The sequence below is a fragment of the Imhoffiella purpurea genome (assembly GCF_000585215.1).
Taxonomy (GTDB): domain Bacteria; phylum Pseudomonadota; class Gammaproteobacteria; order Chromatiales; family Chromatiaceae; genus Imhoffiella; species Imhoffiella purpurea.
The window spans coordinates 1-57,671 of the sequence record NZ_AONC01000023.1 but is presented as its reverse complement, the minus strand read 5'-3'; the positions used below and the strand labels follow the sequence as shown (position 1 = coordinate 57,671).

Below are 57,671 nucleotides of genomic sequence, written 5' to 3'. Positions count from 1 at the left end.
CGGCAGTGAGAAGGTGGCGATCAGCTGAGAGCGGCCGGCGAGATCCTCGTAATAGGGCTCGCTCCATTCGGGCTCCTGGAGCGCATAGGGGATCTGGTACCAGTCCTCGACCAGATAGTCGTCCTCGTCCAGCTCGGTGGTGAAGCGGATGCCATCCGCCTGACGGTGGAAATACATCATGGAACGCTGGCTTGCGTCCCCGAGCCCGGCCGGGTCCAGCGCCAGACCGACCCCGAACAGCTCGGGACTCGTCAGCAGCGAGCGACGCAGCAGCTCCTCCAGTTCCGCCTCGTCGAAGCGTCCGGACTCGATCGCCTGGGCGAGGGTCTCGGTGGCGCGTCTGGCCGTGACGAGAAACTGTCCCACCCGCTGCACCAGGGCGAAAGACAGATGATCGGCGTTGGCCTGGACGGGCCGCATCAGGCGCTGGCGGGCCTGATGATGATAGAAGCCCAGGCTGGCGGAGAGCACCACCGTGACGCAGAGCATGACGACGATCAGCAGCCGGCGCCCGATTCCACCCCAATGCGGCATCACCAGTCCCCCAGGCCCGTGAGGGCTCCCGCCTTGGCATCCAGCAGACCGGTCTCGGACAGGAGGTCGCGCGCACGGGCCAGCTCTTCCCGCTTCAGCCGCCAGTCCCATCCGTCCGGGGACGACGGACCCAGGGCATCGAGCATGAGCCCGAGCATCCAGCGCTCATGGGCACGGTTGGCCGGGATGCGCGCCGCCCGCTGGATGCCCAGCACCAGATCGAGCGCCGAGGCCGGATCTTCCGCGGCGGCCTCCCAGCCGCGCCGGGTCGCCGTCAGAAAGGCGGCGAGCGGCCCCGAGCGCTGGTTGCGGGTCGACTCGAGGGCATAGAGTCCGTCCTCGGGCAGATCGACGCCCAGCTCGGTCAAGGGCAGAACCGCCAAATCCTCGGGATCGAGCCCGGCGTTGAGCAGGAGATGGTAGTCGTCCGACCAGAGTCCGGCGACGGCCTCGACGCCGCCGCGCAGGAAGAGATTGACCGATGCGGACTGGGGCACGGAGGTGAATCCCAGACCCATCTTGCGGCGCAGGATCTCGACCGGCAGCCGCCGCTCGTCCACGGGAATGCCCAGCCGCCTGCCGTCGAGATCGGAGACGGCACGCACACCGGAGGACGCGCGGGCGATGATGACGAGGGATGAATGCCGAAGGATCTGCGCCAGATTGACCAGGGGGACGCCCTCGGCGCGCGCCTGGACGGCGGTCGGCAGCCAGAGGAGCGCGATGTCGGCCCTGCCCTCCCGCAGCGCCTCCAGCGGCGAGCGACCGCTCGCCGCCTGCTCGATCCTCAGCTCGATCCCGGCCTCGCGATAGTAGCCGAGCTCCTTGGCCAGGTAATAGCCGGCGAACCGCGCCTTGGGATGCGCGCCCAGCATCAGACTCAGGGGGACGAGTGTCGCGTCCTGGCCGGCGTCCGCCATGCATCGCCCGACACCCGGAGGAAATCCGATCAGCAGCCCGGCGAGGAGGAGCCAGGACCAGCCGGCCAGCCTTGTCCGTACCACAGACCGGGCGCCTCGCTCAGCCGCCCGCCGATGCCGAGGCATCCGCCGGCAGATCCATGACGAGCGAGACCCGGTTGCGTCCCCGCTCGCGCCGGCAGTGCAGCTCGCTCACCAGGCGCCGGATCATGAACCAGCCGAGTCCGCCGACGGCCCGCCGCTCCAGGGGCAGATCCAGATCCGGTTCCTGGATGCCTTGGGGATCGACCTCTACCCCATCGTCGATCACGTCGAGCAGGAAACGCCCTGGATCCCGGGTCGCGCGCAGCTCGATCTCGCCCGGCGTGCCGGCCGGATAGGCGTAATGGCAGACATTGACGAAGACCTCCTCGAGCGCGAGGGCCAGACGTCCGCTCGTGCGCGGATCCAGGCCGCCGAGCTCGGCCTGGCGCGCCAGGAAGTCCTGAGCCGCGGGCAGTTCCTCCAGGTTGGCCGGGAGACGAAGGGTGACGGTGGTCATGACGGCGCCCCTCGACTCAGACGTCGGCCAGGGCGTCGGCAAGCGAGTCGTGCACCCTGAACAGGGTCAGGAGTGCGGTCATCTCGAAGACCTCGCGCACCGGCTCCTGGAGGTTGGCGTAGACGATGCGGCCACCGCGGGCTTGGAGCGGCTTGGTCGTATTGAGCAGGGCGCGCAGACCCGCGCTGCTGACGTAGACCAGCGGACCGAAGTCCACGACGATCCGCTGCGCGCCCTCCTCGATCAGCCGCCCCAGGCGCCGCTCGTATTCGGGCGCCGTGAGGGCGTCGAGCTTGCCCGTGACGGTGACGATGCTGATGTCCGCCTGCTGTGTGATCTCGATATTCATAGAACCCCTCCTTATCGGTCGACCCTGGAATCCACTGCGTCCGCGGCACCGTCCCGAGCCTGGAGCCGCGACCGCAGCGCCTTGTCCAACGCCATCAGCTGAAGGTCGAGGCTGGCCTCGACCACCCCGATCTCGGTCTCGAGGATGCAGCCGCCCCGCTCCAGGCGCGGATCGGCCGAGATGACGGCCGTGCCCAGACTGGTATAGCCGGCGATCAGCCTCGACAGACGCTCCTGCAGCTCGGCGGCCTGCTCGGGACAGACCCGGATGGTGACGCGCGGCTGGCTCTGCACGACCTGCAGTGCCTGGCGCACCAGGCGCAGCGTCAGTTCGGTGTCGTCGAACTCGCCGAGGATCTTGCGCAGCGACGTCATCACCAGATCCGCGACCTGATGCTCGATCTGACCGAAATAGGCGACGCTGCGCTCGACGGTCTCGAGCATCCGCACCCCCATCTCCATCCGTGCCTCGGCGAGTCCCTCATCGTAGCCGCGCCGGCGCTCGCGGGCATAGTCCTCCTCGGCCTGGGCGCGCAGCGCCTCGGCGGCGCGTCGCGCCGCATCGAGCAGCTCGCGCGCCGAGATCAGCGTCCGATAGTCCGAGGATTTCAGGCACCTGACCTCGGGGGCGATCTTCAGCGCGTCTGGCTTCAGGCGAACAAAGGGATCCATGGCGCGGGCAGCTCCCGAAGCAGTTTGGACAACAAGGGCGGCAATGAGGATGGACGAGCCGGCCGCGGGACATCTAGGGCCGCGGCCCAGTCCCGGGGCAGCTTCATGGCCAGACGCCGGACCAGAGGCGTTTCCATGGCCCCCAGGCCGTGGAGCGCGCAATAGCGGGCGCCGATCAGGGCGAAGCGGGTCGCCGGATCGGTCTCCCGCGGTTCGGACGCGAACTCGGGGATCCGTCCGAGCAGGGGGGTCTCGCGGGTCAGGAAGACCCAGTCCTCCTGGCTCAGGGTCCCTTTGAGCCGGCGCATCCGCTCGCCGCCCAGATCCTGACGCAGCGCGCCCGCGCGCAGCGCGAGCCCCAGGCGGCGCAGCAGGCGCTCGAGCCAAGGGCCGTCGAGCAGGGCGAGACGCGCCCAGGGATGGCTGAAATCCTCGACCCACCGCCCCTCGAGGCCGAATGCCTGCAACAGATGGCGCGACACCAGGGGGTGTGCGCGCGGCGCCTCGCGCAACCGCCCGATGAGCTCGCCCTCCGGGAGGAGCCCAAGCCAGGAGGCGTGCAGATACCGCGCCGGCTGGAAATTCAGGATGAGCGCCTGCTCCCGCCAGAGCGGCCGCGCCAGACCCAGATCCGCGTCAGCCATTGGAGCCGCCAGGACCGGGCGGTCGCGAGGCCCGTCTCAGGCGCCATCCGAGATAGCCGGCCGCCGACAGGGCGAGGACCAGCAGCGATGCGAGCGCGCCGATCGCCACCCACCCCTGGGACGGCTCGGGCATCGGATTGGCATGGGCGTCGAAAGCACTCGGCTCGGGAAGGCTTTGGCTCGTCCCGAAGAGCACGACGGCGATCTTGTCGTAGCTCAATCCGTCGACGCTGTTCTGCACCATCGCCTTGATCCGCGGCACCGCTTCCTGGATCTCGGAGCCATCGAGGTGCTTGATGAAGACCGAGGCCGAGGGTGGAGGCGCGGTCTCGCCGAATGCGGCGGCCTCCGGAAGCACGATGAGCACGCGCGCCGTCAGCACCCCGTCGATCTGGCTGATCGCATCGGCGAGCATCTGCGAGATGCCGTAGGTGTAGCGCACGCGCTCCTCCATGGGCGAGGAGATGAGTCCCTGCTTCTGGAAGATCTGTCCCAGGTCGGTGAAGCGGTCGCGCGGCAGGCCCGCGCGGTTGAGTATATTGAGGGATCGCGCCACCTGATCGCGCGGAATGCTGATGGCCACGGACTCCTTGTCGCGGCTCTTGTCCGCGGCGATCCCCTGACTCAGCAGGAGCGCCAGGATCTCGTTGCCGTCGCGCTCGGAGAGATCCGAATAGAGCTCCACCTTCTGGCAGCCGGCCAACAGGGTCAGCAGGCACAGACAGGCCAGGATCCGCGCCAATCCAGCGGGCAGCCGTCCGACGGCGGCGGATGCGGCCATCAGGACGCCTTGAGCAGCGTGTTGAGGTTCTGCTCCAGCTTGCTGGCGACCTGACCGATCAGCTGCGTCCCCAGGGTCACCTGGGCCATCTGCATCTGCAGGCCGAGCAGCTCCTGAGGGTTCATCTGGGTCTCGTGGACGCTCGACTCCAAGGCCGCGCCGACCTCGCGATAGCGGGTGCGCAGACGCTCCATCCCCTGGAGGATCCTGTCGCCCGGGCTGACCGGGGTCTCCAGCGACTGGCCGGACCAGGCCGCGTCCACTCCGGTCCCTGGGGGCGTGTCCCGAACAGGATGCAGCGCCGCCTGGAACCGCGCCTGATCGGCGGCGCCGACCGCCGGCATGGGCAGCGGCACCGTCATCTGCGGGACCGGGTCCAGACTGGCCAGAGGGCCGACGGCATAGGCCGTGACCGGGTCGATCATCGCCGTTGTCTCATCAGTGCCAGCATCCTCATCATGATCAGGTGCGCCGAGAGGCGTGCCCGGCCGGGCTCATCAGGCGGGCGGGGCCGCCAGGAGACTGCGGGCGAGCCGTTCGGCATCGGCGTCTCCGTCCGGGCTGTCCAGCGCCGCACGCAGGACCTGGTCCCGCTCGCTCATGCGTCCCTGCTGGTGCAGCACCAGTCCGAGATAGGCCAAGGCCATGGCGCTACTGGGATTGGTCTTGAGCGCCCGGTCCCGCAGGATGCGCTCCGCGCCGTTCGCGTCGCCCAGATTCAGCTGCCCCAGCGCCTGGATCAGATAGGGCCGCTCGCTGTCCGGCCGCAGCGCCACCAGGGCGCCGACGAGCGCCTCGGCGGGTTCCGCCAGGCCGCGCCCGCCGGCGATGGAGGCCAGCTCGGCCAGAAGTCGGACCAGATCGTCGTCGATGTCCATGCATTGTCTCCACACATCGAGGCGCTCCAAGCGGGGCGCCGGGTCGTGAATCTCGGGCCGCGACCGGCCGCGCTACACCTTTTGAATGACGCCCTGCGCCGCCTGCTTCAGATCGCTGACGATGGCCGAGGTGATGCCGCTGAGCTGCTGATAGTTGCTGAAGCGCATCTGCAGTTCGAGCATCTGCTTCGAGTCCGTCGCCTTGAAGTCCGGGTCGTCGATCTTTTTCTTGATCGCCTCCTCTTCCTTGCTGAGTGCGCTCAACAATGCGCCCACTTCGATCGTCATGGCTCACCTCGCTTGAGAATATTGTGCTCTGAATGTTGCGTATCCCTAAACGCTGGGATGATGCGCGCGCCAGACCTGCATGACCAGGTCCCGACCGGCCTCGAGTCCCTCGAGAACGGCGTTCAGCCGAGCGAATTCGGCCGGGGTCACGCCCGCGTCGAGCTGACGCTTGAGCGGGCGCGCGGCCTCTTCCAGACGCGACTGGATTCCATCCCGCTCCCGGCCGTCCTGGTCGTCCATCAGCCGGCGCTCGATCTCGAACCAGGGTTCGTTGGCTTCATCGGTCATCTTGTATCGACTCCTACTCGGAATACATGACGTTCTTCACCTAGGCGGGCGATCACCCGATCGAAGCGGATCTCCTCCACTCGATAGCGGTCGGCGATCAGATCCCCGCGCATGACCTGCTCCCCATTGTCCAGCACCGCGTAGGCGATGTCGTTGGCTCCGATCAGGATTCCACGAACTCGGATCGCGGGCCAGGCGACGTGGCCGGGCGTCTCGGCCTCCGCAGCCGGCTGACCGCTTGCTTCCGCAAGCCGCCTCTCGCGCGGGTCGTGCATGACTTCCGACACCAGAGGCGGGAGACGCGGATAGCGTTCCGCGAGCTGCTTCCGGAGTCTGTCCCAAACCTCCATGTCTCGCGTATTCAGACGCCCCTTGAGGGTGATCGGAGGATCCTCGGAGTGAATGGACAGCTTCCGGTCGAGGTCACCGTCCCGGAGGGCCTCGCGCAGATCCTCCAGGAAAGGACCCAGTTCCTGGGCATCCATGACGAGGTTCCGGATGCCCGGAACGTCGTTCCGCAGCGAGCGCTCGACCTCCTCGGCGGAGAGCCCGGATCTCAGGAGACCGTGCACCCGGACCTCCCCGGCGCCGAGATATTCGTAATCCAGATGGCCGCCACCCAGCCGATCCAGGGTCTCCGCCAGGATGCGGCGCACCCCGTCCTCGGGCCAGAGCCGATTGACCAGAGGCAGCCCGGCGGCCTCGGCCGCCGCCGTCAACTCGTCACGCTTGGCGCGCGTCTCGCAGTAGCCTCGCAGGATGAGGACCCCATCCGGGCGGCGTTCCATCTCCACCGGACCCAGCCCCAGACGCTCGACCAGATCCTGGGCGCGCTCCATGGTCGTCCGGTCCGTCGCTGGCGAGGCGCCGGCCACCGGCACCTGACGGGGAGCGAGCGCGAACCAGCCGAGTCCGGCCAAGATCGGCACCAGGAGCACCGAGGCGGCGACCAATCCCCGACCCGATCCCCACCAGGGTTTCGCCGGATTCGGCCGATCGGAATCCTCGAGGGTCCCCTCTGGCGGAACGGACGGACCCGCCTCCGCGACTGGCGAGGCAGCGGGGAGATCCGGCTGTTCCGGCTCCCGCGCATCGGGCTCCTCTCGGGGAGAGGCGGCGACGGCGGCCGGATCTGGGATCGTCAGATCCGACCACCGGGTGTCGGGCCGCCCCACGGCCAGGGCGACATCCCCGAGACGCAGACCGGTCGCGATGTCGAGCTCGATCGACTCCCCCGGGACCAGCTGGCGCCCGGCCAGGTGAATCGGCTGTTCGAGCGCCTGGGCGCGGATGGATCCCGGATGGGCGAGCAGCGAGAGGTGCCGGGACGCGACCGACTCGTCCCAGAGCACCAGGTCGCAGGACTCGTCCCGCCCCAGGATATATTCGATCCCGTCCTGCAGCCGGGCCTCGGCGCCCCGCTGCAAGCCCGCGAGCAGATGCAGGACCCAGTCTGGACGCCGCGCGTCCGGGGACGGAGAGGGTCTCTCGGGCTCCATGGTCGGCTAGGGAAAGATGATGTGCATGGGGGCGGCCACCGGGCTCGGGACCGTCCGATCGGCCGCGAGCCGACGCGTCCAGCGCTCGAGCCGATTGGCGAAGGACTCGAGCGCCCGCTCGAAATCATCGAGCCTCAGCCCCGACGCCTGGAGACGGCGGAACAGGATGAGATCCTCTCCCTCGGGATCCAGGCTCAGGACCTCCTCCTGATCCTCGAGATCGCGCACCTGTTCGCGCAGCAGGTCGGCGATCCGATCCGGCTCCCGCGGGTCCTCCGCCGGCAGCCGGCCGGGGGATCCCTCCAGGAAGAGGTCCCCGCCGCTCTGAAAGATCCGCACCTCCAGCCAGCCGTCCAGCTCCAGCCGATACCGGCCCTCGGCGTCCGCGCCGAGCGCGCCCAGATCCCGACGCGCCGCGAAGCGGCCCAGCAGGTCCGACAGATGGGTGTCCAAGGCGGCCGTCACCTAGGCGCGGATCATCAGGTCCGGGCGCGCCGCCTGGGCATCCTCCCGCTCCGGATAGCGCGTCAGATCGCCGGAGGCGAGACGGTCGCGCCACAGCTCGGCGTAATTGACGAATTCCTCCAGCGCCGCGAGAAAGGCGTCCGCATCCAGGGTCCCCAGCGCGAAGGTGCGCGCCAGCAGCAGCTCCTTCAGGAAGTCGTCCAGGGCGATGACCGCCCCGCCGGTCTCCCGGCCGAAGAGATTGGCGGCCAGCAGGCGGGCGAGCACCTCGGGATCCTCGGTCTGGGGTCCGAGCCTGGTATAAATGTGCAGTGCGTCGCCATCGGCTTCGGGCTCGATGTCCACCTCGACATCGCCCGCGAAGGCCAGACGGATCATGCCCTCCCGATTGGCGGCGAGGTCGGGCAGGCCCAGGCGGTCGGACAGGGAGCGGGTCAGTTCGTCGAAGGTCATGATCGCGTGTCGTCCTCAGGTTTCCGAGCCTTTCAGGTGGTAAGCCAATGTTGGCTCTCCGTCGAATATCAGATGGTTATCCGGCGTGATGGCGATTTTATAGCTCACATCGAGATGGCTCCGATCCGGATCGAACCGATGCGTTCGACCGGCTTGATCTTCCATCTCGGCAACCACGCGCCGAATATTCACCTCGAAAGTCACACCATTCTCGCCGCCAACGACGTTCATGCTTGCCTGAAGTGCCCCGGCCCTCCCTGCACTATTCATGCTTTTCATGGCACAAGGCCCTGGAGGATTGCCAATTTCCACGGTTGCGTGCTTGAACAGCGGATTGGCGATCTGCGTGATCAGCTGCTGATCCAGAAGCGCAAGAACCTTCGGCGCATTCTCGCCAAATTTGGCGGCTATCCGTTCTTTATCCGTTACGTAAGCATTCCTTGCGACCGGCTCATCCGCTTTGTGATCCCCGAGCTGACAGATCGCGAGCGGTTCGCCGTTAACGGAAAACCGCATATTCCGACTCGTGTCTCGAAAGGTGTTCTGAAACTGATCCCGCGGCTCCGAGGCAGGTGCCAAGCGGCTCTCCAGTCCTTTCAGCAAAGGTGTTGCGGCAGCCCGGTAACCTTCCACATCGATCGCTCCAGTCCCCGATGTTTCCCACTGACGCGCCGCATCCCGGCTCGCCAACGCCTTGTCCGCCGCGTCGACCAGGGTCATCGCCAATCCGATCGGCTGCCCGTAGCTGGCATATTCCCGATCGCGCAGCGCGAGCTCCTGGTCCTTCATGGGGCCTTCAGGCAAGGTTCCGATCTCCTCGGACTTCTTGTCTCGGTTCGGAAGCTGCGACCGGAACCGGTCCAAGGTCTCCTCGGCGACCCCGCGCAGGCGATGCAGCGTCTCGTCGGACATGGGTGTCACGAGCGCCTCGAGCCGGGCGCCGACGATCGCCCTCTCGGTGTCGTGGAGCATGGCATCGACCCGGCGCTCGATCGCCGCCGATTCCTCGGCGCCGGTCCCTGCGGCGGGTCCACCCGCCTGCATGCGATCCAGGAGCGCCCTCCTCTGGCCGATCAAGGACCCCATCTGCGGATCGTTGGCGAGCACCGTCAGGGCCAGGGTGCGGATATCCGAGGCGATGTCGCGCATGGGCCCGAGGAGCGCGTCCTTGGTGGCATGCCCGGTGCTGAGCCGGGTGACGACATCGCGCAATTTCCCGCTGAGCGCATGGGTTCTGGCCCGATAGCTCTCCTCCGGAGTGAAGCGGCGAATCCCGACGGCGTTCAGAAAACGCTTCCAGAGTCCCGGCGGCTCGGCGATCCGCCGCTGCTCCTGGACCCGGGCGGCGCGCGCCTCGCCGGGCACGCCCGCCCGAACCTCACGCCCCCCGAGCCAACGGGCCGCCGCGAGATCGCCCGCGTAGACCTGCTTGACCTCCTGCGGCAGCGTGACGCGCATTTCATCGATGGGACGCGACATGACGAGATTCCTCACGCAAAGATCTTGGACACGACCTGCTCGCGGCTCTGCATGACCTGCTGGAGCGCCTGCAGGGCCGCGCGCATATTCTCCTCCATGCCTTCCTTGAATTTCAGCATCTCGTCACGCTCGCCCGCGGCCCGCGTGGCCGCCGCCTCGTCCCGCTTGACCGCCTCCTGATCCATGGCGGCCAGATACTGGAAACCGCTCTCGATGCCCTTGCCGCCGCCCGAGACGATCCCCGACAGGCCGCTCCAGCGCATGGACATCGCATCGGCCATGGCCTTGGTGGCGCCGGCCTCGCCGCCCCCGCCGAGGGTGGAGATCGACTTGGCGGCGCCGTAGGTCTGAAAGGCCCCGGCACCGATCTGGGCGATACCCGAAACGATGCCGGCGACCAGGCTCCAGACGGCGGCCGAATGCATGTCCTTGGCCTGATTCTCGATCTCGCCGACCTGGCGCTCGAGCTCGGCGTGGGCGGCCTGCTTCGAGACCTCGCGCAGACTCTGGGAGATGCGGAAGAACTCGGCCATGATCTCGAAGACGTCCTGCATCCCGGTCCCGGACAGGCGTTCCAGTCCCTCGGCGGCGGCGCGCAGGGTCTCGGCCCCGGGTTGGGCCGGCGGCGGCAGATCGGGCCCCTGGCGCCCCGAGACCGGTTCCTGCCGCGCATCGAGCCGACCGATCCGGTCCTGGGAATGCGTCCGTGTCAGGCGGTCGGCGCGCGCGACCTCCCCCGTGGGCTGGGTATCGGCCGTCCCGCCGAGCGCCGATGCGTCGGTGCGGGACAGTGGATCGGAATAACCGCTGATCGGGTCCGACATGGTCTCATCCTCCGCTGGATCAGGGATTGGCTAGACGGCCATCTTGGCGGCGATGTTCCGTTTGGCCTGGGTCGCGCCGCTCATGATGCCCATGCAGATCGAAACCGACTCCTCGGCCTCCTGCATCATCTTCTTCAGACGCGCCATCTCCTCGTCCATGAGCCCTTGCAGCTTGAGCAGTTCGGACTCGATCTGCTTGGCGTCGATGTTGGCCTCGGAGGCCTGATAGCTGCGCGCGGCGGTGCCGATGGCCGAGGCGCCCATGCCCACGCTCGCGCCCCCCTGGACGCCATTGGCGACCTTGCCGACGACGTTGGCGACCTTGGTCGCCGCACCGACCGTCTTGGCCGCGACATCGGCCACCGCCTTGGCCGCCCCGGCGAAGCCGGCCCCGAAGCTGGCGACCGCGAGCACCATCTGAACCGCGATCATGGCCCAGCCGAAGGCCGGATTCTTGGACATCCAGTCGGCGACGGCGGGGATCTCCTTCAGCACCATCATGGACAGACCGGTAATCGCCCCCGCCAACAGCAAGGCGCCGGCCGCGGCGCCGACACCGGTGGCGATCATGACCGCGGAGGCGACCACGGCCGCGACCGCCGCGACCCAGCCGAACACCTTGCCCCAGACGCCCGATTTCTTGGCCTGATCGGCCTTCTCGATCGACTCTTGGATCTTGGCCAGCCGTTCCTTGTTCTCGGCGCTCTGCTTGGCCATGTTGCCCTTGATCTCGTTGATCGACATCCGCTGGCGCGTCTCGTTGATCTTGCCGCTGAGCGCCGTCAGGGCCAGGGTCATGTCCTCGATGCTCATGGGCGGCGGCGCGGGCAGCGGCGGGGCGCCGCGGCTCGCGGCACTGGCAGGCGGCGGTGCGCTCGCGACCGGGGTGCGCGGCGCCGGGGCTTGCGCGCGGACCGGTTCCTCCGTCTCGGCGACATGGGCGGCATCGAGCAGCCGCCGGGCGACGTCAGTTGGGATCGACATGGCTCACTCTCCTGCCGCGGCGGATTGCCCGGACTCTTCGAGGATCGCCAGCATCGCCTCCGCGCGCGCCCGAAGCGACCGGAACTGCTCGGGACGATCGCCCGACCATTCGAGCGCGGCGGTCAGGCCGCTGATCGCGGCCTCGCGGTCGCCGAGCCCGATATGGCACTCGGCGGCATGGAAGGGAGGCGCGGGATCGCTGGAATCCAGCAGCATGGCGAAGGTATAGGCCTCGATGGCCGGCGCGTAATCCTCGAGCATCTGACGGCAGCCGCCGAGACCGAGCCAGTACTTGCGCTCCAGATGGTCGAAGAAGCAGAGGAACTGGAACAGCTTGCGGGCCTTCTGGTAATCGCCGCCGGCATAGCTGTTGTAGGCGATGCCATAGACCGCCTCCAGTTCCTCGCGCGCGATGCCCTTCAATTCGCGCATCGTCTTGCCGTTGTTGATGAAGTCGGTCGTGATCCGTGCCAGATCCTCGTCGCTGACGCCGGGCAGCAGGCTGTCGGTGGGATCCGGCATGCCGGTGGGATCTTCCGGTGGTGTGGACATTGCGAGTGGCTCCGAGTCCAGGAATCGTCGAGCGATGTCGCTCCCGAGCGGTGCGCGCTCAGCGCATGTTGCCGATCAGCGCCATCGCCATCTGGTTCAGCTTGCTCATGTTGTTGCTCACCATCTGCGACATCTCGTTCTGCTTATTGAGCACCGACTGCAGCTTCATCATGTCGATCTGATTGGTGCCGCCCAGGGCGTCCGACGCCCCCTTGATCGCCGTCTCGACCCGGGCGAACTGGTTCGCAGCGATCTTGCCGTCGTTGGCGGGACGGGAGATCTTGAAGCGGTCGAGGACGTCCTTGAGCTTGAGTCCATCGCCGATGTCGGCGTTCGGATCGAGCTCCTTGTCCTTGTGCGCGGCCAGATAGGCCATCGCCTTGTTCAGTTTCTGCAGGTCCTCGTTGTTCTGCTTCACCTTTTCATAGGCGATGCGGATCTTCTGATCGTTGGCATCCATGGCCTGGATCCCGATCATGAGCAGGATCTCGGCGATGCTCATCTGCGGCGGCAGGACCTGGGATTCCTGCCCTGAGATACCGCTGGTGCCTTGAACCGTATTCGACATCGTTCATCGTCCTCTTGCGAAAATGGATCCGGTCGGCGGCGACTCAGACCATGGGCCGCATGCGCGGTCTCTTCACCTGGCCGGTCGTGGCATCCGGCGACGGCTCGGGCTGGAGCTGGGACTCGCGGGCCGCGATCTCCTGCTCGACCCGCGCGGTCTCGACGCGGATGCGCTCGCGGTCCTCGGGCGACACATGCTGGCTCTCGATGAAGCGACCGACCGCCTCGGCGGTCAGGCCATGCGACTCCAGCAGCCGCTCGTGCTCCTGCATCAGGGTATCGGTCCGGTTCAGGAGATCCATGTTGCGCTGGATGATGTCCTCGTTCTGTCGGATGGTCTCTTCGAGATCGCTCATGCCTGTCGTCTCCGAATAGCCGCCCAGATGCTGGGCCATGGTCAAAACCAGATTGGCGAGCGCCGAGGGGTCGGGAAAGCGCAAGGCCCCCTCCTCGTCGAGGCGGCACCGGAGGGTCTCCAGACGCGTCTTGATGCCCTCGGGCTCGATGCCGTATTTCTCGGTGCAGGCCCTGGGATTCTCGATCAGGGTCGAGAGGTCTTCCTTCTGGAGCAACTGGGCCCAGCGCCGTCCCATGTCCTCGTCGCCAGGGATCTCCTGCGCGATCTTCAGCAGCCGCCCGACATCGGGCAGCGGTGCCGACCCCGAGTCTGCGAGGAAACGTCCGATCGCCTCGGGCGTGATGCCATCCTCGCCGAAATAGCGCCGGGCATCCGCGCGGCTCTTCTCGAGCCTCTCGCCCACCCCGTCGCCAGGTGCCGATCCCGGCCTGCCGGGCTCGTCCCGATCCTGCCTCTGATTCATGGTGATACCTCTCCTGGTGACCGCAAGCGCTGGGCTCAGCGCATGTTGCCGATCACGTTCAGGTTCATTTGCGTGACCTTGTTGAGGTTGTTGCTGACCATCTGGGTCAGCTCGTTGTATTCGTTGAGCGCGCTCGAGAGACGCAGATGGTCCTGTTGCGCCATGGCGCTGGCGCTGTCCGAGTTGATCTTGAGGTTCTGCTCGACCTCCTTCCACTGCTCGGTGTCGAGCGATTCGGTCCAGCTCTCGAGGATCTCCTCCAGGTGCTCCTCGAGGAAGCGGGCGATCCCGCCAGCCAGCTCCTTGGCCATCTCATAGAGATCCCAGTCTCCCTCCTTCACCTTGACCCCCGTCAGCACCATCAAGGCGGCGGCGCCGAACCCGATGATCTCGCCGATGACCAGCCCCGCGCCGACACCCATGACCGGCGCCAGCATGGCGGCGAACATGGCCCCGGCGACGATGGCGCCGAGCCCGGCCGCGACGACGGCCACCAGGCTCAGTTCCTTGCCCAGATCGGACTTCATGAATTCCCCGATCTGCTTGTCGAGGTGCCTGACGAGCTGTTTGATCGGCTCGACGAGGTTCTCCATCATCCATTTGCCAATGTCGTCCAAGGCATGGGCGAGCTCGGGAAACTGCGCCTTGATGAAATCGACGGCCTTGCCGACGAGCTTGCCGATCGCATCGGCGACGTCCTTGATGAATTTGATGATGCCATGGTACTGCGGCTTGGGTGACTCGATGCCGAAGCGGTCCATGAAGGTCTTGAGATCCATCTTGACCGTCTGTCCGGTGAGCGGATCGGTGAAGTCGAACTTGATGTCCTGCAGACGGGCCGCGCCCTTGGTATGGGCGGCCGCGGCCATGGCCTTTTGCAGGTTCTTCATCAGCGCCTGCTGCTCGGAGATGTGCCGGTACTGGCTCTGGATCTTGCCCTGCTGGAATTGCATGGCCTCGATGCCGACGAGCACGATCATGTCCTCCACGGACAGGAGCCCCCTTCCGCCAGGGTCGGAGTCGGTCCGGGCAATGGATGGTCCGTCGATTCTGAACGTCATGATGGTGCCCCATTCGTCAATGTCGGGCGCAAGCGCCTCATCGATGCCTTTCCTCCGACTCGAGCGGGTCAGCCCGCGCTCGCCGCCCCCATCCAGGGAAGCCCTTCCAGTCCCTTCGTCCGGCCCGACAAGACGGGCACGCCCGTCTGCAGGGCGGCGATCTCGGCCTGTCTCGCCCGAGACTTGGCGACGCGCTCACCGACGTCTTTCTCGAGCGACTTCAATTCATTCGCGAGCCCTGTCTTGTCATAGTCCTTCGCCGGCTTGTCCTCGGATTCGGAGACGCGCCTTTCCCGATTGCGAGCAAAGGTTTCCTTGCTGTTGATATTGCCGATCCAGTCGATCGCCCTTTGACGATGACCCTGGATGATCTCGGCCATATCCCGCTCGCTCAAGGGGATATCGGAGGCGATTTCGGAGATCTTGGAAAGGGCGTCCCAGGTGAAATCCTCGACGATAGTCCTTCTCCTATCGATCCCCTGCTCGGTCCTCGTTCGGAATCGGTCCGCCGATTCCTGATTGTTCGGCAGCCGCGCGCGGCTATCCGCGTATTTCTTCACCTCCACCTGATCCGGCTCGAAATAGGGGTTCTTCTTGGTGTCGGACGCCACCCCGAAACCATAGATCGCCTTTTCGAGGGTATCGATATAGCGCGATGGCGCGGCGTAGAGGTTCGCCCGCAAGGAATGGGTCAGCGCATCCACGATCTGCGGGCTGGTGAGATCCTTGCCGCCGGCGATCTCCTGCTCGAATTGCGCGAGCACACCTCGCTTGATCGCGTCGACACCTGGCCACGCCAAGAATGGCAAGCTTCTTTCCTTGCCGACGATCTCGGCCAATTCGCGGTAGCCCTTGGCATATCGGTTCCGGTATTCGAGCTCCCTCCGGTCGTGCGCTTCGGCCGGGGTCAGGTCGGACCGTCCCTTCAGTTCCGCCAGCTGCCTGCGCTCGGAATCCTGGAGCGGCCGGGCCATCGCATCGACCGTTCCGTGAAGATAGGTATCGATATTGGCGTCGAAATCGGCCCTGACCTTGTCGTAGACCCGGTCCAGATTGTTCACCAGACGGCCGATCAGCACCTTGTTCAGCTCGAGCCGGGCGCTGGCGTCGAGAAGGTCCGGAAGATCGCTCGTCTCGAGCCAATAATCCTCGCGGCTCGCCTCGCCCACGGACTGCTCGACCCCATGGGTCACCTCACGGATGGAATCGTCCACCGTCTTCTCGTCGAGTTGCGAGAGCCCCAGCTTGGGCGTCAGGAAGGCAAACCGCTCGTTGTCCAGAAGGTCTCGCGAGATGTCCTCCCAGGTGTTGCCCAGCGCGGTGGAGGCGACGAGTTCGTAGAGCTCCGGATCCCCGCCCTTAGAGGAGCCGAGGAAACCCTGCAGCAGATCATTGTTGTATGCCTCGACCTTGCCGGCGAGATGTCTCTTGAAGTCCTCCTGCTCCTTCAGCAGATGCGATCCGAGTATGTCGCTGGCCTGGGACAGGCTGATGATCTCACCGCGTTCCCTGGCCCGCTGATCGATATCCAGCCGAGTCTCGGCGACGACTCGATCGATGAGCGCGTCTCGATACTTGATGGGGATCCGGCCGAGAAAGTCCTGATCCATGTCCTTGTGGCTGGAGATGGAACGGGTCAGCGTATCGAGATTGCCCCTGGCGACCAGGAGCGCGACCGCGCCCCGCAGTTCACTCGTCTCCGCGGCAATCTCCCGATCGATGATCCCCGCCGACAATGCGCGCATGTCCTCCGAGGTGAGGAGCTGCCCCTCGTTGGAGCTCTTGGTCACGCCCTCGGCGACAATCGTCTTGATGCGGTCCAGGACGGGTTCGAGCGCACCCCGCTCCTGCATCAGCCGTGTCGCGAGGGAACTGCTACCGAGACCGAGCGAGGCGCCCTGTGGATTCAGTCGCTGCACCGCAAGGCTCGAGCGTTCGGCCACGACCTGCAAGATCCGCTCGGGCGTCAGCGCATCCGCGAGCCCCCTGTTGTGCGCCTCGATCACGGCACCCCGTTGCGGCCTCAACGCGTCGGCGACCCGTTTCGTCATCGCCGTGGCAATGTCATAGCGGCTCGCGAGCCGTCCATCTCGACTCTCGGTCCGCGTGAATTCGAGGATCGATCGACGCAGCCCTTCCTCGTCGATCCTCACCAAACCCTGGACATCGCCGATCCCGATGGCCGAGCCGAAGACCTCGCGGATGGCCGGGGCAATGACTCGATCCTGAAGATTCGACAGGATCTCGTCCCGACTCCTGTCGTTGGCGTCATGGACGATCTCCATCTTGGCCCGATCCGTGGCGGACCGGATCTCGGCGTCGATGACACCGAGAAATGCCTCCTTGACGACATCCAGATCCAGATCCGGATCCTGATCCGCGACGACATCGCCGCTCGCCGCGCTCAGACGCGCCTTGACGTCCTCGCGCGACAGGGCCTTCTCGGCCAGACTCGCGAAGAAGTCGGCATCCTCCAACCTATCCTTGATCGGACGCGCGACGGGCTCCGAGAGCGAGCTCGCATCGACACCGAGATTGGCGGCCAATTGCCCCAGAGCCTCCCGCACCTTGTCATCGATGCGCCCCTGCAGGCGCTCGGGATCCTGCTTGTAGCCCAAGAACAAGGAGCGGACCCTGGTGTTGTTCTTCATGACGCGCGTTGCGGCCCGCGTCGCGATCTCCTTGACATTGAAATCGAGCCGCCGCGAGCCCTGCCTCTGGAAATCGAATTTCTGCAGCTGTCTAGAGCTGTCCTCGACGACCTGGTTGAATATTCCCAGCACTTTCCTTTGGAGGTCTCGATTGTCCGCCAGCGCGTTTCTCTGGGACTCCGGAAGATCGGCGAACGCCTGATCCTTGCGCAGGAAGTCCTTGATACTGGACGAGAGATCATAATTCCGGACGAATCGGCTCGATGCCTCCGCGTTGTACCGTGGGGCATCGAAATCCTTGGCCTCCAGCAGATCGCCGACCTTTCGGGCGACCTCTCTGGAGGCGTCTTGGCCATAGGGCTTCTGGGTATAGCCGGGCCTTGCCGAACGCATCCCGGCAGGGTCGAGATACTCCTTGCAGATGTCTTGAAACTTCAGGCTGCCGGGATGCTTGTCGAAGGCCGCCGCGAGCACGCTCAGGGCATGCTGTCTTTCCTGGCTGCGCTCCGTCCCCCGGTTCCCGATGAATTCCCTCAGACGGCCGAACCAGGTCTGTTTCTTGAGTTCGAGATGGTATGCATCGCCATCCTTCTTCACTCGAAATTCATAGTATTGTTTATTCGAATCCCAGTCCTTCCTGTGCGTCGTCCTGACCGTTTCGATCAGGTCCTTGATGTCCTTGGCAGTCACCGACCCCGGATCGTTCGGGCCGTGACCGATCTCGATGCGCGCACCGTATTTGACGTGGGTGTCGATGTCAGGCATGGGGGATCTCGGGAATGGATGGGCTCGGCATCGGGTCCGATTCAGACCCGCATCATATTGATGGGGGGCGTGCCGGCATCCTCGGTCCCGGCCATGCTCGCGCCCGTTTGCGGAGCCCCCTCGGATGACTGCAGCAGCTCCTGCCAGTAGGCGACCATTCGCAGCAGCAAGGTGATGAAGGCCGCGAAGTCGGAGAGACCGAGACCCTCGCCCGACAGATGATGGGTGACGCGGAACGCCTCGTCGTTCGGGTCGAGATCGAAGAGGATTCCGCGCTCGCCGATCACGGCCTGGGTCTTGAGGGCGAGGAGCGCCAGGGCACCGGCCCGCTCCGGCAGCGGGATCCCGATGCGCGAGCGCAGCCGATAGGTGTTGGCGTCGCGGTCGTGACGGATCTCCAGGGACGCGCCGTCGCTCAGATCGAAGCGGAGACAGAAGCCCTCGTCCATGTCCTGCGGACGATCCATGCCATCGGGAAGACTGGCCCCCGCCATGTCGAGCGCGGCGCAGGTCAGGAGGAAGGGGTCCTTTTCGAGCAGATCGATCATGTCGATGCTCCAGCGGTCGGGGGTGTTGAATGCGGGGCCGCGGACCGCCGAATCGGATGGCGGTCGCGTTCGGGCGATGGATGCGCGAGCGCTCCAGCCACGGAATCGAAGCGCTGCCGCAGCCGCTCCAGGCGGGCTCGAAGCCGCCCGACGTCCTGGCAGAGCCAGGGATGCCGGTCGTAGTCGATCCACTCGGCCCCCAGCAGATGACGGCACAGACGCACCATGCGGGCGTCGTCGAGCCCGCCCCGGTCGCGGTAGGGGCCGGTCGAGACATGGCAGAGGACGCGGCTCAGACCGAAGCGCGGCTCGACGCAGAGACGCAGGAACCAGAAGAGATCGGCGAAGGGATTGGCGAGCGAGGCGCGCCGCTCGCCGAGCCGGCGATAGAGGACGATGAGCAGCAACCCGGGCTCGGGGCGCCGGTAGACGATCTCGGCGTCGCGCAGACGCACGCGCGGGCCGATGTACATGGAGCCCGGACGATCGTCGAGATGATGGTCCGCGACAGGAAGATGCATGTCCCGCAGGACGTCCGCCAATGGATCGGTGGGCAGACCGGGAACAGACCCGGAAGACCGCATGACCGGCTTTCCTCTTGGAATCGAGAGTCGAAACTATAGCGCCCGGATTCGTCCGGGACATGGACATTTATCACAGAACGACCGCTGGCACCGGCCGCGCTCGCGCGGTACTTCTCACAAGAGGATGCGGTCGAGGGGCTGCACGCTGATCTCCTGGGTCAGCTCCTGATAGGACAGCACCGGCACCTCGTAGAGCTCCAACTCGATGAGCTTGCGCACATAGCGGCGAATGTCCATCGAGACCACGATCACCGGGCGCGAGCGTCCGGGACGCAGCTCGCCGATCGCCTGTTTGCAGCAGGCGACGAATCGCTGGGCGACGGCCGGGTCGAGCGCCAGGTAGCTGCCGGACGAGGTCTGACGGATGGAGCCGCGGATGGTCTCCTCCACCTCGGGACCGAGCAGATAGGCCGGCAGAACGTTCTGGCCGCTGCTGTACTTGTAGCTGATATAGCGCTTGAGACTGCCGCGGATGTACTCGCACAGCAGCACCGAGTCCTTCTCCTTCTGACCCCACTCCACCAGCGCCTCCAGGATGGCGCGCAGGTTGCGGATGGAGATCTCCTCCGAGACCAGGCGCTGGAAGATCTCGGTGATCTTCTGGATCGGCAGGACCCGCTGCACCTCCTTGACCAGCTCGCCGAATCCCGCCTCCATCTGCCCGAGCAGATAGCGCGTCTCCTGGATGCCGACGAAATCCGGGGCGTACTTCTTGAGCACGAAGGAGAGATGGAAGGTCAGGACGCGCGGCAGATCCAGGGTGGCGATGCCGGCCTTGGCGAGCGAATCGCGGTGACGCGCCTCGACCCAGAGGCTGTCGACCCCGGGCAGGAAGCGCTCGCCGCTCTCGGCGGCGATCCCGAGCATGCCCAACTGCGCGGCCTCTTCGCGGCACAGGACATACCCGGGCCGCAGCCAGCCGTGGGCCATCGGCGTCTCCTGGATGAGGATCTGATAGGCGCCGTCGGCGAGATTGGCGTTGTAGCGCAGATGGATCCCCGGAAAGGGCACCCCGAGGTCGAGATAGAGCGCGCGGCGCACCTCGATCAGGGCCTCGTTGAGCTCCTCGGCGCGCAGTACCCGCTCCAGCGAGGCATCGACGTCGATCATCAGCGGAACGGTCAGGGAGAACTCGTCCTCGACGCCGCCGGAGGGCCGCTTGGGCGCGGCCTTGGCGGGCCGACCGGCCGGCGCCATCGCCGGGATGGCGCCCGCACCGGCGGAGGCGGCCAGCTGCGCCTGGTTGACGCGGATCAGGGTCAGGCTCAGCGCGAGCAGGATCAGACCGAGCGGGACGAAGACCTGATAGGGAAAGCCCGGGATGGCCGCGAACAGGAACAGCAGACTGCCGGCGATCAGGAGCGCCTTGGGCTGGGCGAGCACCTGGGAGCCGATGTCCGAGCCGAGGTTGCTCGACTCGTCGGTGGAGACGCGGGTGACGATGATCCCGGCGGTGATCGAGATCAGCAGCCCCGGGATCTGCGAGACCAGCCCGTCGCCGATCGAGAGGATGGAATAGACCTGGACCGCCTCGCCCGCGGTCATCCCCTGCTGCAGCGAGCCGATGGCGATGCCGCCGATCAGGTTGACCGAGGTGATGATGAGCCCGGCGATGGCATCGCCCTTGACGAACTTCATGGCGCCGTCCATCGAGCCGTAGAGCTGGCTCTCCTTCTCCACCAGCCCGCGGCGGCGGCGGGCCTCGTCCATGTCGATCAGACCCGCGCGCATGTCCCCGTCGATGCTCATCTGCTTGCCCGGCATGGCATCGAGCGAGAAGCGCGCGCTGACCTCGGCGACCCGCTCCGCCCCCTTGGTGATGACGACGAACTGGACGATGGTGATGATGAGGAAGAGCACCGCGCCGACGACGAAATTGCTCCCGACCACGAAATCGCCGAAGGCGAAGATGATGTCGCCGGCATCGGCATTCAGCAGGATGAGGCGCGTCGTGCTGATGTTGAGCGCCAGACGGAACAGCGTGGTGATGAGCAGGATCGCCGGAAAGACCGAGAAGGACAGCGGCGAGGGGATGTAGACCGCCACCATCAGGAGGATGATGCCGGAGGTCATGTTGACCGCGATCAGGGCGTCGACCAGCAGCGTCGGCAGCGGGACGATCATCATGAAGAGGATCATCACCACCGAGACCGCCAGCAGCACGTCGCTGCGGCGGGTGACAGCACCGAGGATGGTCTGGGCCAGGGCGAGCATTCAGGCGCCGCTCAGTTCCAGATAGCGCCGCAGCCCATCCTGGGCCTCGGCGGCTCGGCCCAGTGCGCGCAGGGCCAGGGCACGCAGCAGCAGGACGGGCGCGTTGGCGGGCATGGCCGCGTCCAGTCCCAGCAGGGTGTCGGCCGCCACCAATGCCTCCTCGGCCTGCCCGGCGCGCAGACTGGCATAGCCGAGCGCGCGCCATACCCCGGCGTCCTCGGGCGCGAGCCGGGCCAGCGCCCGCAGCAGGATCAGCGCCTTGTCGATCTGCTCCTGCCCGAGATAGACGTCGGCGAGCAGGCGCAGCGCCTCGGTGCGCTCCGGGCTCCAGCTGGGATCCTCGCTCTGCATCGACACCTCGCTCGACCGGACTCAGGCCCGCAGCAGCAGGCCGCGATAGCTCGCCAGCAGATCGCGCAGCTCCATCTCGCGCTCCAGCAGCGTGGCGGCGGCGGTCAGCTGCGGATCCTGCTCACGCTCGGCCAGCTCCCGCAGCACCGGGACGCTGCCGCGCACGACCCCCTCGAACCGGGCCGGGGCGAGGAGCGCCGGATCGCTGACGCGGACGCCGGCGAAGCGCCTCAGTGTCTGGTCGAGCGTGGTCGTCTGAAAGAGCTCGCCGACCCAGTGCCGGATCTGCTCCCCGGTGAGCTGATTCTCGCGCTGCGCCGGCAGATTGGTCTCCGGGCCGTCGAGACGATCGATGTATTCGAGACCGACATCGGGGGCGAAACCGCCGATTCCACGCGCCATCCTCAACCTCCTCTTGGTCGCCCAATGGGTGCGCCCGAGCGGGGCGCCGACTATCCGGTCCGCTCGTGCAGACGGGTGAGCAGCTCGAGCGTCTGCTCCAGCACCGGCAGGGTCACCTCGGCCGCCGGCAGACGCGCCAGGAACAGCAGGTTCGATCCATCGCCCAACCCGACCTGAACGGCACAGGGCCAGTCGTGGCGATAATGACAGAGACGCAAGGCCCGGCAGAGACGTTCGCGCCCATTCTCGCGGTCGTCGAAGGGGCGGCTAAGAGACATGAGCAGCCCGTCCCCATGCGCCTCGAGATAGAGTGTGCCCCGCCGCTCGAAGGCGAAGACCGCCCGTCCGTCACGGTCCGCCCAGCGGAAATCCTCGAATCCCAACCCCTGCGCCAATTGGTCGAGCGCCGATCCGATCATCTCAGCCTTCTCCGTTCTCTTCACGCTCGATGGCGCCATCCAGTGCCTGCTGGACGACATCGAGCAGACGCTGGCGCTGGTCCCCGTCGGCATAGGCCTTGAGGGGGATGAGCCGGACCAGATTCTTGAGCTCGCGCAGAAAGCCGATCTCGGTCTCGATCTCCCGCACCCCCAGCTTGCCCGGCAGGGGGGCGATCAGCTCGGGACGCAGCCAGGTCTGTCCCTGCAGGGCCAGCAGCTCGGCGAGCAGGTCGGTCGCCTTGAAACCCTGTCCGAAGGCGCGGTAACGGCCGACGAGGTCCTCGCAGTCCTCCAGGAGACCGGTCAGGAGCTCCAGGCGGTAGAGATCGTTGAGCACCGAATTGAGCTTGGCGGGGTCGGTCGAGGTGCCGTCCGCGGCCAGGTCGGCGGAGAGCGCGCGCAGCAGGAACTGGATCGCGCGCGCCAGCTCGGGCTCTCCGTACCGCTCGATCAGAGCCTTCAGGGTCTGGCTCAGATCGGGGGCATCGAGCACGACGCTGCGGTAGGTCTCGCGCAGGGTCTGCAGCTCGGCGAGACGCGCCTCGGCGAAGTCCGCCGCCACCTCGGAGACATTGAGCGCGGCGCGGATGGCCGGTCCCTGCTCCTGCTCCAGCTCGCGCACGGCCTGCTCGGCCGCGGCGATCCGCTCGGCGGACGCACCCTCCTCTCTCAGGCGCTCGACCAGTGACAGCAGGGCGGCATACTGATGGCTGGGCTCGGGCAACTGGTCGCGAACCGCCAGACGCAGCTCCAGCGACTGGGCGTGACGCAGACGCAGCAGGATCATGAGGGTGCGCTCGAGCAGGCTCTTGTGCAGGTCGCCGAGCTTGTCCAGCACGCGCTGCACCCGGCCCGGATCCGGGGCCTCACCCTTCTTGGAGGCATCGCGCAGGGTCCGCCGGCCGAGGGGCTTCTCGTCATGCCCCTCGTGCTGGAGGGCCGGCTCCTCGCCGGCGATCTGCAAGGGCGATGGGGCGTCGTCGAGGAGCGCCACGCGCTCGCCGCGATAGGTCCCCTCGGATCGGCCGTCCGCCTCGAGCCGACCGCCCTCCCGCGAGGCCAGCCCGGCGAAGACGGGCGAGTCGGTATGAATCGGGCCTGGCATCGGAGACTGGATCCGTATCTCGGAATCGGCTGATCGGGCGAGTAGTATAATCGCCCGCAAGGAGACTTGTATCGGGGCCGTCGCCGTGACGCGCGGCCCTTCACTCTGTCGAGCGAGCGGAACCTGAGCGGAATGGGCGAAACGGGCGGTGCGGCGGGCTTCGGCTATATCGGCGACCTGCTCGCGCAATCGCTCGCCGAGGCGCGTCTGCTGGAGGTGCGCGGCCGGGTGACCCAGATCACGGGCACCATCATCAAGGCCGTGGTGCCGGGCGCGCGCATCGGCGAGCTCTGTCATCTGCGCAACCCAGGAGAGGGGCGCACGCTGGTCGCCGAGGTGGTCGGCTTCGCCGGCAAGGAGGCGCTGCTCACCCCCATGGGCGACCTCTATGGCGTCTCCTCCAACACCGAGGTCATCCCGACCGGGCGCATGCAGATGGTGCCGGTCGGACCGGGTCTCCTGGGGCGGGTGCTCGACGGCATGGGCGAGCCCCTGGACCTCGACTCCAGAGGGCCGCTGCAGGCCGAGACCCAGTATCCCGTCTATCAGGACGCGCCAGACCCGCTGAAGCGCCGCATCATCGATCGGCCGCTGGCGCTCGGCCTGCGGGTGCTCGACGGTCTCCTGACCTGCGGCGAGGGCCAGCGGCTGGGGATCTTCGCGGCGGCCGGCGGCGGCAAGAGCACCTTGCTGTCGATGCTGGTGCGCGGCGCCGACGTCGACGTCACGGTGCTCGCCCTGATCGGCGAGCGCGGACGCGAGGTGCGCGAATTCATCGAGCACGACCTGGGGCCGGAGGGTCTGGCCAAATCGGTGATCGTGGTCGCCACCTCGGACCGGCCCTCGATGGAGCGGGCGAAGGCGGCCTACGTGGCCACCGCGATCGCCGAGTATTTCCGCGACCAGGGCCAGCGCGTGCTGCTGCTGATGGACTCGGTGACGCGTTTCGCCCGCGCCCAGCGCGAGATCGGGCTCGCCGCCGGCGAGCCGCCGACCCGGCGCGGCTTTCCGCCCTCGGTATTCGCCACCCTGCCGCGTCTGATGGAGCGGGCGGGACAGTCCGACAAGGGCTTCATCACCGCACTCTACACGGTGCTGGTGGAGGGGGACGACATGACCGAGCCGGTGGCCGACGAAACGCGCTCGATCCTCGACGGTCACATCATCCTCTCGCGCAAGCTGGCGGCGGCCAATCACTACCCCGCCATCGACGTGCTGGCGAGCGTCAGCCGGGTGATGGGCAGCATCGTGACCCCGGAGCATCGCGCGGCGGCGGGGCGGCTGCGCGAGCTGATGGCCAAGTACGAGGAGGTCGAGCTGCTGGTCAAGATCGGCGAATACCAGCGCGGCAGCGACCCCCTGGCCGACGAGGCGCTCTCTCGGATCGATGCCATCCGCGCCTTCCTGCGTCAGCGCGGGGACGAGCGCCCCGGCTTCGAGTCGACGATCCAGGCGATGCAGCGCCTGGTCGGATAAGCGGCGATCGGATCAGGAGCGGACATGAGCGCGATCTACGGCGAACTGCTGCGCATCAAGCGCTATCGCGAGGAGATCGCCGCGCGGGCGCTGCGCCGCGAGCAGCTGAGCCACGACCAGCAGGCCCGCCGCGTCGAGCAGGCGCGCGGGGAGCTCCAGGCCCTTCGCGAACGGCGCCGGCACGAGGAGAGCCGACGCTTCGAGGAGATCCGTGGCCGCCCGGTCCCGATCGATGCGATCGAGGACATGAACCGATGGATCGCCCGGCTGCGCGAGGCCGAGATCCTGGGCGAGCAGCGGGTGCGCGATGAGGAGAAGCGTCTGAACGCCGCCCGCGAGGCGCTCGACCAGGCGCGCGAGCGCCACGCGGCGAGCGTGCGTGCCTGCGAAAAGTTCGACCAATTCGCCGCCGTCCAGCGCGCGATCGAGGACCGGGAGCGAATGATGAAGGACGAGCTGGAGCTCGAGGAAATCGCCAGCGCGGCCGATTCCATGCGTCAGAGGTGGTCTTGATGTCCGAATCACTGAAAGGGACGACCCTCGCCGGGTCCTCCACCAGGGCGAACGACGAATCGCCCATCGACCGGATCGAGCGTCCCGAGAACGCGGCCTCCGACATGGATCTCGAAGAGTCGGCGAGGCGTTTCGGCGACCTCCTGCACGCCAGGCCCCTCGCCGCCGATCCGGGCCCCTTCCGTCCGGCGCCGGAGCCCGGATCCGGGGGGCGGACCCATCCGGATTCACAGACGGGGCACGTCGACACCTCGCCCAAACCGACGGGTCTCCTGGGCGAGGATTCATTCGAAAGGCAATCGAACGGCCAGGAGCACCCGCACATCCCGGGAGGCCGGGATGCGACCGACCCCGAGCGGCCGCACCCCAGCACGCATCCTCACCCTGACCCGGGGCTCATCCATCGATCCGAGTTGATCGGGGCATGGGGTCGAGCCGACCGGACACAGGATTCACTCGAAAGGCGATCGGGCGGCTCGGAGCACCCGCGGGTTCCGGGAGACCGGGATGCGGTCGCCCCCGAGCGGGCGCACCCCGGCCCCTATCCTCACCCGGAAATCGAGCATCGATCCGAGGTGGCCGCGGCATGGGACCGAGCCGAGCGGGCACGCAACACCGCACCGGAGCACCGCCAGCCCGACACGCCAAGCCCGCATGACCTCCCCGTATCCGAGACGAAGACCGCCGACGGCGAGCGACACCTCCCGGACACGAGAAACGGCCGAGATCCGGAGCGGGCCCGCGATCCGGGCGGCGACACGCCGATGCCACTTCAGTCGTCCGGCGACCGAATCCTGCAAGCACTCGGGCAGCAGAGCGCCGCCAGCGCTCCCCCCGCGACGAACCCCGGCACCGACACCGGAGAGGCGCGTCTCGCACAGATCGAGCAGCTCGGCGAGCGCCTGGCCGAGCGCATTCTGGTGTCCGACCGGACCCAGCCGGGCGTGCCCGAGGTGCGCATCCAGTTGCGCGACTCCGTTCTGCAGGGTGGCGAGATCCGTCTGCGCCACGACCGGGGCGAGATCCTGGTGAGCCTCCAGGTCGCCACCCCCGAGCTGGCGCAACAGCTGTCCCGCCAAGGCGAACAGTTGCAGCAGACACTGACGAGCCGGCTGGAGACCCTGGTCCGGGTCGAGATCCAGGTAGCTCCGGGCCAGCCGGGCAATGACGCCAGCCCGGGCAACGGCCGCTCCCGCAATCGCCAGGATCCCTGGGCGCGCCTCGAGCAGGATCCGGAGTGAGCGGACCGGACGAGGACTCCCGGACGCCGCGGATCCGGCCGGTCGAGCTGACCCGGCTGACGGCGGACCAGGCCGGGCTGGGGCGCGCGCTGGCACGGCGGCAACCACGGCTCTCGCTCTCCTTGCCGGACGGGACGCTGGAGCTACATCTTGCCGCCACGAGCGGCGTCCCGGCGGGGAACGACCATCCCGCGCTCTGGCTGGACGGCGAGAGCGGCCGCTATCGGCTCGGGATCGACCCCGGGGTGCTGCGCGTCTGGCTGACGCCCTGGATCGGGGATCGGGGTCTCGACGCGCTGCCGGCCGCCTTGGCCCAGGCGGCTCGACAAGCCGCGCTGTCGCCGCTGCTCGACGCGCTCGAATCGCTGCTCGCGACGCGCCTGACACCCTCAGCCCCCGGGTCCATGCCGTCCCCGGCCCCGACGGAACTCGGCCTCTGGCGGCTGGACGCCACGGACGCCCCTCCACTCGCCCGCCTCTGGCTCGACCGGGCCGCGAGCGTCCGCCTGGCACCACTGCTCGAACGCATCGAGGCGCCCGGATCCGATCCCGAGCGTTGGCCGACCCTATCGGTCGAGCTGACCCCATGGCTCGGCCGCTGCCGTCTCACCGCGACCGAATGGCGGACGCTCGAGGTCGGCGACGTCCTGCTGATCGCGGCCGAAGTCGACCCCGAGGCCATCCCATTGCATTTGCGCCAGCAAAGGCGCACGCTTGCCGCCGCGAGACTTTCCGGCCAACGTCTGATCGTCGATTCTGCGGTGTCGCCACCCATGTCCGATTCCACGTCCCCCAATCCCGAGGCCATTCCGGTCCCCGCCACGCTCGATCCGGACGACCTGGAGGTCGAGGTCGAGTTCGAGCTGGGCGCACTGCGCCTGCCCCTGAGCGAACTGCACGCCATCCGGCCGGGCTACTGCTTCGAGCTCCCCGAGCTCGATCGGCCGCGTGTCCGGCTGGTCGTCTCCGACCGGCTCATCGGCTACGGCGAACTGGTCATGGTCGAGGAGCATCTGGGCGTCCTGGTGTCTCGGCTGATCGAATCCCCGGCCACGAAGTGACGGGCGCGCTCGATCCGACCCTGCTGATCCTGACCCTGGTCGTCCTGGGTCTCGTGCCCTTCATCGCGGTCATCGCGACCTCCTTCGTCAAGATCGTGGTCGTCATGATGCTGCTGCGCAACGCGCTCGGCATCCAGCAGATCCCGCCCACCATGACCCTGCACGGGCTGGCGATCGTGCTCTCGCTCTACATCATGGCCCCGGTGGGATTCGCGGCCTTCGACGCCCTGGCCGAGCACGACCTCTCGACCCTGAGCACCGAGCATCTGGCCACGGCGCTCGGCGAGGCATCCGAGCCCTTCCGCGACTTCCTGAGCCGGCACGTAGCCCCCCGGCATCAGGCATTCTTCCTGGAAACGGCACGGCAGCTATGGCCGCCCGAGGCCGTCGAGCATCTCGACCGCCAGCATTTCCTGGTGCTGATCCCGGCCTTCACCGTGAGCGAGCTGACCACGGCCTTCGAGGTCGGGTTCCTGCTCTACCTGCCCTTCGTGGCCATCGATCTCATCGTGTCCAACATCCTCCTGGCGATGGGGATGATGATGGTCTCGCCCATGACCATCTCGCTGCCCTTCAAGCTCCTGCTGTTCGTGATGGTGGATGGCTGGACGCGGCTGATCCAGGGACTGGTCCTGAGCTATGCGTGAGGAGAGGTTCACATGCTGAAGACATCCATGGCGTTCGGGTTGAGCATCCTTCTGCTGCTGACCGGCCCGACCCGTGCCGGGGATTCGACGGCGACCGAGGCCGCCCCCGGCGAGCGAGGCTGCGCACTCGAGTCGGCGGTCGTCCAGATCGGCGACGGCGCGATCCACTACGATCGCGCCGGCACGGGACCGGCCGTCTTCCTGCTCCACGGTCTCTTCGCCCAAAAGGAGCAATGGCGGGGCGTCCTCTGCCGTCTGGCGTCCGCCGGACTCACCGCCATCGCGCCGGATCTGCCGGGATACGGACAGAGCCGGGGATTCCCCATCGGCGACTACGACCTGAAACGCCAGGCCGAACTGTTCGGGCGGTTCGCCGAGGCGATCGAGACCGGACGCTTCGATCTGGCCGGCAACTCCATGGGTGGCGCCATCGCCGCGCTCTTCACCCTGAGCCATCCGGACAGGGTGCGCCGCCTGGCGTTCGTCGGACCTCCCCTGGGCATGGAACCCTGGGGTCCAGAGCTCCGTCATGACATCCTCCAGGGGTTCAATCCATTCATCCCGACGACGGCGGCCGAGTTCGATCGCGAGCTCGAACTGCTGTTCGCGCATCCGCCAAGCGTCCCGGACGATGTGCGCGATGGGCTCGTCGACGACTATGTGGCGCGGAACGGGCACTACCGTCAGGTGTGGGACATCGTCAGCCTCTTCGACAGCGTCCTTGCCGGCGACGAGGGGAATCCACTACCCATCGACCGGCCGGTGCTGATCCTCTGGGGCGCCTCCGACGCCATCTATCCCGTGGCGGGCGCCGAACCGCTCCAGGCGCGTCTGCGCCACAGCCGGCTGGTCGTGCTGCCGGACACTGGGCATCTGCCCATGCTCGAAGGCACGGAGGAAACGGTCCGGGAACTGGAGTCTTTCCTGCTCGCGCCGGATACCGGCGAGCCACTCTCCGAGTGAGGCATGACGGCCATGCTGGAAGCCCATGTCATCAACCTCGCGGCCAAGGCGCTCCTGCTGGTCTTCTATCTCTCGCTGCCGCCGATCCTCGCCGCCGCCATCGTCGGCACCCTGGTCAGCCTCTTTCAGGCACTCACCCAGATCCAGGAGCAGACGCTCTCCTTCGCCATCAAGCTGTTCGTGGTCATCGTGACCATCTTCATGAGCGCGCGCTGGCTGGGCGGCGAACTGGTGGACTACACGCTCGGCATCTTCGACCAGATCGCGACCATGGGCGCACACTGATGCGGCGTCCAGCGATCGGCCGATCTTGAGGCTCGCCAGGGTGGATGCGTTCGAGGATTGGCGCCGAATTCTGATCGCACTGGTCTTCGTGCTGCCGCGGATGCTGGTCGCCTTCGCCCTGCTGCCGGTCTTCACCCGCCAATCCCTGCCGGGCATGACGCGCAACGGGGTCGCGGTCAGTCTCTCGCTGGTGATCCTGCCGATGGTGATGGTCGATGCCCCGGCCGAACCGCCGGACTGGCTGGATGGGCTGGCGATCCTCGCCAAGGAGGCGTTCATCGGTCTCTTGATCGGATTCGGCGCGGCGATTCCATTCTGGGTGATCGCATCGGCCGGCTTCTTCATCGACAACCAGCGCGGGACGACCATGGCCAGCTCCATCGATCCCATGACCGGGGATCAGAGCTCGCCGCTCGGCGTCTTCATGAGCCAGGTGCTGGCGGTGCTCTTCTTCGTCGGCGGGGGCATCACGGTCTTCCTCGCCGCGCTCTACGAGAGCTATCGACTCTGGCCGGTGTTTTCGTTCTTCCCGCGCATCGACCCCGCCGCGATCCCCTGGCTGCTCCGGTTGCTCGACCACTTCATGGCCCTGACGGTGCTGCTCGCCGCCCCGGTCATCATCGCCATGTTCCTGGCCGAGTTCGCGCTCGGTCTCGTCAGCCGCTTCGCCCCGCAGATGAACGTCTTCTCCCTGGCCATGCCGATCAAGAGCGCGGTCGGCATGCTGATCCTGGTGATCTATCTGGGCACCCTGTTCGGTTTCATGGACGACGAACTGCTCGCCATCGGCAGACATTTCGCGTTGCTCGAGGATCTGTTCCGGTGACCGGCGAGAAGACCGAGAAACCCACCGCGAAGAAACTGCGGGACGCCCGCAAGAAGGGCCAGGTCTCGTCCAGCAAGGACGTCGTCTCGGCCGCCCTGATGATCCTGATGTTCGCGCTCCTGTGGGGCGTTGGCGGCTTCTACCTGGACCGGTTCCAGACCCTGATCCTGCTGCCGACCACCTACACGGATGCCGGCCTGCCCTTCTACCACGCGCTGGAGCAGACCTTCGATGGGCTCATCGTCCTGTTCTTCCAGCTGATCGCGCCGCCCCTGCTGCTGGCCGTGGTGGTGGCGGTCATGGCGCATCTGGGCCAGTTCGGATTCCTGCTCGCCTTCGAGTCGCTGAAGCCCGACCTCGGCAAACTCAATCCCGCCCAGGGGATCAAGAAGATCTTCTCGCTCAAGAATCTGATCGAGCTGCTGAAGTCGCTCCTCAAGATCGCCCTGCTGACGATCCTCTTCTACCAGATGATCCGGCACAACCTTGCCGATCTGGTCAAGCTGCCGGCATGCGGGATCGGCTGCGTGCCGCGTCTGCTGGGACACCTGATGCTGGATCTGATGATCTATGCCGGCCTGGGCTTCGTCATCGTCGCCGCCGCCGACTTCGCCTTCCAGCGTTTCCAGTTCACCAAGGAGATGCGCATGTCCAAGCAAGAGGTCAAACAGGAGTACAAGGAAATGGAGGGCGATCCGCGCATCAAGGGCAAGCGCCGCCATCTGCACCAGGAGCTGATGATGCAGAACACGGTCAATGCCGTGAAGCGCTCGACGGTGGTGGTGACCAACCCGACGCGCATCGCCATCGCCCTCGAATACCGCGAGGGCGAGACACCCTTGCCGGTGGTGCGCGCCAAGGGCGAGAACCTGATGGCCCAGCGCATCATCGAGATCGCGCGTCAGGAAGGCATCCCGGTCATGGAGAACGTCCCACTCGCCCGCGCGCTCCACGAACAGTCGAAGGTGGACCAGTACATCCCGAGCGACCTCATCGCGGCGGTCGCGGAGGTTCTGCGCTGGGTTGCACAGCTGGAAGGTCCGTGCTGACGTCGGGCAAGCTCAGCGCATAGAAGGCCGCCATCAGCGACAGCAGCCCGAGCATCAGGATGGTCGCCGCGCTCCCGAGCCAGTCGCCGATCAGCCCGATCAGACCTCCCGCCAGCATCAGGACCCCGATCAGTGTATTGGAGACGGCCACGTATGCGGCGCGGTTCTCGCCCGTCGACATGTCGACGAGATACAGTTTGCGCCCGAGCCGCACGCCGCCGTGCATGACGTTGAGGACGAGGAAGATCGCCGCGAGTCCGAGCTCGCTGGTCGCCAGGGTCCAGCCGAATGCCGCCGCGGCGAAGGTGAAGAGACCGAGCAGGCCGGCGCCCGCCGCGGCACCGGCCATGACCACACGGCTCGTGCGATCCCCGAGATAGCCCCAGAAGGGAGAGGACAGACTCGCGGCCAGCCCGTTGGCGACGATCAGACCCCCGAGCCCCAGCAGCCCGGCGTCGGCCTCCTGCTGCGCGAAGAGCACGTAGAAGGGCGAAGCGAGCGCCACCGACAGCAGCAGACTCCTGGCGATCATGAAGCGCCGGAACGGGAGATCGTCACGGACGAGCCTCAGCTGCACGAGGGCCAGGGCGAGCGCATTCCCGCCCCCTTCCGTCGCGCCCGGCTGCTCGCGGATCGTGGCGAACAGCAGCGCGGCCAGGATCCACATCAGACCTGCGGCGGCCAGCAGACCGGCGAAGACGCGCAGACCGCCCCCTTGGAGATCCATGGTGCCGAGCCCGAGACCGATCCCGAGCACCGCGAGACCGGCCAGACTCGCGCTCCAGCCCATGAGCGCGCCTCGGCGGCTCTTGGACACCGTCTTGCCGAGCACGTCCTTGGCGGACACCGAGCAGAGACCGCGCGACAGGCTGAAGACCGCCAGCATCAGCAGGATCCCAGCCCCCGCCGCGATGCCGTCGAGCGTCATGGCGACGAAGGCCATGCCGAAGAGACTCAGGGCCGACAACAGGGCGCCCAGCAGCCAGACGCCCTTGCGAACGGCCAGGCGCCGCACCGAGGCGGCCACGGCCAGCTGCGGCACCAGCACCCCGGCCTCGCGAATCGGCACCAGCAATGCGGTGAAGGTCGCCGGCACGCCCAAGGCACCGAAGAGCCAGGGGATCACGAGCTTGGCGCTGGCGATCTCGTCCGCGACCTTGGAGAACAGGTTGGCTCCCAGGTAGGCGAAGAAATTGTGCGGCTGGTCGTTGCAGGCATTCTCGGGGATATCCTTGCAGACCCGCGCATCCTCATCTCCGGTGATACGGTTGTAGAGCGCTTCGATCGCCTGGCTCGTGGGCAGGGTGTCTCGGCTGGGTGAATGGGATTCGACAGCTGGATTCATTCGATCGTACCGGTCTCGTTCGCGCACATCGGCCGAAGACAGAGGTACCTCGGCCCGCGATGGACACGGACCCGACCTATGGGGACCTTCGGGATGCTTTCTGAGAGGAAGCGCCGCCATCCATGCAGGACGGCATCGCCTGATGGCCCTATGAATTATGCCACTATTCGGATGGATCCGGCCGGCCGACAACCGGCGCGCGGACATCTCGATCAGGAACGTGGTTCGGCACCGGCCCATCGGAAGTGCGGACTGGAAAATCGGATGAGCGAGCAAAAATTGTTCGTTCAAACAAGAGGCTGCAAAAAACCAAGAAGGAAGGATGACAAGCGGCGGGATCATTACAGATAATGATTCTTATTTGCTTAAATTCTACGCACCAAATCGATGGAAAACACGGCGGCCTCAATGCTGGATCAATACAGGGCATCCTTCCTGGAAGACGCGCTCTTCCGCTCCGAGGGTCCGCCGGACGGCCAGGCGGGACTGCAGCGCCACATGCTGCTGAAGGTCGTCGACGGCAAGGGCTACATGGAGCACCTGCTCTTCTCGAACGGACTTCTCGCCGGGCGCGGCGACTACCGGCTCGGCCGCGGGCATTCGGCGACCTATCGGGGGATGGAAACCTTCTTCGGGGCCAGCCTGATGCTCGGAGGATCCTTCGATCTCGAGATCCCGGATCTCGGCTTCCGTGAACGGATCTCCGGGAGTCAGACCTGGATTCGATCCGGACACATCGGTTCCTTGCACTATGCCCAGCCGGCCGATCAGCACTGCTGCGGGGTCTCGATCGATGTCCCCGCCGCACTGCTGGAGGGCTGGCGCGAGGAGGCGCCGAAGGCGCTCAATCCGGGTATTCGCGCGGCGCTAACGCACTCGGCTCCCCTGCTCCGTCCCTTGCCCGGGACGCACCGGGCGTTGCGTGCAATCGGCAGGCGGATGCTGCAGGTCGACACCTCCAGCCTCTGCGGACGCCTTCAATTCGAATCCTTGGCACTGGATATGCTGGCCGCATTGCTTCGGGTCGAGGACGGCGCCTCGGCCGATCTCACCCCGGCCGAGCGGCGCGAGCGCCGGCTGCGCGTCGCGCTCGACGAGGCCCGCGACATCCTCGACGCCGAATGGGCCTCGCCGCCGACGATCACCGAGCTCGGACGCCGCGTCGGACTCAACGAGTGCTACCTCAAGGCCGGCTTCCGCGATCGCTTCGGGACCACGATCGGCGCCTATTCGCGCCAGCGGCGCCTAGAGCAGGCGCGCCGGCTCATCGAGCGCGAGGGGCACGGCGTGCAGGAGGCCGCCTTCGCGGTCGGCTTCACCAACCTCGGCTGGTTCGCGTCCAACTTCCGTTCCCAGTTCGGCTGCCTGCCGTCCCACCTCGTCCGAAGCGCCTGATTCCAGGTTCGGAATCGGAACCGCATAGACGCGAAATACGCAAAGGACACGAATGCTTGCCTTGCGTTCCCGGCTCGCTTTCCGGGAAGGCATGCGTTCCCTGGCGATCGATCGAAAACCTTCGCGCGCTTTGCGTCCTTTGCGGTTCAGCAGCTCCGATCCGAGTCCGGCCGATGCCGACTTTTCCCGATCCGAGCGATCATTTTCCCGTTCCGAGCAGGGCCGGCTACCGCAGATAAGAATAATGAGCATCTGCATCGAGTGATCGGCTCCTTCATGGACCGAGCACTCCAGTCGACCGCTTGAACCATTGGATGACGAGCCCTGCGATGAGCGAACTGACCGGCATTCCCGAAACCATGCTCTGGACCCTGCACAACCGCGGGAGCGAGGCCGTACGCCCCGACGGATTCATCCGCGATCAGGAGGCGGCGCGCATCTACGCGAGCATCGACTACGACTACGAGCGCAGCTTCGGGCGCCCGGACGGATCGCACGCGACCCGCTCGGTCATGTTCGACGAGGTCGTCGGCGACTGGATGAAGCGTCATCCCGGCGGCACCGTCGTCGAGCTCGGCTGCGGTCTGGAGACCCAGTTCCAGCGCATCGACGACGGTCGGGTGCGCTGGCTGTGCGTCGATGTGCCAGAGGCCATCGCGGTGCGCGAGCGCTTCCTCTCACCCAACGAGCGCTGCCGTTTCGTCCCCAGGAGCGCGCTCGATCTCTCCTGGATGGACGCGGTCGAGACCAGCGGACCGGTCTTCGTCACGGCCCAGGGACTCCTGATGTACTTCGAGGAAGCCGAGGTGAGGCACCTCCTGACCGCGATCCTGGACCGTTTCCCCGACGTCGAGCTGATGTTCGACGTCATCCCGCCCTGGTTTTCGCGCAAGACCCTGTCCGGGCTCCAGAAAACCCGGCACTACCGGGCTCCCGAGATGCCCTGGGGCGTCGGCCACAGCGACCTGGAGCCACTGCTGCGGTCATGGAGCCCTCGTATCGGATGCGTCCGGATGATGCCCTATCGGCGATTCCGCATCTTCCCCTGGTCGCTGGTCCCGCTGCTGGCCCGAATCCCGGGGCTGCGCGAGATCATGCCCTGGATCGCCCATGTCGCCGCCTTGGATACCGAGCACGGCTGAAACGCTCTTCACCATCCAGTCGCACGTTCGCACCGGACACCCACCCAGTGTCCGGCGGGCGGTGCGTGCCCTGTTTCAGCATTCGTGGGGAATTTCGCTCATGCAAGAATCGAATCATAGATGGCTCTCTATCAGCCTGATCGCATCGGCTGTGGCGAGCACCATGCCGGGCCTCGCCTGGGCCGACGAAGAGGCCGCCGTGGAACTGCAGTCGGTGACGGTGACGGCACGACTCAGCGAGGAAGAGGCCAAGGAGGTCCCCTTCAGCGTCAGCGTCCTGAGCGGCGAGGATCTGGAGGCCCAACGTCTCGTCACGCTCGAGGACGCCCTGAGACAGACGCCAGGCGTCGACGTCAATTCCTCGGGCGGCGCGAGCGACGCCAACATCCGCATCCGCGGCGTCGGCTCGCTCTACCAGGTCAACGCCGAGGACGGCTCGGTGGTCATCCATATGGACAGCGTTCCGCTCTCGGGTCGCGACGCCTCGCTCTCGACGCTCGACGTCGAACGGGTCGAGATCCTGAAAGGGCCGCAAGGAACCCTGTTCGGACGCAACAGCGAGGCCGGCGCCATCAATATCCGCAGCCGCCGTCCGACGCGCGAGCGCGAGGGATATCTCCGCGTCGAGGGCGGCCAGCAGGGTCAGCAGCTCGAAGAGGCCGCCGTCGGCGGCGCGCTCTCCGAGACTCTCATGGCTCGGCTCGCGGTGCGCAACTCGGGCTCTGACAACCCGGTCGACAACGACCGGACCGGCGATCCCGTGACCTATCAGCGCGACCTCGCCTTCCGCGGCTCGCTGCTGTGGGAGATCGCCCCCGCCACCTCGTCCTTCCTGAGCGTCCAGCACCAGGAGATGAACGGACAGATCCCCCAGATCGTGCTGATGCCCTACGGCGATCACCCGAGCGTCGACGTCTCCCGCAGCTCGGTCGACGACAACGAGAAGACGCTCGACATCCAGTCGCTCGAGATCCAGCACGACCTCGCGAACAGCCGCATCACCTCGGTCACCTCCTACAGCCAGTCGGATCTCTCGATCGACAAGGTGTACGGACGCAAGGTCATGCAGGCGCTCTACGGCTATGGGATCGAGTACCCGGCCAGCGACGTCTCGGATAAGAACACCTTCAATCAGGACCTGCGCTGGTCGTCCCTGCCCGAGTCCCCGGTCTTTTGGGTCATGGGCGTCAACGTCACCCGATCGAAACGCACCCTGGATTCGATCGATCACCTCAACGACAAAGCCCAGGACCGCCGCTTCGACACCCACAGCGACGCCGTCTACGGCGAGGTCACCTATCCGCTCGGCGATGCCTTCAAGGTCACCGGCGGCTGGCGTCACACCTGGGACCGCAAGCGCTACGGGGCCACCTACAGGGATTCGAGCGGCCATCGGACCTCTGACAGCCGCCGGCTCAGCGACAACTACGACACCGGCCGCGTCGCCGTCTCCTATGCGCTGAACCCGGCGACCAATGTCTATGGCGTCCTGTCGCGCGGCTACAAATCGGGCGGATTCAACGACTATGCGACCCAGGCCGCCGACAGCGAGCCCTACCGGGCCGCGATCGTGAACACCGCCGAGCTCGGCTTCAAGAGCGAGTCCGAGGACGGCCGCTTCGACCTGAGCGGCGCGCTCTTCTTCAACAGCGTCGCCGACGACCATCTGCTCGGCTACGAGATCGCGACCATGGCCACCCAGGCGGTCAACGCCGACACCGAGAGCCTGGGCGCCGAGCTGCAAGGTACCTGGCGCGTCGGCGGCGGACTCTCGCTCTCGGGCGGACTGAGCTACATCGACGCCACCATCACCAGCGACGCCACCGGGGTGCAGGGCGGCGACGTCGAATCCGGCAACCGGGTGCCGGACGTGCCGCGCTGGAGCGGTCTGCTCAACGCCAGTTATCAGAGGGCACTGGACGATTTCTGGGGACTCTCGGCGCCGGTGCTCAACGCCCATATCGACTACCGCTACAACGGCTCGCGTCCCGCCGATCCGCAGAACCACTTCGACCTCGACGCCTATCACAAGATCGACCTGCACCTGGGCCTGCTGGTCGGCGACGCCGAGGTCTATCTCTGGGCCGACAATCTGCTCGACGAGCGCTACGACCTCTACGGCTACTACCTGGCCCCGGGGGTCGATATCGGCATGCCCAGCCGCGACCGCACGCTCGGCCTCGGTGTCAGCTATCTCTTCTGAGCGACCAATAGGGATTCGAACGATGACGGAAGCGGCGCACTCGATCCTGGATCAGTATCGATCCACCTCCCTGGACGCTCTGGTGTCCCAGGAGGAGGACCCACCACGTCCCCACACCGGGGTGCATCGACACGAACGGCTGAGACTGGCGAACGATGGGGGACAAATCGAGCATCTCTGCTTCGCCAACGGGCTCCTGACCGGTCGCGGCGACTATCGGCTGGAGCAGGCACATGCCGGAAGCTATCAGGACACGGAAACCGTCTTCGGGGCGGGCCTTCTGCTCGCGGGCCACTTCGACCTCGAAATCCGGGACCTGCGCCTGCGCGAGCGCATCTCCACCGACCGCATCTGGATCCACTCCGGGCACTTCCCCTCGATGCGCTACTGTCAGCCGCCGGGCGAGAGGCTCCAGTCGATCACGGTCGAAGTCTCGGACAGCCTGCTGGAGAGCTGGCGCGAGGAATCCCCCAAGTCGATCAACGCCAGCGTGCGCAGGGCTCTGAGACGATCCGGCCCCACCTTCGAGGCGCTGCCCGGAACCGGCCGATCCGCACGCCTCATCGCTCGACGCATGCTGCACCTCGACACCACCGATCTCTGCGAACGGCTCGAATTCGAGTCCCTCGCGCTCGATCTGCTCGTCCGCCTGCTGCGCGCCGACGACGGCAGCGAGCCGGGGCTCACGGCGGCGGAACGACGCGACCGCCGCCTGCGGGTCGCGCTCGAGGAGGCCAGGGACATCCTCGATACCGATTTGACCGCCACGCCGACGATCGCGGAGCTGGCGCGCCGCGTCGGGCTCAACGAGTGCTATCTCAAGACCGGATTCCGCCAGCGCTTCGGCTCCACGATCGGCGTCTATGCCCGCGCGCAACGCCTGGAGCATGCGCGCAGGCTCATCGAGCGGGAGGGCCATGGCGTGCAGGAGGCCGCCCAGGCGGTCGGCTATTCCAGCCTCGGCTGGTTCTCGTCCTGCTTCCAGTCGCACTTCGGCTATCGGCCCTCGCATCTCGGACGACGCCTGCGGCATTAGCGGCGCAGACGGGCCTGCAGGAAGAGGTCGTCGGACAGCCCCTGGTCGAAGCGGATGTCGGAGAACAGCAGGGTCGTGTGCGAATCGCGGCGCATGGAGGTCACGTCCATTCGGGTGCGCGTCCAGATCCCCTGGATCTCTTCGAAGCCGCTGTATGCGTCGACCTTGAGCAGACGGTCCTGCTTGTCGTAATACTCGATCCGGACCGGGAGCCAGATGTCGCCCCGCACCCAGACCAGACGCCGGCCGTAGTTGCTCTCGCTGTCGTCCTTCAGACGCCGTTCGACGACGTAGCAGCGGGTCTCGTGACAGGGCTCGGTGCGCAGCAGACGATGGGTGTCGTCGTCGATCTCGCGCTTGCGCAAGTCCTCGTTGTAGAGGTCGCTGCGCATGAAGACGCCGCGCATCCCGTTGCCGCTGATCCGGCGCAGTAGATTGTTGGCCGGCATGAAGACCCACATGTCGTCGTGCCGGGCCGGATCCTCGTAGTTGAAGGTCAGATACTTGACGCCGCGCACGTCGGTCGGCGCCTGGAAGCGCATCAGGTCCTTGCGGACCCCGTCGTAACGTTTCGAGTCGCTCTCCAGCACCCGTTTCAGCGTCTTGCCGTCGCGCTCGACCAGGATGGTGATGACCTGCCGACGATCGCGGCTGGTATCCACGGCCTCGACGCGGCGCGAGACCTCGCGCCCGTCCGCCGGCGGCGTCTCGTACTCGGGTGCCGCCTGCGCCGAGGCGCTCAAGAGTCCGAGGACCGCGCATCCGGTCCGCAAGACGTGATTCAGTCGCTCGTTCATCCGTTCCTCCCCTGTAATGCATGGACAGACCGACCCGGAATCCGGGGCGCGCGTCTGCCGCTAGCGGAAAAAGTGGGTCAGCTGCGCGTACAGCAGCCAGTTGTCGGCGAATTGGCCCAGCCCACTGTCGGCCGGCCCGTCGATGAAGTAATGCCCGAGCTGGAAGCTCCAGTCGTCGACCGGGCTGTACTCGGCGTAGATCTCGGTCATGCTCTCGCCGCTGACAACGTCGGCCATGCCGCGCACGCCCAAGGTCAGCTGGTCGTCGAGATAGCGGTCGCTGAGGCCCAGGGTCAGGCCCGCGTACTGTCCCTCGCCGTACTCGTCGTCCGCCTCTACGTCGTGGAAACGGTCGACGTAGAGCTGCAGATTCAGGTAGGCGGTGGCATCGAGCTGGTAGTCCCAGCCGACGACCAGCTGCGTCAGGGCGGTGCGAGTCATGCGTCCGTCGCCGCCCGTGATCGGATAATCGGGCTTGTGCGCCAGCTCGAGACGCAGGGTCGAATCCCCCACCCCCAGGGCCACCTGGGCGCCATAGGCGTGATAGCGCCGATAGCCGGTGCGCAACATCCCCTCGCCCAACCGCTCGACCAGCGGATCGTCGCGATAGCCGTCGAAATAGACCAGATACCAGTCGAGCCCCTGGCCGTAGTGGCTGTAGCGCAGGGCCAGCTCGGAGTCGTCCGGGTCGTCGGCCTCTTCCAGGCGCAGCGCGCCGAGCCGGTCCGCCTCGCGCAAGGCATGAACGGCGTCGGGCTCCCAGGGACTGCCGAAGACGGCCTGCTGGTCGACCGCCGCCCAGGGCAGCCAGACCAGCTCCAGCGACTGCTGGACACCGAGCCATTCCAGGGCCACCAGATCGCTGGCCAGACGGGTACTGCTGCGTCCGGTGGCGAGCGGGTCGCGGTTGTCCGAGGGATTGATCAGATCCATGGTGTTGCGCCCGTCGGCCACGCCCCAGAGGATGCGCTTGCGCCCAACGCTCAGGCGCAGGTCGGACACCGGGCGCAGGTTCAGGTACAGCTCGTGCAGGCGCGGCTCGACCGTCGCGTCGAAGTCGTGACGCTCGGGGTCGAGATCCACGCCAGCCTTGGCGAACAGCTCCCAGGATGCCTGCTGCCGATTCAGGTTGACCCACAGACGCTGGCGCAGCGAGAGCGTCTCCATGCCCTGGCGGGTCAGCCCCTGATAGCGGCTCTCGACATGACCGTCGGACCTCCAGCTCCCGGTCTCGGCGGACGCCACCGAGACGACGGCAATCAGTCCGCAGCAGAGGGCCCGCAAACGGCACGAACGCACGGCCGATCTCGGCGATCTCAGCATCTAGACGCGGGCCTCGTCGCCAAGCGCCGTTCTCGCCTCCCGGCGGCCGCCCTCCTCCCCCAGCGGCTTCAGCAGCACCAGCAGTGCCGGGCCGAGCAGCAGATCCGCGATCAGTGCGCCGACGAAGGCGCAGCCGGAGAGCAGACCGAAGTCGTTCAGGGTGTCGATGGAGGACGCGCTCAGGACGCTGAAGCCGATGCTCAGCACCAGGGTGGTGAACAGCAGCGGACGGCCAACGCTGACCAGGGTCCGGTGGATGGCCTGCGCATAGTCCGGGGTGCGCAGGAACTCGTGGCGGAAGCGGTAGAAGAAGTGGATGGTGTCGTCAACCGAGACGGCGATGACGATCGGCGCCAGGATCATCAGCATCATGTGCATATGGATCCCGACCAGTCCCATGACGCCCAGCGCCAGCAGGACCGGAAAGAGATTGGGGACCATGGCGATCAGCCCCAGACGCAGCGACTGCAGCACCAGGATCAGGAGCAATGCGATACCGCTGAAGGCGGCGAGGAAGCTGGATTGCTGGCCGCGCACGATATGCCCGGCCAGCGACGCGATCATGGCCATGGTGCCCGTGTAGGTCACCCGGATATCGGACGAGAGCTCCGTCTGGACGAAGCGGTCGACATCGGCGATGAAACGGTGCACGTCCGCGGTCGACAGCCCTTGGGTGCGCACGCGCAGCCGGGCGCGGTCGTAGTCGAAGCCGACGAAGCGGTCGAGCAGCGCCCCGCCCCCGGTCTCGTAGAGAAACAGGAGCTCGGCGACCTGGCGGCGCGTCTCCGGGAGGCGGTAGAAGGCCGGATCGCCGCCGTTCAGCGCCTGGCGGGTGCGCTTGACGGCATCGAGGATGGAATCGGTGCACCGGGTCAGGGGATGGTCGTCGATATAGGTCTGCAAGGCCTCCATCTGGCGCAGGAACGCCGGATCCTTGATGCCGTCGGAGCGGCCCGAGTCCAGCACCACCTCCAGCGCCATGGATCCGCCCATCTGGCGGTCGACGTAGTCGTAGGCCTGGCGCAAGGGGTGATCGGAGGCGAAGTCCTTGACCGAGTTGGTCTCGGTCTCGACCTGGGCGTAGCCCGCCAGACTCAGGGCGCTCACGGCCAGGAAGGCGGCCAGGACGCGGCGCGGATGCGCGACGGCGAGGTCGCCGGCCGCCGCCAGCAGGCGATGGAAGCCGTCGATGCGATCGCGGCCCCCGTCCGTCCGCGACACCGCGCGTCCCGTGCGCCGGGACCGCGAGAAGGACGCCAGGATGGGGGTGAGCGTCACCGACAGGATCAGGGCGACCACCACCCCGAGGGCCGCCTGCAGACCGATCTCGCGGATCGGGACGATGGCGATGGTCAGAAAGGCCAGGAAACCGACGGCCGTGGTGAGGCTGGTCAGCAGGATCGGCATCCGAACCCGCCGCAAGGTCTCCAGGATGCTCGCATGCAGCGCCTCGCGCCCGCCGGCGCCCTGGAGCCGGAAGCGGCGCTGCTGCTCGGCGACGAAATGCATGCTGTCGCCGATGCCGACGCAGATCAGCAGGATCGGCAGCATGATCGCCAGCTCGGACAGACCGCCGCCCAGCATCCCGATGATGCCGAAGGTCCAGACCAGGCTGACCAGGATCACGGTGAATGGGATCAGCACCCCGGAGAGGCTGCGCGTGGTGAGTGCCAGCAGCACGACCATGAGCCCCAGTGTGAAGAGGCCGAGCGAGGCGCTCTCCTGTGCGGCGATCTTGCTGTAGGTGGCGTTGATGATGGGCCCGCCCACGGCATAGGTCGTCAGATCCGGGAAATCCGCCAGGATGCGCGGCACGGCCTCGGCGACCGCCCCGCGCGGATCGGCGGCGTGATCGGGCGTGTCCTCGGGATAGTCATCCAGCTCCAGCAGCAGGGCGGCGGTACGCCCGTCGCGCGAGATCAGGTTGTCGAGCAGCTGGGGATCCCCGGCGATGCGTTCGCGCAGGGCCTCCATCCGGGGACCCTGCTCGGGAATCCGCTCCATGAGGGGACGGACCTCGATGCCGTCGGGAACCCCGATCACCTGCTCGGCATTGCCCAGCCAGGTGAGTCGGCGCAGATAGGGGACGTCCGAGCGCAGCCGGACCGCCAGGGTCTCGAGACGCTCGAGCACCGCAGGATCCAGCACGCCCTCGGTATCGACCAGGATGTAGATGAAATCGTCGTTGCCGAAGGTCTTCCAGAAGTCGTCCAGGGTCTGCTGGGCGCGATCTCCGGGCATCAGCGCCCGGTCCTCGTGCTCGGTGTAGAGGTGGCTCCACTGGCTGGCGAAGAAGAGCGTCAGCAGCATCAGGAACACCAGCGCCCACCAGCGATAACGGACCAATAGAGCGGCCAATCCCGCCTTCGCTTCAGTCATATCGTGTTCTCATCCAGACGAATAGCCCCCAAGCAAGGTCTCGGCGACCGAGATGGCGGTCGCCGACCGCGATTCGTGTTCGATGTCGAGGCGCCGCCTTCGTGCTGGCTGCGCCCGGAGCCCGAGCTAGAAGGCGTAGCTGGCGGTGACGCCGAAGGTGCGGGGCGCCCCGTAGACGGCCAGTGCGTCCGCGCCGTAGGCGGAGGCGTAGCGGACGTAGTCCTCGTCGGTCAGGTTCTTGCCCCAGAGCACGACCGACCAGTCGTCGCTGCTCAGTCCCAGCCGCAGATTGAGCAGGGCGTAGGGGTCCTGGGAAAGACTGTTGGCGCTGTCGAAATAGACGCGCCCGGTGCCCTGCAGCTCCATGCGCGCGCCCAGGAGCAGACCGCCGATCGGCTTGTTGTACTGGGCCGCCAGGAGATAGGTGTACTCGGGCGCCAGGGGCGCGCTGTTGCCGCTGTAGTCGGCCCCGGCGGAGGGATCGACATAGTCCTTGAATTCGGTGTCCAGATAGGCGCCGTTGGCGATGATCACCAGCTCCTCGGTCACGGCGGCCTGCATCTCCAGTTCGACGCCGTAGTTGCGCGATTCGCCGGCGTTGGTGGTGATGACGAATGCCGTGCCCGGGACCGTCTGGCCGATCTGCTGGTCGTCGATGTCCATGCGGAAGACGGCGGCGTTCAGACGCAGACGGCGGTCCCACCAGGTGGACTTGAGACCCAATTCGTAGCTGGTGCTGAGTTCGTTGTCGTAGGTGTTGCCCGTGGCGCTCACCAGCGGGCTGTTGAAGCCGCCGCTGCGCGCGCCCTGCGACAGGCTGGCATAGGCCATGATGTCGGGCGACCAGGTGTAGGACAGGGAGAGCTTCGGCAGGAACTCGGAATAGTTGGCATCCTCGTCGAAGCGCACGGGTGCGCCGTACAGGAGCCCGCTGCTGGAGAAGTCCTTCTCCTCGTGCTCGTAGCGCAATCCGCCGGTCAGGCTCCAGCGATCGGTCAGTGCATAGGTGAGCGAACCGAAGACCGCCTGCCCCTCCTCCTGCAGCGAGTTGCTGCCGACAGAGAGCGGATAGCCCTCCGGCATGCCGAGCAGAGGTGCATCGGTGCCGGTCGTGCTGTCCAGCCGATCGTCGTGCCTGGTATCGAACAGGAAGACGCCGACCAGCCAGTCGAGGCGTCCGTCGCCCTCCTTGGACGCCAGACGCAGCTCCTGGGTCCATTGCTCCTGCTCGAACTCGGAGAATGCGCCGGTGAGATCGTAGGCGCTGAAATCGGTATCGCCGAAATTCTCGGTCTTGTTCTTGCGGTAGGCGGTGATCGAGGTGATCCGAGCGACATCCATGTCGTAACTCAGATCGAGGGAGAAACCGTAGGAGTCGTGATGTTCGCGCTGGTCGTCCCGGTCGGAGGTGATCTTGCGTGGAGTCGCGTTCGAGAGATCGCTGCCGCTCACGTAGGAATAGTCGTAGCTCCCGTCGCGCGCCTCGGCCTTGTCCACCGTGAGCTGAACGTCCAACCCTGAGATCGGCAGCCAGCGCAGCTTGCCGCGAAACATGCCTTCATCGATGTCGTCCACGTCCTTGCCCGACACGGTGTTGGTGGAAAAGCCGTCGCGCAGGGTCCGAACGCCCGCGAGACTCAGAAACATCTCCTGGTCGATCAGAGGCATGTTGGCGCTGATCTCGCCGACGCGATACCCCTCGTCGCCCACCGTTACCCGCGCCTTGGCGCGCGCCTCGTTGTCGGGCCGGCGGGTGACGATGTTGATGGCGCCCGCCTCGGTATTGCGCCCCCAGAGCGTCCCCTGCGGACCGCGCAGCACCTCGACGCGCTCGACGTCGAGCAGATCGACGTTGGTCATGAGCGCGCTCAGCGGATCCATGCGGATCACGCCGTCCACATAGACGCCGATCCCCGCCGGCGCCCCCGGAGTCTGCTGACTGACGATGCCGCGCAGCGACATGAAGCTGGAGGCGGTCGCGGCATTGGAGATGTAGAGGCTCGGCACGCGCGAGGCCATGTCGTCGACGTTCTCGACGCCGGCGTCCTCCTGCTCCAGGTCGTCGATCGCCGACACGCTCAGGGGGACGTCCTGAAGCGACTGCTCGCGCTTCTCGGCCGTCACGATCAGGGTCGGCAGCGAGACCCCGTCTTCGAGGCCGGTCTCCTGTGCCGTCGCCGGTTTCGGCAGCCCCCCGGCCAGGACCAGGCCCCATCCGAACAGGACGGTTTGCGCGAGATGGACACGAGAATTGGACATGCATCACTCCTGAACGAGGGCATGGCCCGCGCGATTCCTGCACCGCGCCACGCACCGATTCCGACAAGGGTTCGAGGATGAGGCGGCGGCGCACCAGCTGCGCGAGCCTCACCGAGAAAACAAAAATAAGAAGAATCATTCTCATATCCGTGACCGACCGAGAGCATGCCCCAGTCCTGTCGGCCGCGGCAAACGACCGAGTCGGAAAATTCCCGATCCAGATAGAAGGATTCCCGTTCCGGCTCATCCTTTCGGTGCGTATACGGGAATAATTCTCAATCGCTATTTTTTTGGGAGCCCCGATGCATACCGATCGAGAGAAATCCGAGCCCGACGACAAGAGCCCCTGGGCCGTCATGCAGCCCGTTCGGGGCCAGATCCGCTTCGCCATGGCGCTGGCGGGACTGGGAACCTTTCTGAGCCTGGTGGCGCTCGCCATGCTCGCCTGGGTGATCCATCGGTTGATCGAGGCCCCAGGAGACTGGCCCTGGACGCCGATGTTCGGCGTCCTCGTCTGTACGGTGCTCGCCTATCTGCTGCGCATCAATTCCTTCGACCAGTCGCACTACGCCGCCTTCCGGCTGGAGCAGATCCTGCGCACCCGGCTTTCGGAGCACCTGGCACGGGTCTCGCTTGGCGAGATCCAGCGCATCGGCGCCGGGGCGCTCGCCAAGGTCATCCAGGACGACGTCAAGGAGCTGCACGTCTTCGTCGCCGACAGCACGCCGCTCTATGCACGGGCCTATGCGGGCCCGGCGATCACCCTGATCGCCCTGCTCTGGCTCGACTGGCGTCTCGCCCTCGCGGCCGTCGCGGTCCTGGCGCTCGGCTTCGTCGCCATGAGTCTGGCGATGCGCGACCGCGCCGAACTGGTCCGCCGCTACCATGCTGCGCGCGAGCGCGTCAGCGCCGCCGTCGTCGAGTTCGTCCAGGCGATGCCGGTGGTGCGCACCTTCGATTCGGGCACCGACACCTTCGGCCGCTTCCAGCACGCCCTCGATGCCTATCTCGGATTCCTAACCCATTGGTACCGCGAGGCCGGTCTCTCGGCCCGGCTCGGCATGGCGGTGCTCAACCCCATGCCGACGCTCGCCATCCTCCTCTGGTTCGGGGCCTGGCTCGGCTGGCGCGAATCGCTGGACTTCTCGACCTGGCTCGCCGTGCTGCTGATCGGCACCGGCATGGCCGAGGCCATGATGCCCCTGATGAGCCTCTATCACCTGATCGACAAGGCCAAGCTCAGCATCGACCGCATCGACGAGGTCATGAACACACCCGAACTGCCGCAGGTCGCACCCGAGGGGGCGCGGCGCCCACAGGACGCGAGCCTCGTGTTCGAGGGGGTCGGATTCCGCTACGACGCGGACGGGGAAGAGGCCGTCGCCGACCTGAGTTTCACTGCCGCGCCGGGCACGGTGACGGCGCTCGTGGGTCCGTCGGGGGCCGGCAAGACCACGGTCGCGCGGCTCATCCCGCGCTTCTGGGACGTCACGGCCGGGCGCGTGCTGGTCGGCGGCGTCGACGTGCGCGAGATGCGCGCCGAGGATCTCATGGGCCAGGTCTCCTTCGTGTTCCAGGACACCTTCCTCTTCGCCGGCTCGATCGCCGAGAACATCCGTCTCGGTGTGCCGGACGCCAGCCAGGAGGCGGTCGAGGCGGCCGCCCGCGCGGCTCAGGCCCACGCCTTCATCGAGGCACTGCCGCAGGGCTACGAGACCCGCGCCGGCGAGCGCGGCATCTTCCTCTCCGGCGGCCAGCGCCAGCGCATCACCATCGCCCGCGCCATCCTCCAGGACCGCCCGATCCTGGTCCTGGACGAGGCCACGGCCTTCGCCGATCCGGAGAACGAGCTGGCCCTGGTCGCGGCCCTGTCGCAGCTGATGCGGGGCAAGACCGTGATCCTGGTGGCCCACCGTCTCTCGACCATCCGCGACGCCGACCAGATCCTGGTCCTGGATCGCGGACGCCTGGCCGAGCTGGGCCGTCACGACGATCTGATCGCGCACGGCGGCCTCTACGCCCGGCTCTGGCACGGCTACGAGCAGGCACAGGCCTGGATGCTGCACCCGGACACGCCGCCGAGCGCGCACGCCCCCTCCCCCGCCCGTCTCGCGGAGATGCCATCATGACGACCGACTCCAGCCCGACCATGCCGGCCTCGAGCTCGGGTCCGCGCCCCATCACGCCCTGGCTCAAGACCTACCGCCAGCTCCTGCGCAGCTCCGGCACGCGCGCCGCCGAGCTACGGGCGGCCCTGCTCGGACTGACCATCGCCGCCGCGCTCCAGGGCCTGGCATTGGCCTGTCTGCTGCCGCTCTTCTCGTCCGTCCTGCCGGATCCGGACTGGCCGGCCGTCTGGACCTGGCTCGCCGTCATGACCGCCCTGATGGGACTGGCGACGGTCGCGCGCTGGCGCGCCCAGGGCTTCGATTTCGACGGCCACATGGCCGCCGCGACCCATGAGCTGCGCACCCGGCTCGGCGAGCAGCTGCGCCGCATGCCCCTGGAGCGGCTGCAGGACAAACGCACCGGAGAGGTCAGCTCGACCCTGCTCGGCAACGTCGACGAGAACCTCAACTATCTGCTCACGGTGGTGAATCTGATCCTGGGCGCCATCGTCACCCCCTTGGTCGCGGCACTGGCCACACTCTTCGTCGACTGGCGCATGGGTCTGATCCTGCTGCTGATCTTCCCGACCATCCTCCCGCTCTACCGCTGGCGCCGACCGATCTTCGCCCGCAACATGCGCCGTCTCGCCGAGACGCACCAGCGCATCAACGGGGACATCCTCGAATACACCCAGGGACTGCCGGTGCTGCGCGCCGCGCGCTGCGCCGGGGAGCGGGCGGCCAGCCTGCAGGAGGGATTCGAGGAGCTGCGTCTGGTGCAGAGCCGGGCCCAGCGCGCCGGCAACCGGCCCAAGGTGCTGATCGCGAGCCTGGTGGAGCTCGGACTGCTGCTGGTCGTCGCCGTCGGCGTCACCTGGGCGATCGCCGGCACGCTCGATGTCGCGGTCCTGGCGGCACTGCTGGTGATGGTCTCGCGCTTCGCCGAACCGCTGGCCAATTTCGTCAACTACACCGCCATCCTCGAACTGATCGAGACGGCGCTCGAGCGCATCGAGGCCCTGCTCGCCATCGAACCCCTGCCGCAGCGCACGCCGACGGCGGTGCCGACGGAGTTCGACATCGCCTTCTCGGGCGTGACCTTCGGCTATGCACAGGGCGATCGTCCCGTGATCCGCGACCTGGACGCCGAACTGCCGGCACGGCGGATGACGGCGCTGGTCGGCCCCTCGGGCTCGGGCAAATCGACCCTGACCCGATTGCTGATGCGCCATGCCGACCCGCAGCGGGGCACAGTCGCCATCGGCGGGGTCGACGTGCGCGCCATCCCGCCCGAGACGCTGAACGGCCTGATCTCGGTCGTCTTCCAGGACGTCTATCTGTTCGACGACACGGTGCTGGCCAACATCCGCATGGCCCGGCCCGACGCCAGCGACGCCGAGGTCGAGGCCGCGGCCCGCGCCGCCCGCTGCCTGGACTTCATCGAGCGTCTGCCCCAGGGCTGGGACACGCCTCTCGGCGACATCGGCGGACGCCTCTCCGGCGGCGAGCGTCAGCGCATCTCCATCGCCCGCGCCCTGCTCAAGCAGGCCCCCATCGTGGTTCTCGACGAGCCGACCGCCGCACTCGACACCGAGAGCGAGCGCTCCGTGCAGGAGGCGATCGACGCACTGGTGCGCGACAAGACGGTCATCGTCATCGCCCACCGGCTGTCCACCATCGCCGGCGCCGACGCCATCCTGGTGCTCGAGGACGGGCGTCTGGTCGAGCAGGGCCGGCACGCCGACCTGCTCGCCGCCGGCAGACGCTACCGCGCCATGTGGAACGCCCAGCAGCGCGCCAAGGCCTGGCATCTGATCGAGACGGAGCCGGACCGCGACACCCTGCCCCCGACCGACTCCCAAACCATTCCAAACAGCGCTGCTAGCGAGCCGCGCTGACGCACGCCCATCCATCACGCAACAACGAGGTCACCACATGAACCGAATCTCCGCCCTGCTGGCCGCCGCCACCCTATCGGCGACCGCGCAGGTCCAGGCCCATTCCGTCTGGATCAATTCCTTCGAGTCCCATGCCCACGAGCCCGGACACACCATGGTGTCCCTGGGATGGGGCCATGCCCTGCCCATGGACGACCTCCTCACCTCCCCCAACGGGCGCATCGCCATCGAACGCTTCGAGCTGTTCGACCCGGCCCTCGAGAAGACCGCCCTCCTGGTTCCGGAATTCAAGCTGAGCACCCCGGAGCTCGAGACCGACAATTTCGATCTCTTCGCCGGAGACCTGGGCACCCAGAAGATCGCCCTCAAAGAGGGCAGCGCCAAGGGCGTCTATCAATTGAGCGCCGTGTCCAAGCCCACCTTCTACACCCAGTACATCGACAAGGACGGCAGGCAGCGGATGAAGCTCAAGTCCAAGGATCAGCTCGACGACATCGAGAAGGTCCTGATGTCGGTGAAATACCAGGCCTTCGCCAAGTCCTACCTGACGGCGGGCGAATGGACCGCCCCCGAGCCCCTGGGTCACGCCCTTGAAATCGTTCCGCGCACCGACCTGAGCGATCTCCATGTCGGCGATCTGGTCGAGGTAGAGGTGCTCTTCTACGGCGAGCCCCTGAATGCGACGGCCAAGAGCATCGAGTACATCACGGCGCACTCCAGCAGCTTCGGCCAAAGCGACGGCTTCTACCTGATGTCCTACATCAAGGAGGGCAAGGCGCAATTCCGCGTCCAGAGCGCCGGGCAATGGATGATCTCTGTGAGCCACAAGGACGACGTCACCCCGGATGGCCCGCTCGCGGACCTGCAGGGCAAGGCCGAGCACGTCTACACCGGAGCCAGCTTGACCTTCAACGTCAAGTAATTGCCCCGAGGGAAACGCCGATTCATGGCGTTTCCCGTCCCCGCCTCTCCGAACCGGCATTCTCGAACTCCCGGATGCCTGCGCTTGGTCTCGACCCGCGAGATACCGAGCAGCCGGGGGCGTGGCGGGTTTTGGATGAACGCGGTTGTTAATCTCAAGGTTGCAGGCAATGAAATACCAGACTGTTCTCATTGGCGCGCTGAGCGGCACCTATGCGTTCGCGGCTCCATGCACCTCCTGGGGCCAGGAGCCCGAGAGCCAGCGGATCGAGATGGAGAGCATCACGGTCACCGCGAACATGATGGAGGAGGACATTCAGGACGTCCCGCAGAGCATCACCGTCATCGACGAGGTCGTCCTGGAGGAGAAGGGAATCCGGGACGTCGTCGACCTCATCGGCGAGGTCCCCAATATGTCCGTCCAGCCCCAGCACGGCGCCGCCGTGAACTTCAGGGGTCTGAATAACTCGATGTTCACCAGCAACAACCCGGTCGTCATCTATATCGACGGCATTCCCTATTCGGACCGGTACGGCTTCGACGCCTCCTTCGCCAACGTGGACCGCATCGAGGTGCTTCGCGGTCCCCAGGGGACCCTCTATGGCAAGGACGCCATCGGCGGCGTCATCAAGATCGTCACCCAGGATCCGGAAAACGCCTGGTCGGTCAAGGCGGGGGCGGAATACGGCAGCTTCGATTTCATGCGCGGCTGGTTCAACGCCTCGGGCGCGCTCGTCGAGGATACCCTCTTCGCCGGGGTGAACGGGCAATACTGGCAGGACGACGGATGGATCGAGAACACCCTCGCCGGGATGGACAAGGACGCCAATCCCGAGGAAGACCGCCGAGTCAGCGGTTATCTGCTCTACAAGCCGACGGCGCGGACGAGCATCAAGCTCACGCTCTCGAACGACTACCACGAAAATCACTGGAACAACGGTTACGGCCTGCCGAGCGGCGCCACTATCGATGACTTCGATCGAGATGACGCGGAAAAGGTCGCCTTCGACGTCCCCACCTACGAGGAATACGAGAGCAACGCCCAGAGCCTCAAGATCACGCACGACTTCGGCCCCGTGACATTGACCTCCGTGACGTCCCATCGATTGCTGAAAACCGAGGGCCAATACGATGCGGACTTCGGCAACGACCCGCTCTATGCGGGTCTAACGCAGTTCAACGACACGGAGCTCGACACCTACACCCAGGAGCTGCGCCTGTCCAACGACAGCGAGAGCGGCATCCGCTGGGTCGGGGGACTCTACTTCGATACCGAGGAGAGAAACCAGGGGCCTTACGGCCAGCAGTTCCCCAATTACGACCCGCAGACCTACGCCTTCATCGGCAATTATGAGATGAACGCCGTGTCGGTCTCGAACAACGACACCTATGCGCTCTTCGGCCAGATCATCGCCCCCATCGGCGATCGGATCGAGCTCACCGCGGGTGCCCGCTGGCAGTATATCGAGAAGGAAATCGACCTGGATACCTTCTACCTGCCGGTGGGCATGAGCGGTTCCCCCTATTACCACTTCGAGGGCGATAAATCCTGGGACGCCTTTCTGCCCAAATTGGCCCTCTCCTACCGCCTCGACGACGCCTGGACGACCTATGTCTCCTACTCGCAAGGCTATATGCCCGGAGGCTTCAACTACTTCGCCACGGCGGGCACCGCCGAGGACAACAGCTTCGAGCCGCAGCGCTCGACCAACTACGAGGTCGGAATCAAGGGGGACCTGGATCGCTTCCGGATCGCGGCCTCCCTGTTCTACATGGACATCACGGATATCCATGTCTACAAGGCCGTTGGGACCATGTATCTGGGCGACAACGCCAAGAAGGCCCATTCCCAGGGGGCCGAGCTGGAGGTGTCCTGGCTTCCGACCAGCAATCTCGAATTGACCGGCGCCTTCGGGGTCATCGACGCCGAATACGACGACTATGACGCGGGCGGCGGAATCGTCTACGACGGCGAAAAGATTCAGAACACCCCGTCCTATACCGCCAGCTTGGGCGTGGCCTGGTTCCATCCCAAGGGCGCCTACTCGCGTCTCGATCTGAAAAGCCAAGGGAATGTCTATTTCTACGACGACGCCAACAAGGAGTTCGTCGAGCAGGACGGCTATACGACGCTGGATGCACGAATCGGCTATCAGTTCGACGGCTGGGATCTATACGCCTATGGAAAAAACCTGACCGACGAAGGATACATCACCACCTTCATTTCCAACTCCAGCCTTGCATTGGCGACCTTCGGGGAGCCTCGAACATTCGGGATCGGGGTGCGGCACCATTTTTGACGCAATACCTCGGCGCTTTCCCAATAGTCAAATAGAGATACCCCCATCAATAACCGGAGCTTTCCGCCATGAACAGGCTTTCTATTCTATCGACGTCACTGTTGCTTCTGCTCTGCGGGCTCGCCCATGCCGAGCCGAACGGTCGCGACATCATGCTCAAGGTCGATGCGGTGGACGACAGCCGTGACACGAAGATGCTCTCCACCATGGTCATCGAACGGGGGAACCAGAAGCTGGTCCGGCGCATGGAGAACTGGACCAAGCAGTACGGAGACGATCTCAAGGACGAGCGCACCCTGGTGCGCTTCGTCGAACCGGCCGACGTCTACGGAACCGCCTACCTGACCTGGTCCTACGACGACCCGGCGCGCGAGGACGACATGTGGGTCTTCCTCCCAGCCGAGAGCCTGGTCCGGCGCATCAGCGGCGGCGGAAAGAAAGGGTCCTTCATGCGCTCGGACCTCGCCAACGAGGACATCGAGGATCGCGGCGTCGACGACGATACCCATCGCCTCCTCGGCAGCGAGACGCTGAACGGTGCCGAGTGTTTCGTCATCGAGTCCGTCCCGCGCCCGGAACTCAAGAAGGACACCAACTATTCCAAGCGGGTGCAGTACATCCACAAGGATGTCTATCTGCCTGTGCGCGTCGAGTATTACGACAAGCGGGGCAAGCTCCTCAAGACCGCCACCCACGGCGGATTCGAGCAGATCGGCGGCATCTGGACCATCACCAAGAGCCTCTTCGAGACCCCGAGCCGCAAGACCCGCACCCTGTTTCAACGCTCGGAGATCGTCTACGACCAGGGCCTGGACGGCACCCTGTTCCTGCAGAGCAATCTGAAGCGCTGAACGGTCGGGACGTGACGAAAGCTCGGCTCGCAGCCTGTTTCGCCCTGCTGATTCCGCTGGCGACCTCGGCCCATGCACGGGAACCGGCGCCCGCCGGCGGCCTCGGCGGAGACCCCTTCGGCTCGGGATCGGAGACGGATCCCTTTGCCGCGCTCGAGTCGGCCCCCCAACCGGCCGAACCCGGTCAGGCCGCGCAGATCGAGCCGGGACGGTCGCCGGATCTCACCCTGCACGGCTATCTCGAGAGCCGCGATCAGATCCGCACCGGAGCGAACCAGGCGGCCATCTCGACCCGCCAGCGGCTCTGGCTCGAGGCCGACGGCACCCTGCTGCCGGAGGGCACGGCCGGGAACCTCGGCGAGGTCCGCTTCTTCGCCTCCGGCGCCCTCGACATCGACCCGGCGGCGGCCGATCTGTCCGACGACCACGACACCCTGCGCCTGCACGCCGAGGAGGTCTTCGTCACCCTGGATAGCGACGATCTGGATCTGGTGATCGGGCGCAAGATGCTGCGCTGGGGCATGGGCGACGGCATCAATCCGCTCGACCTCATCAATCCGCTCGACTACCGCGATCCCATCGCCTCCGGCCGGGCGGACAGCCGGGTGCCCGTGGTGCTCGGACAGGCAATTTTCCGACTTCCCGCCGTCGGCCCCCTGCAGGAGGCCACGCTGGAGGCGGTGGTGATCCCGTTGGCCCAGGTCGACGAGCTGAACGCCCCGGGCTCGGCCTGGGAGGGTTATGCGCTCAAGGAGCTGCGCAAGGCGGACGCCCAGGGGCAGCTGATCTTCGCGGATCAGCAGAAGCCCGACGACCTCTGGAACGATGCCGAGTTCGGGGTCCGTCTCGCCGTGACCACCTCCGGCTGGGACCTGGCGCTCATCGGCTTCCATGGACGCCTCGATTCAGCCGTGCTCGCCCGCGATCTGGTACTGGATTCAAACGGCACGGCCATCCCGCGCCTCACCCCCATTCATCCGACCTTCTCCGCATTCGGCATCAATGTCGCCAAGGGACTGGAGCGTTCGACCATCCGCGGCGAGCTGTCCCTCAAGCCGGATCTGCCGATGATGCTGCGCGACGACAAGGCAACGCCTGGGTACGACAGACGCTCGGTGGTCGAGGGGGTCGTCGGGATCGACCGGACCTTCGGCATCAACCTCTATACCAACCTGCAGTACTACTTCACCTCGATCCCGGATGCCGCGGACCTGGCCGGCGAGTCCTACGACCACGGCATGACCTACGAGATCCACGATCTCTTTCTTCAGGACGATCTGGAGGCCGGCATCCGGGGCGTGGCCTCGTTCGCGAACGAGGGCTGGACCTTCGAACCCTATGCCGAATACCGCCTCGGCGACGACTGGCTGCTCGGGGCCTCGCTGCTCCTGTTCGAGGGACCCGAGGACAGCCGTTACGGGCAGTTCGCGGACAACGACATGCTGAACATTCGGCTGCGATACAGCTTTTGACCTCAGGAAGACGACGACTCATGGCAAATACACTGGAGAACGAAGACATCGGCGGCTACAGCCGTTTCTGGACGGCGGTGGCGGGTCACATGATCCGTTTTCGCTGGCTCTGGCTGGGCCTCGTCCTGGCCATATCGGTTCTGTTCGGCATGCAGATGTCCAAGGTCCGGTTCGACAATTCCAGCGATATCTGGTTCGTCGAGGGACACAGCGTCCTCGAGGCGAAGGCGCGCTTCGACACGGTCTTCGGCAACTACGAGTTCGTCTATCTGCTCTTCACCCAGGAGCGAACGCCCTTCACGCCGGAGAACCTGAGGACCCTGTCCTCATTGCCCGAGCGCTTCATGGAGACCGTGCCCTATGCCGACAAGGTGACCTGGCTCGGCAACGTGGAGCGCATCCTGGGGACCGGAGGTGCGGAGCAGGAGGTGGTGATCGAGGACTTCATGCCCGAGATCCCCCGGACGTCGGCGGACATCGAAGCCAGACTGCGTGAGGCCCTGGCGGAAGAGGAATTCGTCGACAACCTCATCGCACGGGACGGCAGCGTGCTCGCCATGCTGATCGAACTCGGCGCCTATCCCGACGAGGAAGAGGATTCCAACCCGAGATACAGCGTCGCGGAGGCCGTCGACAAGGTATTGGCCGAGCCGGCCTACGCCGCGCTCCAACCCTATGTGGCCGGGGCCCCGCATTTCAGCTACCAATACGACGCCCTCGCCAAACAGCAGACCTCCAAGCTATTCATGACCGTCGTCCTGGTCATGGCCGTCCTGCTGCTCTGGCTGGCCCGGGGACCCAGGGGCGTGCTGGTTCCACTGACGGTGACCGTGATCGCGGTGTTCTGGACCATCGGAACCATCGGCGCGCTCGGTCTGACGATGAACCTGCTGAGCATCGCCCTGCCGATCATGCTGATCTGCGTGGGCATCGGGGACTCGATGCACGGCATCGCCGCCTTCCACGATCGGATCGACCGCGGCGTCTCGCGGATCCAGGCCCTGAAGGAGGCGTTCGGCGAGGTGGGCGGCCCCATCCTGCTGACGTCGCTGACCACCGGCATCGGCTTTTTCGCCTATCTGACCACCCATGTGAAGCCGTTTCGGGAAATGGGGATCTATGTCGCCTGCGGCGTCTTCTATGCCTTCGTGCTGACCCTCATCCTGGTCCCCATCCTCTACTCGTTCGGCGGCAAACACCCGAAGCCGAGCGCCAGAAGGCGTGACAGGGGCGGTGCCGGAGACGTCTTCGATCGCTGGCTGCGGCTGGTTCACCGCGGCGTCGTCGGACACCCGCGCAAGATCGTCCTCGTCTTCTCCGTCCTGCTGGCGGTGACCGTCTGGGGCTTCACGCTGATCAAGGTCGAATCCAACACCTCCAAGCTGATCTTCAAGAGCGAGCCCCTGCGGCAGACCCTGGACCTGGTCGACGAGCGGCTCGGAGCGGCCTATTCGCTGGAATATCTGCTCGATACCGGAACGGCATCCGGGGTGAAGGACCCGGAATTCATGGCCCGGCTCGACCGGCTGATGCTGGCCGCGGAGGCGCATCCGCTGGTGACCAAGAGCGTCTCCGTCACCCGGGTCCTCAAGAAGATGCATCGGGCACTGCATGGCAACCATCCAGACGCCTACCGTCTGCCGGATACGCGCGAGGCACTGGCTCAGTACCTCTTCCTCTACGAAACCTCCGGCGGCAACACCCTGGATCGTCTGGTCGGCTTCACCTACGACCAGGCCAGACTGACCCTCAAGATCAAGTCGCTCGACACCGCCGACGCACGGGCGCTGTCCGATTTCATGCGTGCGAAGGTCGCGGAGCTGTTTCCCGATGGCGATGTGGAGATCGTCGAGGCGGGCGGCATGCGAAACTATCTGGCCCTGAACGACATCCTCTTCGAGGGACAGCGCAACAGCTTCATCGCCGCGCTCTCCGCGATCACCCTGGTGATGATCCTGGTGCTGCGCTCCGTCCGGCTCGGACTCATCAGCATGATCCCGAACCTACTGCCCGTGTTCGTCACCATGGGATTCATGGGCCTGATGGGCTGGTATCTGGACGTCATCACCATCAGCTTCGCCGCCGTCATCATCGGCGTGGCCGTCGACGACACCATCCATTTCTTCACCCGCTTCAAGGCGGAGTTCAACCGCAGCGGGAATTACGACCAGGCACTGCGAGACACCCTGAGCAGCGTCGGTCGCCCCCTGACCTTCACCACCCTGATTCTGATCATCGGCAACGGGGTCTTCCTGACCTCCGCGCTGCTCGGCTTCTTCAAGCTCGGGCTCCTGTTCGGCTTCGCCTTCACCTGGGCCCTGCTGGCGGATCTCTTCTTCGCCCCCGCCCTGATCATGCTGCTCAAGCCGCTCGGGGCCGAGAGGAGTAAGCAAGGCAACGAAGATGAAATCCCGTCACCTGCTGCCCCCGCCATCCCTTTACCCATATCTCAGACCAGTTTCGCACACATTCCTTGTTTGATTGCGACACAAGACTGGATTCGTCGTCGGAGTTTCCGTTGC

At 66.2% G+C, this 57,671-nt stretch carries 54 protein-coding genes (1 of these 54 running past the window's edge); 20 read left to right on the top strand and 34 right to left on the bottom strand.

What is annotated here, in order from left to right; all coding sequences use genetic code 11:
• From D779_RS07945 to sctW, 29 genes are all read right to left on the bottom strand, one after another.
• A protein-coding gene (locus D779_RS07945) for a SpoIIE family protein phosphatase (protein WP_043752156.1) crosses the window boundary here: on the bottom strand, positions 1-534 show its beginning. The gene continues 1,389 nt to the left of window position 1, outside the view; 534 of the gene's 1,923 nt are visible here — the first part of the coding sequence; it begins with the start codon at positions 532-534; its stop codon lies beyond the left edge, outside the window.
• Entirely contained in the window at positions 534-1,538 is a 1,005-nt protein-coding gene (locus D779_RS07940) for an ABC transporter substrate-binding protein (protein WP_157726353.1), read from the bottom strand. Before D779_RS07940 ends, D779_RS07945 begins: the two co-directional genes overlap by 1 nt.
• Before the next feature lie 16 nt (positions 1,539-1,554).
• Positions 1,555-1,995 carry an ATP-binding protein gene (locus tag D779_RS07935; protein WP_052347951.1) on the bottom strand — a complete coding sequence of 147 codons (441 nt, stop codon included), beginning with the start codon at positions 1,993-1,995 and terminating at the stop codon, positions 1,555-1,557.
• A gap of 16 nt (positions 1,996-2,011) precedes the next feature.
• Positions 2,012-2,344 carry an STAS domain-containing protein gene (locus D779_RS07930; RefSeq protein WP_043752153.1) on the bottom strand — a complete coding sequence of 111 codons (333 nt, stop codon included), beginning with the start codon at positions 2,342-2,344 and terminating at the stop codon, positions 2,012-2,014.
• An 11-nt stretch (positions 2,345-2,355) separates the two neighbouring features.
• Positions 2,356-3,015, bottom strand: a complete 660-nt coding sequence (locus D779_RS07925; protein ID WP_052347950.1) for an HrpE/YscL family type III secretion apparatus protein — start codon at positions 3,013-3,015, stop codon at positions 2,356-2,358.
• A complete protein-coding gene (locus D779_RS21040; protein ID WP_052347949.1) occupies positions 2,994-3,659 on the bottom strand; it encodes a SctK family type III secretion system sorting platform protein in 666 nt (221 codons plus the stop codon). The genes D779_RS07925 and D779_RS21040 overlap by 22 nt, the downstream gene beginning before the upstream one ends.
• Positions 3,652-4,440, bottom strand: coding sequence for a type III secretion system inner membrane ring lipoprotein SctJ (sctJ, locus tag D779_RS07915; RefSeq protein WP_043752151.1), 789 nt, complete (start codon positions 4,438-4,440; stop codon positions 3,652-3,654). Before sctJ ends, D779_RS21040 begins: the two co-directional genes overlap by 8 nt.
• Positions 4,440-4,865, bottom strand: coding sequence for a type III secretion system inner rod subunit SctI (gene sctI / locus D779_RS07910; RefSeq protein WP_043752149.1), 426 nt, complete (start codon positions 4,863-4,865; stop codon positions 4,440-4,442). The genes sctJ and sctI overlap by 1 nt, the downstream gene beginning before the upstream one ends.
• Positions 4,866-4,937: 72 nt before the next feature.
• Entirely contained in the window at positions 4,938-5,318 is a 381-nt protein-coding gene (locus tag D779_RS07905; RefSeq protein WP_043752145.1) for a tetratricopeptide repeat protein, read from the bottom strand.
• 72 nt (positions 5,319-5,390) lie between these two features.
• Positions 5,391-5,606 carry an EscF/YscF/HrpA family type III secretion system needle major subunit gene (locus tag D779_RS07900; protein WP_043752143.1) on the bottom strand — a complete coding sequence of 72 codons (216 nt, stop codon included), beginning with the start codon at positions 5,604-5,606 and terminating at the stop codon, positions 5,391-5,393.
• 45 nt (positions 5,607-5,651) lie between these two features.
• The gene (locus D779_RS07895) at positions 5,652-5,894 is read right to left on the bottom strand and encodes an EscE/YscE/SsaE family type III secretion system needle protein co-chaperone (protein ID WP_043752140.1); all 243 of its coding nucleotides are present in this window, start codon (positions 5,892-5,894) and stop codon (positions 5,652-5,654) included.
• Positions 5,891-7,393 carry a type III secretion system inner membrane ring subunit SctD gene (gene sctD / locus D779_RS07890; protein ID WP_043752138.1) on the bottom strand — a complete coding sequence of 501 codons (1,503 nt, stop codon included), beginning with the start codon at positions 7,391-7,393 and terminating at the stop codon, positions 5,891-5,893. Before sctD ends, D779_RS07895 begins: the two co-directional genes overlap by 4 nt.
• A gap of 6 nt (positions 7,394-7,399) precedes the next feature.
• Positions 7,400-7,858 (bottom strand): CesT family type III secretion system chaperone, encoded by a 459-nt coding sequence (locus D779_RS07885; RefSeq protein WP_043752135.1) that lies wholly within the window; start codon positions 7,856-7,858, stop codon positions 7,400-7,402.
• Positions 7,859-8,311 carry a type III secretion system chaperone gene (locus D779_RS07880; RefSeq protein ID WP_043752133.1) on the bottom strand — a complete coding sequence of 151 codons (453 nt, stop codon included), beginning with the start codon at positions 8,309-8,311 and terminating at the stop codon, positions 7,859-7,861. It abuts the gene before it with no gap.
• Between the two features lie 15 nt (positions 8,312-8,326).
• Positions 8,327-9,790 carry a hypothetical protein gene (locus tag D779_RS07875; protein ID WP_157726352.1) on the bottom strand — a complete coding sequence of 488 codons (1,464 nt, stop codon included), beginning with the start codon at positions 9,788-9,790 and terminating at the stop codon, positions 8,327-8,329.
• 11 nt (positions 9,791-9,801) lie between these two features.
• Complete coding sequence (gene sctB / locus D779_RS07870; protein ID WP_043752128.1) at positions 9,802-10,614, bottom strand: type III secretion system translocon subunit SctB; 813 nt, start codon at positions 10,612-10,614, stop codon at positions 9,802-9,804.
• Positions 10,615-10,644: 30 nt separating this feature from the next.
• Positions 10,645-11,598, bottom strand: a complete 954-nt coding sequence (sctE, locus tag D779_RS21035) for a type III secretion system translocon subunit SctE (protein ID WP_052347948.1) — start codon at positions 11,596-11,598, stop codon at positions 10,645-10,647.
• A 3-nt stretch (positions 11,599-11,601) separates the two neighbouring features.
• On the bottom strand, positions 11,602-12,150 hold the full coding sequence (locus D779_RS07860; RefSeq protein WP_052347947.1) for a SycD/LcrH family type III secretion system chaperone: 549 nt from the start codon (positions 12,148-12,150) through the stop codon (positions 11,602-11,604).
• A 58-nt stretch (positions 12,151-12,208) separates the two neighbouring features.
• On the bottom strand, positions 12,209-12,718 hold the full coding sequence (locus tag D779_RS07855) for a hypothetical protein (protein WP_043752125.1): 510 nt from the start codon (positions 12,716-12,718) through the stop codon (positions 12,209-12,211).
• A gap of 43 nt (positions 12,719-12,761) precedes the next feature.
• Positions 12,762-13,538, bottom strand: a complete 777-nt coding sequence (locus D779_RS07850) for a hypothetical protein (RefSeq protein ID WP_157726351.1) — start codon at positions 13,536-13,538, stop codon at positions 12,762-12,764.
• Positions 13,539-13,573: 35 nt separating this feature from the next.
• Positions 13,574-14,599 carry a hypothetical protein gene (locus D779_RS07845; protein ID WP_043752120.1) on the bottom strand — a complete coding sequence of 342 codons (1,026 nt, stop codon included), beginning with the start codon at positions 14,597-14,599 and terminating at the stop codon, positions 13,574-13,576.
• Between the two features lie 68 nt (positions 14,600-14,667).
• The gene (locus tag D779_RS07840) at positions 14,668-18,015 is read right to left on the bottom strand and encodes a hypothetical protein (RefSeq protein ID WP_043752118.1); all 3,348 of its coding nucleotides are present in this window, start codon (positions 18,013-18,015) and stop codon (positions 14,668-14,670) included.
• A 41-nt stretch (positions 18,016-18,056) separates the two neighbouring features.
• Positions 18,057-18,563, bottom strand: a complete 507-nt coding sequence (locus D779_RS07835; protein WP_043752115.1) for a hypothetical protein — start codon at positions 18,561-18,563, stop codon at positions 18,057-18,059.
• Positions 18,560-19,147 carry a hypothetical protein gene (locus tag D779_RS07830; RefSeq protein ID WP_081763401.1) on the bottom strand — a complete coding sequence of 196 codons (588 nt, stop codon included), beginning with the start codon at positions 19,145-19,147 and terminating at the stop codon, positions 18,560-18,562. Before D779_RS07830 ends, D779_RS07835 begins: the two co-directional genes overlap by 4 nt.
• A 114-nt stretch (positions 19,148-19,261) precedes the next feature.
• Entirely contained in the window at positions 19,262-21,361 is a 2,100-nt protein-coding gene (gene sctV, locus D779_RS07825) for a type III secretion system export apparatus subunit SctV (RefSeq protein WP_043752110.1), read from the bottom strand.
• A complete protein-coding gene (gene sctY / locus D779_RS07820) occupies positions 21,362-21,712 on the bottom strand; it encodes a type III secretion apparatus assembly chaperone SctY (RefSeq protein ID WP_052347946.1) in 351 nt (116 codons plus the stop codon).
• Between the two features lie 21 nt (positions 21,713-21,733).
• A complete protein-coding gene (sctX, locus tag D779_RS07815) occupies positions 21,734-22,114 on the bottom strand; it encodes a type III secretion apparatus assembly protein SctX (RefSeq protein WP_043752107.1) in 381 nt (126 codons plus the stop codon).
• 50 nt (positions 22,115-22,164) lie between these two features.
• On the bottom strand, positions 22,165-22,533 hold the full coding sequence (locus D779_RS07810) for a CesT family type III secretion system chaperone (RefSeq protein ID WP_043752104.1): 369 nt from the start codon (positions 22,531-22,533) through the stop codon (positions 22,165-22,167).
• A 1-nt stretch (position 22,534) separates the two neighbouring features.
• Positions 22,535-23,659: a type III secretion system gatekeeper subunit SctW gene (sctW, locus tag D779_RS07805; protein WP_043752101.1), complete on the bottom strand. Its 1,125-nt coding sequence runs from the start codon at positions 23,657-23,659 to the stop codon at positions 22,535-22,537.
• A gap of 132 nt (positions 23,660-23,791) precedes the next feature.
• On the opposite strand from sctW, the gene sctN reads away from it, so the two are divergent.
• The 9 genes from sctN to sctU are packed head-to-tail and all read left to right on the top strand — an operon-like array spanning position 23,792 to position 31,720.
• Complete coding sequence (gene sctN, locus D779_RS07800) at positions 23,792-25,135, top strand: type III secretion system ATPase SctN (RefSeq protein WP_043752190.1); 1,344 nt, start codon at positions 23,792-23,794, stop codon at positions 25,133-25,135.
• 24 nt (positions 25,136-25,159) lie between these two features.
• Positions 25,160-25,648: a type III secretion system stalk subunit SctO gene (gene sctO / locus D779_RS07795; protein WP_043752098.1), complete on the top strand. Its 489-nt coding sequence runs from the start codon at positions 25,160-25,162 to the stop codon at positions 25,646-25,648.
• Complete coding sequence (locus D779_RS07790; protein ID WP_043752095.1) at positions 25,648-26,889, top strand: hypothetical protein; 1,242 nt, start codon at positions 25,648-25,650, stop codon at positions 26,887-26,889. The genes sctO and D779_RS07790 overlap by 1 nt, the downstream gene beginning before the upstream one ends.
• The gene (gene sctQ / locus D779_RS07785) at positions 26,886-27,950 is read left to right on the top strand and encodes a type III secretion system cytoplasmic ring protein SctQ (RefSeq protein ID WP_043752092.1); all 1,065 of its coding nucleotides are present in this window, start codon (positions 26,886-26,888) and stop codon (positions 27,948-27,950) included. The genes D779_RS07790 and sctQ overlap by 4 nt, the downstream gene beginning before the upstream one ends.
• A complete protein-coding gene (gene sctR, locus D779_RS07780; RefSeq protein ID WP_043752089.1) occupies positions 27,947-28,597 on the top strand; it encodes a type III secretion system export apparatus subunit SctR in 651 nt (216 codons plus the stop codon). Before sctQ ends, sctR begins: the two co-directional genes overlap by 4 nt.
• A gap of 12 nt (positions 28,598-28,609) precedes the next feature.
• Complete coding sequence (locus D779_RS07775) at positions 28,610-29,560, top strand: alpha/beta fold hydrolase (RefSeq protein ID WP_043752086.1); 951 nt, start codon at positions 28,610-28,612, stop codon at positions 29,558-29,560.
• Positions 29,561-29,563: 3 nt separating this feature from the next.
• The gene (sctS, locus tag D779_RS07770) at positions 29,564-29,845 is read left to right on the top strand and encodes a type III secretion system export apparatus subunit SctS (RefSeq protein ID WP_269747373.1); all 282 of its coding nucleotides are present in this window, start codon (positions 29,564-29,566) and stop codon (positions 29,843-29,845) included.
• Positions 29,846-29,870: 25 nt separating this feature from the next.
• Positions 29,871-30,671, top strand: a complete 801-nt coding sequence (sctT, locus tag D779_RS07765) for a type III secretion system export apparatus subunit SctT (RefSeq protein WP_157726350.1) — start codon at positions 29,871-29,873, stop codon at positions 30,669-30,671.
• Positions 30,668-31,720: a type III secretion system export apparatus subunit SctU gene (gene sctU, locus D779_RS07760; RefSeq protein ID WP_043752083.1), complete on the top strand. Its 1,053-nt coding sequence runs from the start codon at positions 30,668-30,670 to the stop codon at positions 31,718-31,720. Before sctT ends, sctU begins: the two co-directional genes overlap by 4 nt.
• Here sctU and D779_RS07755 read toward each other — a convergent pair.
• Positions 31,662-33,065 carry an MFS transporter gene (locus D779_RS07755; RefSeq protein WP_052347945.1) on the bottom strand — a complete coding sequence of 468 codons (1,404 nt, stop codon included), beginning with the start codon at positions 33,063-33,065 and terminating at the stop codon, positions 31,662-31,664. The two genes, sctU and D779_RS07755, sit on opposite strands and share 59 nt — an antisense overlap.
• Positions 33,066-33,473: 408 nt before the next feature.
• Here D779_RS07755 and D779_RS21030 point away from each other — a divergent pair, with 408 nt between their 5' ends.
• The 4 genes from D779_RS21030 (at position 33,474) to D779_RS21025 (ending at position 38,841) form a co-directional block, all read left to right on the top strand.
• Entirely contained in the window at positions 33,474-34,460 is a 987-nt protein-coding gene (locus tag D779_RS21030) for a helix-turn-helix transcriptional regulator (RefSeq protein ID WP_052347944.1), read from the top strand.
• Between the two features lie 329 nt (positions 34,461-34,789).
• Positions 34,790-35,602, top strand: coding sequence for a class I SAM-dependent methyltransferase (locus D779_RS07745; RefSeq protein WP_081763396.1), 813 nt, complete (start codon positions 34,790-34,792; stop codon positions 35,600-35,602).
• A gap of 163 nt (positions 35,603-35,765) precedes the next feature.
• Positions 35,766-37,805 (top strand): TonB-dependent receptor, encoded by a 2,040-nt coding sequence (locus D779_RS07740; RefSeq protein WP_232424119.1) that lies wholly within the window; start codon positions 35,766-35,768, stop codon positions 37,803-37,805.
• A gap of 22 nt (positions 37,806-37,827) precedes the next feature.
• Positions 37,828-38,841, top strand: a complete 1,014-nt coding sequence (locus D779_RS21025; protein WP_052347943.1) for a helix-turn-helix transcriptional regulator — start codon at positions 37,828-37,830, stop codon at positions 38,839-38,841.
• Here the strand turns inward: D779_RS21025 and D779_RS07730 are convergent.
• The 4 genes from D779_RS07730 to D779_RS07715 all read right to left on the bottom strand — a co-directional run bounded on the left by D779_RS07730 (position 38,838) and on the right by D779_RS07715 (position 45,599).
• Positions 38,838-39,638: an outer membrane lipoprotein-sorting protein gene (locus D779_RS07730; protein ID WP_052347942.1), complete on the bottom strand. Its 801-nt coding sequence runs from the start codon at positions 39,636-39,638 to the stop codon at positions 38,838-38,840. The two genes, D779_RS21025 and D779_RS07730, sit on opposite strands and share 4 nt — an antisense overlap.
• A 60-nt stretch (positions 39,639-39,698) precedes the next feature.
• Entirely contained in the window at positions 39,699-40,961 is a 1,263-nt protein-coding gene (locus D779_RS07725; protein WP_157726349.1) for a hypothetical protein, read from the bottom strand.
• On the bottom strand, positions 40,962-43,340 hold the full coding sequence (locus D779_RS07720) for an efflux RND transporter permease subunit (RefSeq protein ID WP_081763395.1): 2,379 nt from the start codon (positions 43,338-43,340) through the stop codon (positions 40,962-40,964).
• 126 nt (positions 43,341-43,466) lie between these two features.
• Positions 43,467-45,599 (bottom strand): TonB-dependent receptor, encoded by a 2,133-nt coding sequence (locus tag D779_RS07715; protein WP_043752072.1) that lies wholly within the window; start codon positions 45,597-45,599, stop codon positions 43,467-43,469.
• Positions 45,600-45,901: 302 nt separating this feature from the next.
• On the opposite strand from D779_RS07715, the gene D779_RS07710 reads away from it, so the two are divergent.
• The 7 genes from D779_RS07710 to D779_RS07680 form a co-directional block, all read left to right on the top strand.
• Positions 45,902-47,728, top strand: a complete 1,827-nt coding sequence (locus D779_RS07710; RefSeq protein WP_043752069.1) for an ABC transporter ATP-binding protein — start codon at positions 45,902-45,904, stop codon at positions 47,726-47,728.
• The gene (locus D779_RS07705; protein ID WP_043752066.1) at positions 47,725-49,605 is read left to right on the top strand and encodes an ABC transporter ATP-binding protein; all 1,881 of its coding nucleotides are present in this window, start codon (positions 47,725-47,727) and stop codon (positions 49,603-49,605) included. Before D779_RS07710 ends, D779_RS07705 begins: the two co-directional genes overlap by 4 nt.
• A 37-nt stretch (positions 49,606-49,642) precedes the next feature.
• Positions 49,643-50,527, top strand: coding sequence for a DUF4198 domain-containing protein (locus tag D779_RS07700; RefSeq protein WP_043752063.1), 885 nt, complete (start codon positions 49,643-49,645; stop codon positions 50,525-50,527).
• A 169-nt stretch (positions 50,528-50,696) separates the two neighbouring features.
• Entirely contained in the window at positions 50,697-52,826 is a 2,130-nt protein-coding gene (locus D779_RS07695; protein ID WP_043752060.1) for a TonB-dependent receptor, read from the top strand.
• Positions 52,827-52,894: 68 nt separating this feature from the next.
• Positions 52,895-53,677 carry an outer membrane lipoprotein-sorting protein gene (locus D779_RS07690; RefSeq protein WP_043752058.1) on the top strand — a complete coding sequence of 261 codons (783 nt, stop codon included), beginning with the start codon at positions 52,895-52,897 and terminating at the stop codon, positions 53,675-53,677.
• A gap of 11 nt (positions 53,678-53,688) precedes the next feature.
• Complete coding sequence (locus D779_RS07685; RefSeq protein WP_043752055.1) at positions 53,689-55,149, top strand: DUF1302 family protein; 1,461 nt, start codon at positions 53,689-53,691, stop codon at positions 55,147-55,149.
• Between the two features lie 20 nt (positions 55,150-55,169).
• On the top strand, positions 55,170-57,671 hold a 2,502-nt coding region (locus D779_RS07680; RefSeq protein ID WP_043752052.1), incomplete at its 3' end, for an efflux RND transporter permease subunit.

Bases quoted from the DNA above. Each gene is read 5' to 3' on its own strand.
- sctW (WP_043752101.1), bottom strand. From the start codon at position 23,659: ATGCCAGGCCCGATTCATACCGACTCGCCCGTCTTCGCCGGGCTGGCC.
- D779_RS07710 (WP_043752069.1), top strand. From the start codon at position 45,902: ATGCATACCGATCGAGAGAAATCCGAGCCCGACGACAAGAGCCCCTGG.
- D779_RS07930 (WP_043752153.1), bottom strand. From the start codon at position 2,344: ATGAATATCGAGATCACACAGCAGGCGGACATCAGCATCGTCACCGTC.
- sctX (WP_043752107.1), bottom strand. From the start codon at position 22,114: ATGGCGCGTGGAATCGGCGGTTTCGCCCCCGATGTCGGTCTCGAATAC.
- D779_RS07850 (WP_157726351.1), bottom strand. From the start codon at position 13,538: ATGAATCAGAGGCAGGATCGGGACGAGCCCGGCAGGCCGGGATCGGCA.
- D779_RS07745 (WP_081763396.1), top strand. From the start codon at position 34,790: ATGAGCGAACTGACCGGCATTCCCGAAACCATGCTCTGGACCCTGCAC.
- D779_RS07860 (WP_052347947.1), bottom strand. From the start codon at position 12,150: ATGTCCACACCACCGGAAGATCCCACCGGCATGCCGGATCCCACCGAC.
- D779_RS07880 (WP_043752133.1), bottom strand. From the start codon at position 8,311: ATGACCTTCGACGAACTGACCCGCTCCCTGTCCGACCGCCTGGGCCTG.
- D779_RS07935 (WP_052347951.1), bottom strand. From the start codon at position 1,995: ATGACCACCGTCACCCTTCGTCTCCCGGCCAACCTGGAGGAACTGCCC.
- D779_RS07725 (WP_157726349.1), bottom strand. From the start codon at position 40,961: ATGCTGAGATCGCCGAGATCGGCCGTGCGTTCGTGCCGTTTGCGGGCC.
- D779_RS21040 (WP_052347949.1), bottom strand. From the start codon at position 3,659: ATGGCTGACGCGGATCTGGGTCTGGCGCGGCCGCTCTGGCGGGAGCAG.
- D779_RS07905 (WP_043752145.1), bottom strand. From the start codon at position 5,318: ATGGACATCGACGACGATCTGGTCCGACTTCTGGCCGAGCTGGCCTCC.
- sctS (WP_269747373.1), top strand. From the start codon at position 29,564: ATGACGGCCATGCTGGAAGCCCATGTCATCAACCTCGCGGCCAAGGCG.
- D779_RS07690 (WP_043752058.1), top strand. From the start codon at position 52,895: ATGAACAGGCTTTCTATTCTATCGACGTCACTGTTGCTTCTGCTCTGC.
- D779_RS07830 (WP_081763401.1), bottom strand. From the start codon at position 19,147: ATGCGGTCTTCCGGGTCTGTTCCCGGTCTGCCCACCGATCCATTGGCG.
- D779_RS07775 (WP_043752086.1), top strand. From the start codon at position 28,610: ATGCTGAAGACATCCATGGCGTTCGGGTTGAGCATCCTTCTGCTGCTG.
- D779_RS07925 (WP_052347950.1), bottom strand. From the start codon at position 3,015: ATGGATCCCTTTGTTCGCCTGAAGCCAGACGCGCTGAAGATCGCCCCC.
- sctI (WP_043752149.1), bottom strand. From the start codon at position 4,865: ATGATCGACCCGGTCACGGCCTATGCCGTCGGCCCTCTGGCCAGTCTG.
- D779_RS21030 (WP_052347944.1), top strand. From the start codon at position 33,474: ATGCTGGATCAATACAGGGCATCCTTCCTGGAAGACGCGCTCTTCCGC.
- sctV (WP_043752110.1), bottom strand. From the start codon at position 21,361: ATGCTCGCCCTGGCCCAGACCATCCTCGGTGCTGTCACCCGCCGCAGC.
- D779_RS07895 (WP_043752140.1), bottom strand. From the start codon at position 5,894: ATGACCGATGAAGCCAACGAACCCTGGTTCGAGATCGAGCGCCGGCTG.
- sctY (WP_052347946.1), bottom strand. From the start codon at position 21,712: ATGCAGAGCGAGGATCCCAGCTGGAGCCCGGAGCGCACCGAGGCGCTG.
- D779_RS07840 (WP_043752118.1), bottom strand. From the start codon at position 18,015: ATGCCTGACATCGACACCCACGTCAAATACGGTGCGCGCATCGAGATC.
- D779_RS21025 (WP_052347943.1), top strand. From the start codon at position 37,828: ATGACGGAAGCGGCGCACTCGATCCTGGATCAGTATCGATCCACCTCC.
- sctN (WP_043752190.1), top strand. From the start codon at position 23,792: ATGGGCGAAACGGGCGGTGCGGCGGGCTTCGGCTATATCGGCGACCTG.
- D779_RS07715 (WP_043752072.1), bottom strand. From the start codon at position 45,599: ATGTCCAATTCTCGTGTCCATCTCGCGCAAACCGTCCTGTTCGGATGG.
- sctJ (WP_043752151.1), bottom strand. From the start codon at position 4,440: ATGGCCGCATCCGCCGCCGTCGGACGGCTGCCCGCTGGATTGGCGCGG.
- D779_RS07695 (WP_043752060.1), top strand. From the start codon at position 50,697: ATGAAATACCAGACTGTTCTCATTGGCGCGCTGAGCGGCACCTATGCG.
- D779_RS07700 (WP_043752063.1), top strand. From the start codon at position 49,643: ATGAACCGAATCTCCGCCCTGCTGGCCGCCGCCACCCTATCGGCGACC.
- sctE (WP_052347948.1), bottom strand. From the start codon at position 11,598: ATGTCGATCCCAACTGACGTCGCCCGGCGGCTGCTCGATGCCGCCCAT.
- D779_RS07845 (WP_043752120.1), bottom strand. From the start codon at position 14,599: ATGACGTTCAGAATCGACGGACCATCCATTGCCCGGACCGACTCCGAC.
- D779_RS07740 (WP_232424119.1), top strand. From the start codon at position 35,766: ATGCCGGGCCTCGCCTGGGCCGACGAAGAGGCCGCCGTGGAACTGCAG.
- sctO (WP_043752098.1), top strand. From the start codon at position 25,160: ATGAGCGCGATCTACGGCGAACTGCTGCGCATCAAGCGCTATCGCGAG.
- D779_RS07720 (WP_081763395.1), bottom strand. From the start codon at position 43,340: ATGACTGAAGCGAAGGCGGGATTGGCCGCTCTATTGGTCCGTTATCGC.
- D779_RS07790 (WP_043752095.1), top strand. From the start codon at position 25,648: ATGTCCGAATCACTGAAAGGGACGACCCTCGCCGGGTCCTCCACCAGG.
- D779_RS07810 (WP_043752104.1), bottom strand. From the start codon at position 22,533: ATGATCGGATCGGCGCTCGACCAATTGGCGCAGGGGTTGGGATTCGAG.
- sctD (WP_043752138.1), bottom strand. From the start codon at position 7,393: ATGGAGCCCGAGAGACCCTCTCCGTCCCCGGACGCGCGGCGTCCAGAC.
- D779_RS07835 (WP_043752115.1), bottom strand. From the start codon at position 18,563: ATGATCGATCTGCTCGAAAAGGACCCCTTCCTCCTGACCTGCGCCGCG.
- sctB (WP_043752128.1), bottom strand. From the start codon at position 10,614: ATGTCGGACCCGATCAGCGGTTATTCCGATCCACTGTCCCGCACCGAC.
- D779_RS07875 (WP_157726352.1), bottom strand. From the start codon at position 9,790: ATGTCGCGTCCCATCGATGAAATGCGCGTCACGCTGCCGCAGGAGGTC.
- D779_RS07705 (WP_043752066.1), top strand. From the start codon at position 47,725: ATGACGACCGACTCCAGCCCGACCATGCCGGCCTCGAGCTCGGGTCCG.
- D779_RS07900 (WP_043752143.1), bottom strand. From the start codon at position 5,606: ATGACGATCGAAGTGGGCGCATTGTTGAGCGCACTCAGCAAGGAAGAG.
- D779_RS07855 (WP_043752125.1), bottom strand. From the start codon at position 12,718: ATGTCGAATACGGTTCAAGGCACCAGCGGTATCTCAGGGCAGGAATCC.
- D779_RS07755 (WP_052347945.1), bottom strand. From the start codon at position 33,065: ATGAATCCAGCTGTCGAATCCCATTCACCCAGCCGAGACACCCTGCCC.
- D779_RS07730 (WP_052347942.1), bottom strand. From the start codon at position 39,638: ATGAACGAGCGACTGAATCACGTCTTGCGGACCGGATGCGCGGTCCTC.